The sequence below is a fragment of the Hymenobacter saemangeumensis genome, from assembly GCF_039541835.1.
In the GTDB taxonomy this organism is placed as follows: domain Bacteria; phylum Bacteroidota; class Bacteroidia; order Cytophagales; family Hymenobacteraceae; genus Hymenobacter; species Hymenobacter saemangeumensis.
On the sequence record NZ_BAABGZ010000012.1, the window covers coordinates 57,672 to 113,159 of the forward strand.

Genomic DNA, 55,488 nt, shown 5'->3' on the forward strand with positions numbered 1-55,488 from the left:
CAGGTTTTCGTACTGCTCGCGGCTGTTGGAGTACGAGAGCGAGGTAACGTTGCTCAGGTACACGCTGCCCAGCTCGTACTTGCGGTTCAGGCCCAGCGACACACGCAGGTCGGGCATTGCCGTGATGGTACGCGGCAGCCAGGTGTTGCGCAGGGCAATGGGCGCCCGACTCACCTTGTCGGGCAGGCTGCTGCTCAGCTGACGCTCGCCACCGTCGAAGCCCAGCCAGTCGGTGCGGCCGCGGTTGGTCGTGAGGAAGTCCTGGCCGGTGGTGCCGCTGCGGCTCCAGCCCGACACCGTCAGGCTGCTGCTGTTTTCCAGCACGCTGTTCTTGGTAAACACCTTCACCACGCCGCCACCCATCTCGCCGGGAAGCTCGGGGGCGCCCGACTTAAAAATCAGTACCCGGTCAATCACCGAGCTGGGCAGGATGTCGAACGAGAACGAGCGGGTGTCAACCTCGGCCGAGGGCGTGAGGGCGTCGTTCAGCATCACGGTGTTGTAGCGCTCGGCCAGGCCGCGAATCACGATGAAGTTGTTGCTCTGCACCGTTACGCCCGGAATGCGCTTCACCACCTCGGCGGCGTCGCGGTCCAGGCTTTTCACAATCTGGTCGTTGCTCATGCCGCTCACCACCACCTCGCTCTTTTTCAGGTCCTGAATCAGGGCTATTTCGGTGCCGGTCTGTTTCACGCCGGTCACCGTCACCTCGGTCAGCTCGGTGGCGTTTTCCTCCATCTCGGCATTCAGAACGGTGTTCTGCTTGCTGCGCACCACGATGCCGGGGAAGCTGAGCGGCTTATAGCCCACGTAGGTCATGGTGATGCTGTAGGTACCGGGGGCCAGGGGCAGCGTATAGCTGCCATCCACGTTTACGGGGGCTGCCTGGGTGGTGCCGGTTACCAGCACGGTGGCCCCGATTACGCCCTCGCGGGTCTTTTTATCGGTTACTTTTCCAACTACCATCCCTTGCTGGCCGAAAGCCAAGCCATTCATCCACAACAAAAAGAAACCCAGTAAAGCAAAGCGCATAAAGCAGCAGGTTGGTTTGACAATGCAAAGCTACCGGGGCCCTATTACGGCAACATAGCCAGCGCATTATGCTATTGTTACCCGCCCAGCGCTGGTTTTTTCGCAGGCATTTGCGCCCTACTTTTGCGGCCTTTTTTGCCCTTCCCCGCCCCGGTTGTCTCAGCAGGCCGGGCCAGGACGCTGGAGTTTGCTAAGCGCCTGGCGCTTGTCCGCCGGATGGCATCACCGGCCGCGTGGTCGTTTCTTTACCATCCGCAAGCGGCCGCAGCAGTCCGCACCCAAACCCGATACCCATGCTTATCTCCATGACCGGCTACGGCCAGGCCCACCGTGAAACCGATGCTTACACCGCCAGTGTCGAGCTGAAGTCCATCAACTCCAAGACGTTCGACCTCAGCCTGCGCCTGCCGCGCTTCCTGCAAAGCCAGGAAACCGAAATCCGCAACACCCTGGCCAAGGCCTTGCTGCGCGGCAAAGTCAACCTCAACCTGGAGTTCAGCCGCCCGGCGGCAGCACGGGCCGTCGCTACTATCAACAGAGAAGCCCTGCTGGCAGCCTACCACGAGCTGCGGGCCGTGGCCGAGTCGCTGCACCTGCCCGTATCCGAAGAAACCCTGTTGGCTGCCCTGCGCCTGCCCGGCGTAATTCCAACGGCCGCCGAAGCCCAGGCCGCTACGCCCGACGCCGCCGAAGAAGTTAGCTGGGCCGAGCTGCAGCCCCTGCTGCAGGAAGCCATTTCTGCCATTCAGCAGTTTCGCCACGACGAAGGCCGGGCCCTCACGCTGGAGATTCTGGGCTACATCGCCACCATTCGCCAGCAGCTCGCGGCAATAGAGCAGCACGACCCCGCCCGGGTCGAGCACGTGCGTCAGCGCCTGCACAGCCACCTGGCCGAGCTTACCAGCCATGAGCAGTTCAATGCCACCCGGTTCGAGCAGGAAGTACTTTATTATATAGAGAAGCTCGACATCGCCGAAGAAAAGGTGCGCCTGGCTGCTCACCTCAACTACTTCGAGCAGGCCATTCACCAGCCCGACGAAGCCGTAGGCAAGAAGCTGGGCTTCCTGGCTCAGGAAATAGGGCGCGAAATCAACACCATCGGCTCCAAGGCCAACGATGCTACCGTGCAGCACCTGGTGGTGGGCATGAAAGAGGAGCTGGAAAAAATAAAAGAGCAACTAAACAATATTCTTTAAAAAGTTTTTTTACCTAAACTTTGCGTCAGCAAACACGTGTAAATACTGACATACTTGCTAGCCGAAAGCCGCCAAAACGCCCTCTTTTTGCATTATCCCGCTAAAATTTGAAATCTCTCAGCTATCAGAAGCCTTTTGGCAAGTAATTTGAAATGCCAAAAACCTATCTAAGAAAGCTTAACGCAACACCCCGATAACTAGGCGGTTATTGAAAAGCTTCAGAATAAATTTTTCGTAGTTTAAAAAAAAACTGCAATCTTTGTCACCTAAAGTTTGGATACACGTTTATTGTATCTAACTTGGGCACCAGAAACAAAGCAAAACAATTACGTCTCACCTCATAACTACCTATACCATGAAATCAACACTACTACTCTGTATTATGGGGCTGCTCCTGATGGCTGCCCGGCCTGCTTCCGAGATTGAACTGGTCAAGAAGCGTGTGCTCAGCGAGCGGGTTGAGATTCTGATTCCCAAGGGTTTTGAGGTAATGACCGAGCAGCAGATGGACTTTGCCTACGCCAAAGCCCAGAGCCGCCCCAGCGTCATTTTCACCAACAACAACCTCATCAGCCTGGCTTTCAACTACAGCGAGAACGACGCTGACCAGGACATGATTGACATATACGCAGCTTCGTTTGCCAAAACCCACCACAAGCAGTTTAAAGATGCTAAGTGGTTTGGCGAAGGTGTGAAGAACATCAACAACCGCAAGGTGGGCTACCTCGAGTTCATGAAGCCGGAGATGGGCCATGAGGTTTACACGCTGGTATTCTTCACCGACGTAGAAGGCAAGCTCATGATTTGCACCTTCAACTGCGCCGACCGCCAGAAGCCCGAGTGGGAGCCCATTGCCAAGCAAATCATGCTCTCGCTCAAGTCTAACGGTTAATACATTACGACTCCCTTTATAAGCGTTAATTATTCAAAAGCCCCGACTCTTCTGAGTCGGGGCTTTTTTCTTGGTGGCTCCTGCTGCCTTGTTGCATAGCAGCTCTCACCGCTCGTTTTCCACCGCGAGAGTCCCGAACGAATGGTCGTCATATCGGGGCAAGCTCCCTGGACTACTAGGCCGGTCTGTTTCGCACAACAGTGGACGCCGGCCCGCGCTAAGCCGGGTACTGCCCCCAGTCAGCTCTTGTCTATTTCTTTACGCCCAGCCCACCCATAGTATTCAGGAAGTCGCGCACCAGGCCAAAAGCGCCGGAAAAGCCCGCCAAAGAAAGTGCCCCGGGCTGGTCGTGTACGTCGTGATAAGCCGGGCTGCCGCCGCGGGTATAGATAAAAAACGCGGGCACGCCCAACTCTGAAAACGGGTAATGGTCGGAATTGGCGGCCCGGCCGCGGGCGCCCAGGGCGGGCAGGTAGTGCCCGGCCTCGTTGAGGCTGCTCAGGCGGCGGAAGGCGGATTCGTGCACGCGGCCATTCACCACGGTAGCTCCCTGCTCCCCGGTGCCCAGCAGGTCGAGGTTGACAAGAAACTTAATGTTTTTCAGCGGCAGCAGCGGGTGGGCCACAAAGTAGCTGGAGCCGATGAGGCCAGCTTCCTCAGCCCCAAAGAGCAGAAAGGCAATGGAGCAGGCCGGCCGGTTCTCGGGTTTGGCGTAATGTGCGGCCAGCTCCAGCAGCAAGGCTACGCCGCTGGCGTTGTCGTTGGCTCCGGGAAAGTAGGCTTTCTTGCCCATGGTGCCGAGGTGGTCGTAGTGAGCTGAGACGACCAGGAAAGAGTCGGGCTGCGCGCTGCCGCGCACCACGGCGGCCAGGTTTTGCGAGGGGTAGCTGCGCTTAAGCCGGGCTTCTACTTCAAGGTTGGCCGTCCAGGCCGGGGAGCCGGTGCCGGGCTTAAAGGGGTGCAGCATGGCATGTGGCAAGGCGTGCAGGCGTAGCTGGCTAGTCTGTTCTGGTGCCAGCGAAGCCGTAAGCTTGGGCACGATGCTGAGCACGGCCGCTGCCGAGTCAACCCGATTTTTTACCGCTAACGGTAAGTGCGCGGGCTGCTGCACGTAGCGGTCGAGCAGCACTACCGTACAAGGCAGGCGGCTGCAGTGAAAAAACTCCCGCAGCCCATCGGGGCTAGTTAAGGCAGCGCTGTCGAGGTAGCACAGGCGACGCCCCCGGAGACGGCCGCTGCCGCTGTTTGGGGCAGCAATGAAATCCCGGCCGGGCTGCAGCGGCCAGCGTGGCCCCAGCACCGGCCCGAAGCCATGCTGAAGCTGCAGCTCCAGCTTACCAGGAAAGGTGTTCACATCCAGCGTAAAGCGCTGGGTATAATCGGGCGCCAGCGGCTCCAGCTTCAACTCCCTGAGCCGGCCGCGCAGGTAAGCCGCAGCCTTCTTGTCCCCATCGCCTACGTAGCCCCGCCCCAGCATAGCGGGGGACGCCAGCTTTTCTATGGTTTTGCGCGCCCTGGGCAGTTCCTGGGCCCTAGCCGGCGTGGCAGCTAAGGTGCTGAGCAGGGCCAGCAAAGCCAGGCTTAACAGCGGCCTTGCCGGGCGCTGCAGAACCCGGGCGCCGGTAGCGCACAGGCCCAGGCCCAACGCTGCGCCGATGCCGTCGCTCAGCAAATCCGTCCAGTCGCCGTGCCGGCCCAGCTTCATGGTATGCTGCAACACCTCAATCAGCCCGCCAAACAGAATACAAGCAACGAACACCACCGTGCCGGCCCAGGGCGCCAGCGTCGGCCAGCGGCGTTGCCGGCTTATTGCCCACCAGCCTAAAATGGCCAGAACGGCAAACACGCCCGCATGGGCGGCTGTGTCGAACGACAGCAGCTCCCATACGGGCGTGCGCGGCATCTTATGGCTGGGCGTCAGCGTCAGCACGGCAATGAGGGTGGCCCAGGCGAGGGGCAGCCCTGCGTACGGCCGGGACGATGCCGTAGCCAAGGCTTAGGCGCCTACCAGCTCGCCGTAAGCTTCGGCGCTGAGCAGGTCTTCAATTTCCGAAGGGTTGGCGATGGAGATTTTCACCATCCAGCCGTCGCCGTAGGGGTCGGAGTTCACGGTTTCGGGGGCGTCGGCCAGCTTCTCGTTTACTTCCAGCACGGTACCGGTGATGGGGCTGAACAGGTCAGAAACCGTTTTCACGGCCTCCACCGTGCCGAACACGTCGTGCTGGGCCACCTCTTTGTCGAGGGTGTCGATGTCGACATACACGATGTCGCCCAGCTCTTTCTGGGCGTGGTCGGTGATGCCCACGTAGGCAACATCGCCTTCAACGCGAATCCATTCGTGGTCTTTGGTGTAGTGCAGGCTGGCGGGAAGATTCATGGAAATAGGGTGATGTGGTAATGAGGTGATGGAGTGACGAGGCCTAGGGTTGCTCAGTTCAAAAGTAAGGCCTGGGGCTTGGTTTAGCCGAGTGATACGAACGGGCAGCAGAAAAAAAGGTGAGGCAGGAATGCTGCCTCACCTTTTACTTCATCGCCTCAGCACCTCATCAGGCTAATTGGCCAGGCTGTAGCGCAGCTGAATGCCGCCTTCGGTGGTCGAGTTGCGGAAGGCGTTGCTGATGCGCGGCGTGGTGATGGTCTGGCTGTAGTACAGCTGCAGGTTCAGGCGGGTGTTGAGCAGGTAGTCGATGGTGGGGCGCAGCTGGAACTGCTTCGAGCCATTGGTAATCTGGCTGGTGGGGCGGCCTGCATTGCCAGCGGGGTTCATGGCCGAGGGGTCTTCCACGTCCAGGATGCTGCGCTGAATGGTGATGTTGTCGCGGATGCTCAAATCGAGGCGGGCGGTGAGGTTGTTTTTTAGCACCCGCTGCTCGCCGCCCACGCGGAAGGGCAGCTTGAGGCTGTTGGTGGCGTAGCCGATGCCAATCACCATTTCATTGGTGTACAGCTCGGTTACCTGGGCGTTGGTCGTGTTCAGGGTCAGGGCGCGGTCGGTACGGTACTCGGCCCGGCCCGTCACCTTGTTGGTGGTCTGGAAGTTGATACCAATCAGCGGGGAGAGGCGCTCGATGATGCTCACCTGGCCCACCACGTAGTAGGGCACAAACTGCCCGTTGTTGTTGAGCAGGAAGGGCGCGTCGGGGTTTACGTTGAAGCCCGGCTCCCGCTCGTAGCGCGAGGTGGTGTTGTAGCTGCCCACGCTGTAGGTAGAGGAGTAGGCGTGGTTGAAGGTGAAGGAGCTGAAGTAGCGCTTCACGAGTTCCAGCTGGGCAAAGCCGTTGTAGTCGACGCGCCAGTTGGGCAGCGGCAGCATGGCGAAGGGGTTGTACTTCTTGGCCTCGTAGCCATCCGACGACTTGCCGTGGTAGGCATCGATAAAGCTTTGAATCAGTACTTCCTGCGAGTTGAAGCCGTAGGTGCCCGGGTTCTGGTTGGCGGCCGTGAGGCTGGCGCGCACAAACTCCCGGTTTTTCACAAACTGGTCGAAGGCCTTCGAGCGCTCCCCGTTGGCGCTCAAGTCGCCGAACATGGTTTGAATGGTGACGGTGGAGGTGCTGAACGAGCCCGTGCCCAGGGCCTGGGTGGGTGCCAGCTGGTAGTAGCCGGTGCGGGGGTCCAGCGTCGTTATCGGCTCCAGGGTGGTATCGTCGAGCAGGCGGCGGTAGTAGGCCTCGTTGTTCTTGGCCAGCTGACGGCGCGCGTCTACCTGAATGTTAAAGTCGCGGAAAGGCTCCAGGGCCGTGCGCAGGGTCAGGTTTTCCGTGAGCAGGGAGCTGAAGGGTGTGTTCAGGTAGTGGCTTTCGTCGGTGTACCAGCCGCGGTCGCGGGCCCGCTCGTACAGCTCGCTCAGCTCGTACTGCTGGCCCAGGATGAAGGGCAGGCCGGGCGCGGTGAAGTCGCCGTTCATGCCGAAGGCTTTGGTCTTGGGCAGGTAGCCGGGCATGAGCGTGCCGTTGGAGCGCGTGTAGGTGAAGTTGATGGAGCGGGCCGTCATCAGCGAGCGCAGCACGGCTTTCACGAAGCGCAACTTTTCCTTGGTGGTGTCGGCCTTGGCTTCGGGCTTGGGCCGGGTTTCGGCGGGCAGGGCCATGCCCAGGGCATCGTTGCGCGTTGCGCGCTTGCCAGCGCCGCCCCCGGCAGCCGGCTGGGCGTTGTTGATGATGTTGAGAAACTTCACCTTGTTGTAGAGCTTCACCAGGTCGATGCGGCCGTTGGCGCTAAGCTCGGCGTTGTTTTGGATGGTGTTGCCCAGGTTCAGGCGGTTGGTGAGGGTGTCGCGGGCCTCGTCGCCGGTGGGCACGGCAAACACCGGGGCCCGCAGGGCCGTGGAGGCGGCCTGCCAGCTGTAGGTAGCGGCGTAGCGGGTGTCGGCGCTTATCCAGTCGGTAAGCGGAAACTTGTCGAGCGGCAGGCGGTAGGTCAGCGCCGCCGTCTGGGTGAAGTTGGTGGTGCGCCCGCCGCGCAGCAGGTTGTTCTGGAGCTGCTCGCGGTTGCGCACGGCCTCGGGGCTGTCGCCGATGGTGCGGCCTGGCCCTTCGTCAACCACGCCGCGGTTGGTGGCGGTGTAGTCGAAAATCAGGCTCTTGGTCAGGTCCCACTTCAGGTCGTAGATGCGGTTGATGAAGAATGACTTCAGGAACACGCCGGGAATGCCCTGGGTGCTGGGCACTTGGCCCGGCACGAGCACGCGCTGCAGAAACCGCTCGTTGTAGCGCCGGTCGATGTCGGTGCGGAAGGAGAAGCGCGACGGCAGGGGCGTGAAGTTGATTTGCTGGAACACCTTGAGGTAAGGGTTATCCAGGGCCTTCACCTTGCTCAGGGGCGTGTAGTTTTTGGGCGAGGTCTGGTACACGTAGGCTACGGCCGCCGTGTAGGCCCGGGTGTAGTCGCGGTCGGTGCGGATGTCGGTATGCAGGCGCTCGGTGAGCGAGTAGCTCAGGGCCAGGTTTTCCACATCCCAGGGCTTGGGCTTGCTGTTGCTGTTGGCGCTGCGCTCCTTGCGCACGTTCAGCACCGAGATGCTGCGGCTGGTGGTCTGGTCTACCACCTTGCGGCGGTACTCGGCCTGCTGGTCGGAGCCGCCCTCAAACTTCTGCAGGCTCTGGCTCAGGGGCGTGTCGGGGTCGAGGGGGTCGTACTTGGGCGAGCGGCTTTCGTGGCCCATCTGCAGCAGCACGGGCACGCGCAGGTTGAGCTTCTCGGGCAGGAACTTCTCAAACGACACGGTGGCGTTCAGGTCGCCGCGGAACACGTCGTCGAGGGAGCGCTGCTGGGCCTTGTCCTGCAGGCCGCCGAAGCCAATGCTGGTGTAGCTGCCCGTGGCCGTGAGGTTGGCCACGTCGGCCAGCTTCACGTTCAGGCGGGCCGTAGCCGCGTAGCCGTTGTCCTGCTCAAAGTCGAACACCCGGAACTCGTCGGCCCACAGGCAGAAGCTCTTGGCCGTAGCCGGGTCCGACACCGGGTTCAGGGCCCCAATCATGCAGCCCTGCACGGCCGAGAAGTCGGGGTTGCCGACTACGGTAATGGTGGCCCCGTTGGGCAGGGTCTTGATGTAGGGCTCCTGCAGGTTCAGCGGCACGCGGCGGTTGCGCTCGGCTTTGGCATCGATAAAGGCCTGGAAGGCTACATCGATTTCGTTGGCCTGGGGCCAGATGGCCTGCGCGTCGGAGCTGCCCTGGGGCGTGATTACCAGCGGCAGGGAGTACTCGTAGAAGTTCTGGGTGTAGTCGGTGCCGATGCGGATGAAGGCCCGCACGTCGCCGTCGCGCATGTTGGCGTCGTCGCTTTCGCCGTGCAGGTACAGGCGCAGGCGCTTGTAGCGCAGCAAGTTGGTGGAGATGTTCTTGTAAGCCGCCTTGGCGTAGCCGTCGCGCAGGTTGGTCACGCACAGGCGCAGGCTTTGCTCGTTCTGCAGGCGGGAGGTGCTGCTCGAGCCGTACTCCTTGTCGCGCACGATGTTGGGCGGCGACACGTAGGGCGTTTCGCCGGGGCCGCCGGCGCCGTTTTCCTCAATGCTTACCGTCGACACGCTGAAGGCGTCGGCATCGGTGAGGCAGTTCATGCACTGCCCGCCCCGGGGGTCGGCAATCTTGTAGATGTAGCGGCGCCACTGGTTGGCCACAAACTGGGGCTGCACCATGCGCAGCACCACGGGCTGGGTCCAGTTGGTGAGGTACATGCGCAGAAAGCGGATGGACTTGAAGCCAAAGGGCTGGCCGTTGCCGCCGCGCACCACGGGGTTGTCGCGCACCGGAATGCGGAACTGGTACCAGGTCACCTGGTCGCCGTTCACCTCGTTGGTTACCTTGTCGATGATGTAGTTCTGCCCTACTTCCATCTCGTTGGGCATAATCGACAGCTTGTACTCGTAGTAGCGCTCCACGTCCGACACCACGTTGTCGCGGTTGAGGTCTTCCTTGTCGGGAAAGGCCGTGGCCACCAGGTCGGTGCCTTCGCGGGAGTTGCCTTCGTAGCCGTTGTAGTTTTTGTAGCGGCCCAGAATTTTCGCGTTCAGCTGGTCGTAGGCCGGGTCGCGGTGGTGGCGGAAGTCGTCGCCGGAGGGGTCGTCGATGGAAGTATAGACCCCATTGATGCCGGTAAAGAAGTTCTTCTCATCGGTGCTGTTCAAACCGTCCAGGCCCACGTCCTGGATAGCCCGCAGGCCCGGGGCCGCGCCGAAGGCGTCGGTCAGGAACTGCTGGCGCGTGACGCGGCCCCACACAGTTGGGCGGGTATCCTGAGGGTCATCCGACAGGCCGTTCTCAAACTCGTGCTGGTTGGCATCCTTGAGTACGTCTTCGCTGATGTTGCCCAGGTTGATGTATACATCGCCGCCATCGGTGTTGGCATCGTCGTTGCCGTCCTGGTCGGTGATGTTGACGCGGCTGCCCGGTGCATTGGGGTTGCGCAGCTTCAGGAAGGGGTCCATCATCCAGAACTCCAGGTACTCGATGTTGGCGTTGTCGAAGTCGGTGTCGAAGGTGATGGCGCGGCTGATGCCGGCGAAGTTCTCGAAGGCCGGCCGGCCGGTCAGGCGCTTGCCATCGGCCGATACGGCAGGGTCGTAGTTGTAGGGGCCCCGCTCGCCGGGGAAATACGCCAGGTCGAAGGAGTACTCGTAGCCGTTGCCCGTGGCGCCGAGGTCGCGCTCCCGGAAAATCTCGTTGCGCGGAATGCCGCGGGTGTAGTGGTTGAGCAGGTCGCCGGCCGAGATGTTGGACGGCACGCCCGGGCCGCCGGTGTAGTAGCTCTGGTCGACGGTGTACCAGGCCAGCTTGGCGCGCTTGTAGTTGTAGGGCAGGCCCACGGTGCTGCCCGGCTCAATGGTGATGGGCGTGGCCGCCAGGCGCCAGAACGGGATGGAGCTCAGGCCGCCCAGGGTGTAGGGCGTGCGGGCATTCTCGAAGTCGTCGATGTAGGAAACGCCGTTTTCGCCCCGGCCCAGCTGCGAGCGGCCGGCCAGCAGCTTGGCAAACTCGCCGCTGAACGCAATGGTCGAGATTTCCTTGGTCGAGATGAACGGCAGCTTGTCGAGGTACTTGGTCAGCACCCGGCTTTCCTTGCGGATGGAGCCGTCAACACCAATGATGCCGTTGTTGGCGGGCTCGTCGCCGATGTTGACGCGGTTGATGCCCGGGGCCTGGTTTTCCAGCATGTAGAGGGCCGTGCCCCCCACGTTCACGTCCTTGTTCAGCTTGTAGTCGAGGCGCACGCCCAGCAGGCGGCGGGGCTGCACCTGCACCAGGGCATTTTTCTCAAACTCCACCCGCAGCTCATTGGCCGAGTTCAGGTAGGCCGGGTTAAGGATTTTCACCTTGGCCTGGTCGTAGAACACCTGGTAGTCGACGCCCTCGGTGAGCAGCGTGGAGCCCGAGCGCACCCGCACCGAGCCCTGGGCGATGCCAATGCCGGGCAGGTTGATTTCGTCGGAGCCCGCCGCGCCCTGGAAGCGTCCGCGCAGGAAGAACTTATCTTTTTCCTGGCGCTGCTGGGCGTCGCTCTGCGTTTGGTCGTACAGCTCGTCGTAGACGTACTTGTCAATCAGGTCCTGCTCGCCGGCTTCAAACTTGCTGCGCAGGAAAGAGCCGAAAGGCTGCACGTTGGGGAAGATGACCTTGCCCAGCTCCGGGTCGATGGTGATGCCGGGGAAGAAGTCGAAGTTGCCGTCGGCGTTGCGGTCGTTGTTGGGGTTGACGTTGTCGAGGTTGAGCACCTCAATCAGGGGGCGGTTGGCAATGCGGTTGCCCTCCTTCAGGGAAATCAGGTCGACGCCCGTGGCGTCGTCCTTGTAGATGATTTGCAGCAGGAAGTTGTCGCGGCTGAGCTGCGAGGCATTCAGGGGATAGATGTTTTTCATCATCAAATCCCAGGTGGGGGTGTTGCCCGTCTGCAGGTTGGCGTTGTTGGGGTTGCGGCTGGGGTCGGCCACGCCCACGCCGGGGTTGGTGGCCTTCAGCATCTTCAGGAAAATCACCTCGTCCTGACCGCGGGTGCCGTACTCCGACTGGATTTCGCCCACGCGGTACACGCGCCCGTTGAAGAGGTACTCGAAGCTGACGCCCAGCACCTGGTCGGGCAGCAGGGCGGTGTTCAGCGACAGGTAGCCCAGCTGGGGGTTGAAGGTGTACTCCCGGGGGTCGAGCTTGCGGGCCCGCACCCGCTCGAAGTCGATGTTTTTCACCAGGCCAGGCACCACGCCGGGAATGCCGCTCTGCAGGTAGGTATCCACATTCAGGTTGTCGCGCACCATGCTGCCGGCGCTTACCAAAGCCGGATACAGGGGGTTAGCGGCGTTGTCGGCCGGGGTGCGCACCGTGGCCGTCATGCGCTGCAGGTCGCCCTGGTACACCCGGAAGGGCTCGGCCAGGTCCATCAGCGTCACCACGTTGCGCAGGTTGTCGGTGGTGCGGTTGTCGTTGGTCACGTACACTTCGAGGTTGCGAATCTCGATGCCGCTCTGCACCGTGGGCAGGTTGCGCAGAGCCTGGTCGTACCGGTCGCGGAAAAACTGAGCCAGGAAAAAGTGCCGGTCGCGCTCGTACTGGCTGGCCTTGAGCTCATACTGCCGGCTCTGGGCGCCGTTCTGCACCCGCACCTCGTCGGCGGTGCCGCGCACGGTGGCGGCCACGGCCGTCACGCCCAGGCGGCCAAACTGCAGCTCGGTCTTGATGCCAAACAGGTTTTGCCCGCCCTGCACCAGGGAGTTGGTCAGGGGCAGGCTCACGTTGCCCAGGTCCAGCTTGCGCAGGATGTCGGTTTCTTCCCCGGCGTAGTCGAACTTCATCTGGTTTTCGAAGTCGAACGAGGCCTTGGTGTCGTAGTTAAAATTGAGCTTGAGCTTGGTGCCAATCTGCCCGGTCAGGTTCACGTTCATGTTCTGCTCGAACAGGAAGTCGCCCACGCTTTGCTGGCGCAGGGTCAGGGCCGGGTTTTCGTTGTTGTTGTGGCGCCAGCCCAGCTTGATGGTGACGGAGCCCGCGGGGCGAATGTCGACATAGCTGCCGCCGAAGATGCGGTTGGCCATGGGCCCCAGGTAAATCTTGGGAATCAGGCGCTGGGCCTGGGGGGAGCCCGCAGCCGCGGCCGGCCCGGCCACGCCGCCCTTGGCTTTCTCGCGGTAATAGTTGCGAACGGCTTCGCGCTGCTGCCACTGCTCGTACTCCTTGTACGAGAGCTTGCTGGGGTCGCGGAAGTTAATCTCGCTGCCCACCTTTTCCTTCACATCAAACGACTTCAGGCTGTCGTCCACGGCTACGTCCAGCTTCACGTTCGAAGGCAGGGGCAGCACCAGCGGGGAGCGGCGGCGCAGCGGCGCAAAGGGGTTGCCGGGCCGGTCCTTGGGGCGCACGCGGGGCCGGCGGCTGGGCCGGTAGCGCACGATGGTATCGGCCGGAGCACCAGCAGGGCGGGGGGTATCAGCCAGCAGCACGCGGCTCAGGCGCGGCCAGGCCGTGGACACGCGCAGCCGTCCGGCAGGGCCGGCCTGCGCCCACCACCCCAGCAACGATGCCACTACCACAACGGACGCGGGAATAAACTTCTGACCGAGTTTCAAGCAGACAGCAATTAGAACTTAGAACGCAGAATTGAAAATTAGTAACTGTTTATCAATAGGTTCCGGTTAATAGAGAAGGGTAATTGCTGCTGTTGCCAAAAAGCCAAAAAATCCCGCCCCGGCCAGCTGACCGAATGCCGAACGCCAAAAACTTACACCTTGCTGCTCAGATTTTAACGAAGGGCGGGCAGCGCCTAGTGCGACTTCAAAGCAAATTTAATCATTTCCTCCACGCTCAACTCACCGCCGTGCTTCTGCGAAATCTGGTCCAGCGTTTTCTCCGCTGCGGCCCGGGCAAAGCCGAGGGTGACCAGGGCCTGCAACGCTTCGGAGCGCCGGGTATTGTGCTGCCGGGCCAGGGGCACGGTGTCGATGCCGGCTTTGGCCAGCAGCTCGTCCTTGCGCAGCTTGTCGCGCAGCTCCAGAATCACGCGCTGCGCCGTTTTGGGCCCTACGCCCTTGATGCTTTGAATGGCCCGCACGTTCTCGCTCACAATGGCTTCGCGGATTTCTGCCACGCTCATGCTGCTCACCATCACGATGCCCGTACCCGGCCCGATGCCCGACACCGAAATCAGCAGCATGAACAGCGCTTTTTCGCTGGGGTCGAGAAAGCCGTACAGGGCCTGCCCGTCTTCCTTGATGTGCTGGTACGTGTAGATTTTAGCCTTCTCCCCTTCGGCGGGCAGCTTGGAAAAGGTGGCCAGCGAGATTTTCACTTCGTAGCCCACACCGCCAATGTCCATAATGGCTTGGGCGGGGTCTTTGTAGGCGAGTTTACCGTCGAGGTAGGCAATCATTCAGAGTCGGAAATAAAGCGGCCGGGTAGTGTGGGGCCTGCAATGGCAACACCGCTTGGACCGTATTTTATTCCCAAATCTACTGGCTTTTACAGGCAATTTCTTTGGTTTTGTGAAGAAAGCATGAAAAAGCACTGCTCAAGCTTCATGCGCCAAGGGCAAACAGGCGAAGAGGCTTATCGGGAAAGCGCGGGCAGAAATTGATTTATGCCTGCGCTTTCCCCATAAGCTCGCCCCTGCGCTCTACCTTAGCCAGGACAGCTGAATTATAGCGCCTTGCCGGCCAGCTGGGCGTCTACCACGGCAATGGCGGCCATGTTTACGATTTCGCGCACCGAGGCGCCCAGCTGCAGGATGTGCACGGGCTTGCGCATGCCCATCAGCACCGGGCCGATAACCTCGGCGCCGCCGATTTCCTGCAGCACTTTATAGGCGATGTTGCCCGACTCCACGTTGGGGAAAATCAGGGTGTTGGCGCCCTTCTCGGCCAAAGGACTAAAGCCATAATGCTCCTGCAGCAGCGTGGGGCTGAGGGCTACGTTGGCCTGCATCTCGCCGTCGAGCAGCAGGTCGGGGTATTTCGCCTTGGCCAGCTCGGTGGCGCGGCGGGTTTTCTCCGGCAGCGGGCCGGGGTTGGAGCCGAAGTTGGAGTAGCTGATTACGGCAATGCGCGGCTCGGTGTCGAAGAAGCGCACGGCCCGGGCGGTGAGGCCGATAATCTCCACCATCTCCTCGGCCGTGGGGTTGATGTTCACGGTGGTGTCGGCGAAGAAGTACGGGCCTTTCTTGTGCTGAATGATGTACATGGAGGCCACGCGCCGGGTACCTTCCTCGGTGCCAATTACCTGCAGGGCGGGCATGATGCTCTTGCCGTAGTCCTTGGTGAGGCCGGTGATGCAAGCGTCGGCTTCGCCAGTTTCCACCATCATGGCGGCGTAGTAGTTGCGCTCGCGCAGCAGGCGGCGCCCTTCGTAGAGCGTCATGCCGCGGCGCTGCCGCTTCTGGTACAGCAGCTGGGCGTACTCGTCGCGCTTGTCTTCGCGCTGCAGGATGTTGATGATTTCGCAGCCTTCCAGGTCCAGGCTGTTGGCGCGGGCAATGGCTTCAATCTTGTCGTGCGGCCCCAGCAGAATGGGCTGGGCAATGCCTTCGTCGCAGAGAATCTGAGCCGCCTTGAGAATCTTGTAGTTGTCGGCCTCGGCAAACACCACCCGCTTGGGGCTGGCCTTGGCGGCCGAGGTGATGCGGTTCATCAGCTTCTGGTTGACGCCCAGGCGGGCGCGAAGCTGGTCTTCGTAGGCCGCCCAGTCGGCGATGGGCTGCCGGGCCACCCCGCTTTCCATTGCCGCCCGGGCCACGGCCGGGCTGATGGTGGTAATCAGGCGCGGGTCGAGGGGCTTGGGAATGAGGTAGGCGGGCCCGAAGGTGAGGGTGTTGTCGCCGTAGGCTTTGTTCACCATCTCGGGCACGGGCTCCTTGCTCAGCTCGGCCAGGGCGCGCACGGCGGCCAGCTTCATGGCCTCGTTGATTTCGGTGGCCCGCACGTCGAGCGCCCCCCGGAAAATGTAGGGGAAGCCCAGCACGTTGTTCACCTGGTTGGGGTGGTCGGAGCGGCCCGTGGCCATGATGATGTCGTCGCGCGTGGCCATGGCCAGCTGGTAGCTTACCTCCGGGTCGGGGTTGGCCAGGGCAAATACGATGGGCCGTGGCGCCATCTTCAGCAGCAGGCCGGCGGGCAGGGCCCCGGCCGCGGAGAGGCCCAGGAACACGTCGGCGCCGTCCATGGCCTCGTCGAGGTTGTTGATGGGCCGCGTGGTGGCAAACTGCATCTGAATGGGCGCCAGGTTGGTGCGACGGTCGTGGATGAGGCCGTCCTTGTCGAACACCACCACGTTTTCCTTTTTCAAGCCGAGGGCCACGTACAGACGCAGGCAGGAGATGGCCGCGGCACCCGCGCCGCTCACCACCATTTTGATTTCGTCAATCTTCTTGCCCACGATTTCCAGGCCGTTGAGCAGGGCCGCCGACGAGATAATGGCCGTGCCGTGCTGGTCGTCGTGCATCAGCGGGATGTTCATCTTTTCCCGCAGCTCGGTTTCGATGCGGAAGCACTCGGGGGCCTTGATGTCTTCCAGGTTGATGCCGCCAAACGTAGGCTCCAGCGCCTTTACAATGCGGATAAACTCGTCGGGGTCGTTGGCGTCAATCTCAATGTCGAAGCAGTCGATGCCCGCAAACTTTTTAAACAGCACGCCCTTGCCCTCCATTACCGGCTTGGAGGCCGCCGGGCCGATGTTGCCCAGCCCGAGCACGGCCGTGCCGTTGCTGATAACGGCCACCAGGTTGCCCTTGGCAGTGTACTTGTACACGTCGTCGGGGTTGGCGGCAATTTCCTTGCAGGGCTCGGCCACGCCCGGGGAGTAAGCCAACGCCAAATCGAGCTGGGTGCTGACGGGCTTGGTAGGCACCACTTCAATTTTCCCGGCGGGGTTTTGGGAATGGTAGTTGAGCGCGTCTTGCTTGTTTATTTTTAACATGGAATTTCTGGGGGAAATGCAAACGGCCGCGCGGGCAGCGCAGCCGTAAGACGAAAGTAGCAGCCGGCCCGTTGTGGCGCCACCGTAACGCGGAATTCCTTCCCGCGCGGCAAGGGCAGCCAGCACAAGCCGCACTACCGAACAACCCAAGTCTGAGCTAGGCGCGGAAGGAAATTCCGCGTTCCTCCCCTACCCCTGGGGCACGAGCAGCTTCTGGCCCAGCTTCACTTCATCAGAGGCCAGGTTGTTGAGGCGGCGCAGCTCGGCCACGCTCACCCGGAAGCGGCGGGAGATGTTGTAGAGGGTGTCGCCGGGCTGCACCAAATGGGTTTTCAGGGCCGCTTTACCGGCTTGCGCCGACGCCACTTTTTCAGCCTTGGCAGCCACGGGAGCAGCAACGGGCACTTTCGCCGCTATGCTGGCCGGCTCAGCAGTGGTGGGCTCCGTCGCCGGTGCCTGCAGCAGCAGCTTCTGACCGGGCACTACCGTTTCGGAGTCGAGGTGGTTCCAGGACACGAGCTGGCTTACGCTCACGCCATTTTCCCGGGCCAGCTTGGTGAGGTAGTCGCCTTTGCGCACCACGTACACGCCGGGCGCCGCTGTCTCCGGGGCCGGGGCGGGCAGCTCTTTGGCTGCGGGCTCGGCCGCTACGGGAGCAGGCCGGCGGCCCTTGCTGGCCACGACTGCTGGGGCCGGCTCTGCCTCGGTGGTAGTGGGCTCCTCCTCAGCTTTGGCCGCGGCCAGAGCTGGCGGGCGGGCGGCTTTTTCTTCAGCAGCCTGCCGGGTGCGGGCGGCCAGCTGGGCAGCTCTGGCTTCGGCAGCGGCCTTGGCCGTGGCGGCCCGCTGCTGCACCTCCTGCCGCTGGCGAATGGACTCCAGTCGGGCGGCCTGCTTTTTTTCCTGCTCCACCAGCTCCGCCATGCGGGCGGCTTCGCGGGCATTGGCCGCTGCCAGGGCCTGGCGGGCGGCGGCGTCCTCCGCCGACACCGTGGGGCGCAGGGCGGTCGGAACTGCCGGGGCCGCCGCTACGGCTACAGCGCTGCCTTTGGCTGGCTCGGCCAGGGCTGGCAGCGGCACGAATACCAGCAGCTTGCGGCCCGGCTTCAGGGGGCGGCCTTTGGGCAGCTCGTTCCAGCGCCGCAGCTGGGCCGGGCTCACATCAAACTTCTCGGCTACGGTAGCCAGGGTTTCGCCCCGGCGCACGCTGTGCTGCACCCGGCGGAAGCGCGGAGTCGGCTCTTCCGTCTCGGCCCGGGGGCCGGCAGTAGCAGCCAGCAGCTGCTGGCTGGGGAAGGGCTCCACGCCTTCCAGCCGCACGAGGCGGGGCTGCATCAGGGCTGGCAAGGCCGCCACCGGCTGGCAGTACTCCAGCAGCGTGGCCCGGTCTACGTCGCCCAGGTGGAGGCGGGCCGAGGCCGGGTAACGCACTACGTAAGGGCGGTAGCCGGTGGGCAGGGACGCCCGGAACAGCTCGGGGTTGTAGCGCGTGAGGTAAGTGGAGTCGTCGTAGCCACAGGCCCGGCTCAGGCGGCGCAGGTCGAAGGCCTGCCCGCGCAGGCCCAGCGTGTCCAGCTCCTCGGCCACCTGGTACTTCAGCTGCTCGGAGTGCAGGCCGTGGGCGTGGGCGTACTTCATGCTGTACATGATGGCCGTGAAGGTGGGCACGTAGTTGCGCGTCTCGGCGGGCATGTGGGGGTACATATCCCAAAAGTTCTTTTTGCCGGTGCGGCGCATGGTGCGCTGCACGTTGCCGGCCCCCCAGTTGTAGGCGGCCAGCACCAGCTCCCAGTCGTGAAACACGCCGTAGAGGTAGCGCAGGTGCTTGCAGGCAGCTTCGGTGGCTTTTTCGGGGTGCATGCGCTCGTCCACCCACTCGTCGCGGCGTAGGCGCAGGTCGCCAGCTGTGGGGCCCATAAACTGCCAGAGACCGGTAGCGCCCACGTGCGACTTGGCCGTAGGAATCAGCGCCGACTCCACCACGGCCAGGTACTTCAGGTCGATGGGCAGGTTGTACTGCGCCAGGTACTTCTCGAAGATGGGAAAGTAAAACTGCTCCCGCTCCAGCACCCGCTGCATGTAGGCGCGGTTGCGGGCCGTAAACAGGGTGACGTAGGCCATCACCGAGTTGTTGAACGTGTGCGGCACGTCGGTTTCGAAGCAGCCGATACGGTCGCACACCAGGTCGCGCAGGGTGGGCGGGGTACGCAGCCACTCCAGGCGGGCCGAGTCGATGGCCGCCGGCAGCTGGGGCTCGGCCACGAGTGAGTCGGGCTCTAGCTCCAGGCTCACCCGCAGGGAGTCGCCGGTGGAAAGTGGGACGGGGGCCAGCTCCCGGCCTTTTGAAGTGCGCGGCGGCCCCTGCTGCGCCCGGCTTTCGGCAGGCTTCAACAGCAGCAATGGCAACGCCAGCAGGGGCCAGAACCGGCCCGGCTGCAGTGTTCCTACTTTCTTAAACTGTTGCTCCATAGCACTAAGGTAAGAAGTAGCTCAACAAGTTGTAGAGGTGCGGGGCAAAAGAACGAAATTCTGTTGAGTGGCTTCACCTGCTCCGGTATTCATGGCGGCTCATTAACGCAGTTATACTCAGGAAAGCACAGCACCCGGCAGCAGATGCTGGTCGGCAAAATCAACGAATTTAGTTTTAGGGGGAAGGGGCGGCTGCTTGCTGCCGGTGGTTTCTATCTTGGCCTCATGCGCGCATCTTCTCCCCCGGTTTCGCTGGTCGACTTTCTGCAGGCCATTCATCCACTGCCTGCCGCAGAGCCCCCAGCGAATACCCCTTCACCAGCCGGTACTTTCCTACTGCCCAGGGGCAGCTTCACTACGTCGACGAGGGCCAGGGCGAGGCCGTGGTGTTTGTGCACGGCACGCCCACCTGGTCGTTTCTTTACCGGGCCCAGATTCGGGAGTTGAGCCGCTCCCACCGCTGCATTGCCGCCGATAACCTGGGCTTTGGGCTGTCCGACAAGCCCGCCAGCTTCGACCAGCACCCCGCCCGGCACGCCGACCACCTGCAGCAGCTGCTTGCACACCTGGGCGTGACGCGCTATACCCTGGTGGTGCACGACTTTGGCGGCCCCATCGGGCTGGCGCTGGCGCTACGCCAGCCCGAGCGCGTATGCCGGCTGGTGCTGCTTAATACCTGGCTGTGGGCCACGGCGCCCGATGCCCGGGCCCGGCGCGTCGATGGCCTGCTGCGCAGCTGGCTCGGGCGCCTGCTCTACCTGCGCTTCAACTTCTCGCCCCGGGTGCTGCTGCGGCAGGCCCTGGCCCGGCCGGGCGAGCTCAGCGTGGCCGTGCACCGCCATTACCTGCGGCCCTTCCCTACGCCAGACAGCCGCTGGGGCCTGCTGCGCCTGGGCTACCAGCTGCTGGGCGCGTCCGATTGGTACGAGGAGCAAAGCCGGCTATTGCCCCGGCTGCGGGCTACCCCTGCGCTGCTCATCTGGGGCCGGCACAATGCCTTTCTGGGAGCCGCCCTGCCCCGCTGGCAGCAGCTTCTGCCCGAGGCCCAAACCCTGGAGCTGCCCGTCGGGCACTTTCCCCAGGAAGAAGCCCCCGCGGAGGTAGGCCAGGCGCTGCGCCGGTTCCTGGCTTCGCCTCCCTCCCACCTGGATAATAGGGCATGATGGCGCGGGGCTCTGCCCGTGTCGACTATTCGCAGGCCTCTGGCCTGCAACGGCAGAACGTATTGTGCTGGAATCGTTCTGCCGACGTGGGCCAGAGGTCCACAAATAGTAGACACGGGGCAAAGCCCCGCGCCATCAGGCCCTACTACCAGTACAACCGGAAGAAGGTCTTTCTCTCGCTGAATGCGGAACAGGCGCCGCTCGCATTTCAGGAGGTCTGGCTTTATACCTAACCTGATGCTGCCTATCAATCTTAAGCCGTCACGCCCTCGGTCAGGCCGTGGGCAAAGGCCAGCAGGTCGGCTTCGCGGAAGGCGCCGGCCATTACCTGCAGGCCAATGGGCAGGCCAGCGGCGTCTTCGCCCACGGGCACCGAGATGGCCGGCACGCCCGCCAGCGAGGCCTGCACCGTGAAGATGTCGGCCAGGTACATCGACACCGGGTCCTGCTTCTCGCCGAGCTTGAAAGCGGTAGTGGGCGTGGTAGGCAGAATCAGGAAGTCGTACTGCCGCAGCAGCTCGTCGGTTTTCTCCTTGATAAGGCGGCGCACGCGCTGGGCCTTGGTGTAGTAGGCGTCGTAGTAGCTGGCACTCAGCACAAAGGTGCCGAGCAGGATGCGGCGCTGCACTTCGGCCCCGAAGCCCTGGGAGCGGCTCTTCTTGTAGAGCGACTCCAGGTCGGTGGCGTCGGGGGCGCGGTAGCCGTACTTCACCCCGTCGAAGCGGCCCAGGTTGGAGCTGGCCTCCGCCGTGGTGAGGATGTAGTAGGTGGGAATCATGAAGTCGAGGTAGGGAAAGTCCACCGCCTTCACCACGTGGCCCTGCCCGCGCAGCAGCTCAATCTGGCCTTCCAGGGCCTGGCGGATTTCCGGGTTCAGCCCTTCGCTGTTGATGGCGTCGGCAATGTAGCCGATGCGGTAGTGCGGCGCCGGCGTGAGCAGCTGGCTGTAGGCCGGCACCTCGTGCTGGCTTACGGTGCTGTCCATGGCATCGGGGCCGGCCATCACTTCCAGCAGCAGGGCGGCGTCTTCCACCGAGCGGGTGATAGGCCCAATCTGGTCGAACGACGAGGCGAAGGCCACCAGGCCGTAGCGGGAAATGCGCGAGTAGGTAGGCTTGAGGCCCACCACGCCGCAGAAAGCGGCCGGCTGCCGCACCGAGCCGCCCGTATCGGAGCCGATGGAGGCCAGGCACATGTCGGCCTGCACGGCCACGGCCGAGCCGCCCGACGAGCCGCCGGGCACCCGCGTGGGGTCCTGGGCGTTACGGGCCGGGCCAAAGAACGAGGTTTCGTTGGAGCCGCCCATGGCAAACTCGTCGCAGTTCTGGCGACCGATGAGGATGGCGTCGGCATCGAGCAGGCGCTGCACCGCGGTGCCGGTAAAGAGCGACTTAAAGCCGTCGAGCATGCGGCTGCTGCTTTGCAGCGCGTGCCCGGCATAGGCCAGCACGTCTTTCAGGCCAACGACCATGCCGGCCAGGGGACCGGCGGTGCCGGCGGCCAGCTTGGCGTCCACGGCCTCGGCCTGGGCGCGGGCTTCGTCGGCCCACACTTCCAGAAAGGCGTTGAGCTGGCCGTTCTGGCGCTCGATGTTGTCCAGGTAATACTCGACGAGCTGACGGCAGGACAAAGTGCCCGCCGTCAGCTCGCTACGAACTTCGGATAAGGAATGAAAGCGCTTCAAGCGAAATGCAGATTAGGCGTCGGGAGATGCAGGTTTAAACGGCTGCCGGGGCTGGGTGCCCTCGGGGGCCAGGTTGGGCGGCAGCGTGGGCGCTACCGGCGGGGCCGGCTCCGGGGCGGGCTCGGCGAGAGGGGCAGCCGCCACGGCGGGCTGGGCCTCGGCGGGAGGGCCGTAGGCCGGGTTGGGCTGGGCGTAGGGCGGCTGGCTGTGCTGCTGCTGGGCTTGCTGGGGCTGGCCGGACTGCTCAAACTCGCTGCGGATTTCACGGCTGGCGTCCTTGAACTCGCGGATGCCTTTGCCCAGGCCGCGGGCGAGCTCCGGGATTTTATTGGCGCCGAAAAACACCAGGATGACGACCATGATGAGCATCAGCTCGGAGCCGCCGATGTCGCCCAGGAAAAGAACGAAAGGGGTCTGCATAGCTGGGGTGCGCTACTGGCGCGGCTGGTTGGAATCGTTGGGATAGAAGTTGGGCGCCTGCTGGCCGGGCTGCGTGGGCTGGCCGGGCTGCTGGTGCGGGTAGAAGTTGGGCGACTGCGGCTGGCCCTGGGGGGCACCGGGCTGCTGGTAAGGCGGCTGCGAAGGCGCCTGGTCGCGGAACTTGGGCTCTTCCTGCTTGGTGGCGTCCTTAAACTCCCGCACGCCCTGGCCCATGCCACGGAACAGCTCGGGAATGCGCTTGGCCCCAAACAACAGAATAATAACGAATACAATCAGCAGGATTTCCGTCGTGCCAAAGTTGCCAATCAGAAACAATGAATGAAGCATGAGGTGGGGGGCAGCTGCCCCGGTTGATGGTGAGAAAGGAAGATATACGAAGCGCACGCCCTTCTGGAACTGCAAAGATACCCCAAGGCCGGGGTTTGCCTAAGCCTGGCTCCGGACGACGGGCCGGGCCAGCAGTAATATTCCTTGACTGCCCTGCCCGGCCCCATTTCCTTTCATAGGCTTATATACACTATTCGGCGAGTGTTGACGCCGGTTCGGCGGCAGTGCACGGCTCACCTTTTTTTTGTACTTTAGCTTTGTTTAGCTACTGCTGCACGTATTGAGCCGCTGCTCAATTATTACCTTTTTACTGCTTTAGCCTTTTTTTCTGTGAAAATCAAGAAGCCCGTAGGCCGCCCCCGCAAGCCGGTTCGCCAAATAAATGAGTCTGAGCGCCTGGAAGCCCTGCGGGCCTACCAGATTCTGGACACCGACCCGGAGAAAGTTTTTGATGAGCTGGCCCAGCTGGCCGCCTTTATCTGCGGAACGCCCATTGCCCTGGTGTCGCTTATCGACAGCCACCGGCAGTGGTGGAAAGCCCGCGTGGGCCTCGAAGGCACCGAAACGCCGCGCGAGCTGGCGTTTTGTGAGCACGCCATGCAGGGCTCTACCGTGTATGAGGTAGCCGATGCCACCCAAGACCCGCTATTTGAGGAAAACCCCCTGGTAACGGGCGACCCTCACATTCGCTTCTATGCCGGGGCTCCGCTGCACACGCCCGAAGGCCACCCCCTGGGCACGCTCTGCGCCATCGACACCGTGCCCCGCGAGCTGTCCGAAGAGCAGCGGGAGGCCCTGCGCATCCTGGCCCGGCAGGTGATGACGCAGCTGGAACTGCGCCGGGTGCGCCTGCAGCTCGAAGAAGAGCGGCAAAAGCTGGAGGGCGTGCTGCGCATGGCAAATAGTACTGGGGAGGCTTTATACACCGGCGGACGCAACGAAATATTCGTGAAGCAGGACCAGCGCCTGGTGCGGGTGCTTACCGCAGAAATTCAATATGTGGAAGCCTTGGGCGACTATGTAAATATCCACACCACCCGCGAGCGGCTGACCGTGTACAGCACCATGAAAGACATGGAGGCTAAGCTTCCCGGCCGCGACTTTGCCCGGGTTCATCGCAAGTACATTGTGCGTCTGGACCGCATTGTGACCATTGAAGCCGACACAGCCCTGCTTGATGCCGTGCGCGACTCCGGCACCAGCCGCCCGCCGGTACAGGTGCCAATCGGCAGCTCCTACAAAGCCCTGCTACTGGGCCGCCTTAACTTAGTATAGTTCAAAAACTAAACCCCGCGAATTCGTGTACCTGCTGAAACTCGTCGTTCACCGACAAAACTGCACAATTCGCCGAATAAAGCACCCAACCTTCCGCAAAAGGCCCCAACTTTCGGATGGTTATCGGTTGGAGCTGGCGCTTGACGCCCCCCCGCAGTCGGGCAGCCGCCCTGGTCGATGGCTAAGTTTGTTTTCATAGCTCAGAAAGGCACCGCGTTTTACGCGGTGTTTTTTTTTGCCGTAACACGGCATTCCCTTCCTCGAAACCGGGAAAAGCCAGGCCCTACGCAGAATAAAATTCCGCGCTGCCACTGAGGCTCCGCCTTGCTTCTACCGCTTGCGGCCCAGCCAGCTTTCGGGGTTGAGGTTGGCCGAGTTGTGCCATACCTGAAACTGCACTTCGGAAGTGCCCTCCGCATCGGTGGCCACCGTGCCAATTACCTCCCGGGCACTTACGCGCTGGCCCTCGCGCACACTCACCGAGCGCAGCTTGGCGTACACGGTGAAGAAGTCGCCGTGCTGAATCATGACGATGGTGTTCATGCCGGCGATGTTGGCAATGGTGAGCACCTTGCCATCGAAGCAGCTGCGCACGGCCTCGCCGGCACCGGTCTGAATGTCAATGCCGCGGTTTTCGACCACCACGTTTTTCAGCACCGGGTGGGCGTGCCGGCCAAAGCGCTGGCTGATAAAGCCCCGGCTGACGGGCCAGGGCAGGCGCCCCTTGTTGCCCGAGAACGACGAGGAAAGCAGGGCCGTTTCGGGGGTCAGGGCAATGCTCACGGCACGGCGGTCGGCGGCTTTCTCGGCGGCAGTTTCCGGGGCGTCGGCCTCGGGGCTGGCCGTGGCATCGTCGGCTTCCTCGCTGCGGCTGGGAGGGCTGGCCGCGGGCTCATTCCGGCTGTTGGCTCTGCTGTTGTTGCGGGCAGCGGTGGCCCGGCGCCGGGCAGCCGCCTCGGCTTCGCGGCGGGCCGCCAGGCGGGCCGCGCGGGCCGCACGGGCAATTTCCTCCCGCACCCGCTCGGCAATCAGGTTGTCGAGGCGGCGCACGGCCTGCTGCCGCTCTTCCAGCTCCCGGCGCAGGTCCTGCTCCTGCTGGCTGAGCTGCTGCACCATCTGGTCTTGCTGCGACTTCAGGCTGAGCAGGTTTTTATTTTCCGAAAGCTGGGTATTGAGCAGCTGGCTTTTGCGGCGCTGCTGCTCGGTGAGGCCATTCAGCTGCTGGTGCAGCCGCTGCTGCGTGCCCATGATGCGGGCCGCCTGCCGCTGCCGCTCCTCGGTGTACTGGTGAATGTATTGCAGGCGCAGCGCAAACTGGTTGAACGACTCCGAGGCAAACAGAAACATCAGCCGGTTGAAGCCGTTGGTTGTTTTGGAAGCCATGTACAGCAGGCGGGCGTACTCGGACTTCAGCTCCGACAGGCTTTTCTTGGTTTGCAGCACCTGCTGGGCGGTTTGCTGCACGCCGCTTTCAATGCCCTTGAGCTGGGTGGATATTCCCTGGATTACCTCCTGCTTTTCCGTAAGCTTTTCCTTGATGACGTTGAGCTGGCCCAGGCTTACCTTTTTCTTTTCCTGGGTCTGATTCAGCGCCTGGCTGGCTTGCTGAATGCGCTGCAGGTTGGCCTGGCGCTCGCGTTCCAGCTGGGCTTTGCTTTTCGGGGCCGCCGGGCGGGCAGGGCGGCGCACCTGGGCCTGTTTGGTCTGGGTATTTTTTCGGGGCGGCGCGTTGCGGCCCGGCTGGGCCAGGGCCGGACCAGCCAGCAGCACCAGCGCTAGCAGTACAGCCGCAAGGCTTGTGCGCTGCGCAAGGCTACGAACCAAGCACGCGTAAGCGCCCGGCCGCCCCAACTTTTCTTCGGGCGTGCTGCCATCCAGCCAATTCTTATACGCGTTGTTCAAACCTGCAGCCCTGAGTCTTTATTTCATTCGCTTGTAGCCCTTGGGCACCGCGAAAGGAAAGCTGAGCCGCTCACGCCCGGCATTCACCTTGTTGTAGTTGATGGCTGCCGCGGCAACGCCCGTGGGCTGCTGGGCCTGTACCAGCAAGGCGTGGGCAAACGGCAGGTTGCCCTGGTCTTCCAGCGGCTTGAAATCGGTGTAGTCGACGGTGAGGTTGCGCTTGCTGCCGGCATCGGTCACTTTCAGCTGCTGTACGCGGCCGGTGTTACCCTGCAACAGGCGCTCTACCACCACGCCCGCCTGGGGGTAGCTCACGCGCTGGCGCCCGGCGTCGTCGGTGCTCACGGTGGGGGTGGTGCCGCTGGGGGCCGCCAGGTAGTCGCCCAGCAGCAGGGCCTGCATGTCGTCGAAGGTCACGGGCACATTCAGCAGCTTGCTCAGGTAGTCGTAGCCGCCGGTGAAATACTCGCGCTCCAGGCGGTTCAGCACCCGCACCGAGTCGCGGGTAAGCACGGCCCTTACGCCTTCTACTCCGACCAGTGAGGCCGAAATCCAAATAATGCTGTCTCGGCGCACCCGCAGGGCCAGGTTGGCATTCTGCTTATCTCCTTTTTGCTCTATCAAGGCTTTGCCTTTGGCATTCAGGTAGAGAAAAGCAGTATTAGTAGGCTTCACTGTGGGCAGCGTGGGCTCCATGGCCTGGGTGGTTGGCGTGGAGGTACCGGGCCCGGCGGCCGTAGTGGTAGGTGTAGCCTTCCGGGCGCAGCCCGATAAAATCAATGCACATTGAACGATGAGCACCGAGTAAAAGGCAAGGGGAGAGCGAAGCAGCGAGTTTCTTTTCAAGAGGTGGGTATTACAAGGTTGATGGCAACGGACGTCAGGCGTATACGCATTGCTCACCAGTATCTGTTCATTGTAAAGTGTTTACTGCGGCTATCTACTCGTACAGCTTACGGTCTTTCAGCTTGCGGTCCAGCAGCTGGGAAGCGCCGGGGCCGGCTTGTTTGGCGCGCTGCCACTCGGCCACGGCTTTGTCTTTTTCACCGAGCTGGTAGAGCACGTCGCCGTAATGCTCGATTACGGCCGCGTCCTTGCTGGTTTGCAGGGCTTTTTCGAGATGAGTGCGGGCTCCGGCGTAGTCTTTCATCTTGTAGAGCACCCAGGCGTAGGTATCCAGGTAGGTGTCGTTGTTGGGATGCTGCTTCACCACTTTGCCCGCCATCTGCTTGGCTTTGTCCAGCTTCACGCCGCGCACCGACAGGTAGTAGCTGTAGTTATTCAGCGCCGACACGTTGTCGGGGTCGGTGGCCAGGGCGGCTTCGTAAGCAGCATCTGAGCGGTCGTACTGTTTTAGCTCGTAGTAAGCATCGCCCAGCTGGGTGTCGAACTGGCTGAGCAGCTCCGAGTTGCCGGTTACCAGCTTGCGGCCGTGCTCCAGGGCTTTCACGCCTTTCAGGTACTGCTTGTTCAGCACGTGGGCCACGCCGTTGTAAAACCACAGCGCCGCCTGGTTGGGGAAAAGCTCCAGCGCTTTGTCGGTATGCACCAGCAGCGAGTCGGTCTGGTTGAGCTCGGCGTCAATCAGCACCACCTGCTGCCAGATTTGAAACTTGGAGTTGTCCAGCTTCAGGGCCTTGAGGTAGGTGTCGCGGGCGTCCTTCTTGTTATCGGTCAGGGTCTGAATGTCGCCGGCTACGGCATAAGCCTTGGCTTCCTTGGGATGCACCCGCACCGTGGTCGCGGCCAGGTCCAGCGCCGTCTGGTTTACGGCCGGATTGGGCAGCTGCTTGATGTAGCCCACCAGAATGCGCACTTTGTCGTCGATGTCGAGGGCCGGCGAGTTAAAGGCCTGCTTGATTTCCTCCTCGGCTTCCGCGCTTTTGTTTTGCTGCTTGTACACCGCCGCCAGTATCATGTGGGCCTGCGGGTTGTCGCCCTCCAGCTTCAGGGCCTGCTGGGCCACGCGGATGGCGTCGGGCAGGCGGTTGTTGTTGGCGTACATCTCGGCCTGGGCCAGCACGTAGCGGGCCTCGGTGGGGTTGGCCTTAATCAGCTTTTCGCCCTCGGCAATGGCCAGGTCGAGCTTGTTCTGCTTGAGAAATATCTGCTGCTTCTTAAACGAAATCTCGTCTACCTGCCCAAACTGCTTTTCGGCCTGGTCCAGGGTAGCCAGCGCGTCGGGCAGACGGTTCTGGGCCAGGTATAGGTCGGCCAGGTTGAAGAGGTAGCCGCCGGAGTCGGGCACCTCCTTAATCAGCGTGGCGTAGGTGCGGGTGGCGGCGTCGTACTGCTTCTGCGTGGCCTGCACCTGGGCCAGCAGCAGGTAGTAATAGGCGTTCTTGGAATCGAGGCGGGTAGCGGCCTCGGCGTAATTGGCGGCGTCGCGCATGTTGCCGCTCAGCAGGTTAGCCTCCGCAATCTTGTAGTTAACGGCGGCATTCTGCGGATTGATGGCGTAGGCCTTCAGCAGGCGCTCCAGGGCCTTGGTGTAGTCTTCGAGCATGATGTGCTTCACGCCCTCTACAAACAAGGCTTCGCTCTGCTCCCGCTCGTGCTCGGTGAGGTTGCGCGCCGCAGGCTTTTTGGCTTCCAGCTCGGCCTTACGGGCCAGCTCACGGCGCTCTTTGCGGGTCAGCTTAACCGGCGGCGCAGCGGCTCCGCCGTCGGCCTGGGCGTAGCCCGCCATGGTCGAAACCGTCCAAAACAATAAAGCGAATGCAACTTGACGCATATACAACACAGCCCGGCCTCTGGCCCGGCTCACGAAAATACGGTGAATAATATAGCCAACGACGCGGCCTTCGTCGGAGGGCCGCGTCGTGGGTAACGAAAAATACCGAACATAAGTGCTGTTTAGTGCCTTGGGGTCTTGGGGACTTAGGGTCTTGGTTCATTTTCCCAAGTCCCCAGGACCCCAAGACCCTAAGACCCTAGAACCGCAGCTGGTTGTAGTCGCCCAGGCTCAGGTCGTGGGGCGTGCCGGTTACGGTGGCGTGGTTGCCCACCATGGAATTGGTAATAACGGTGTTCAGCACCGAAGCCGACTGCTGCACGATGGAGTTGCTGAGGCGGGAGTCCCGTACGTTGGCGCCGTCGCCCAGGCTTACGTGGGGCCCAACTACGGAATCCGTCACGATGGCATTCTCGCCGATGTACACCGGCTCGATAATAACCGAGTTGGTTACCTTGGCGGAAGCGGCCACCAGGGTTTCGCCGCGCTCCTTCAGGTATTCCAGGTAGCGCTGGTTGGTAAATACCGTGGCGTCCTTGTTGCCACAGTCCAGCCACTCGCTCACGCGGCCGGGCACGAAGGTGGTGCCCTTATTCTTCATGTTTTCCAGGGCGTTGGTGAGCTGGTACTCGCCTTTGTCCTTGATGTCGTTGTCGAGCAGGTACTGCAGCTCATTGCGCAGGTACTCGCCGTCCTGGAAGTAGTAGATGCCGATGATGGCCAGGTCGGACACAAACTCCTGGGGCTTTTCCACGAACTCCGTAATCTGACCCTGCTCATTCAGCTTCACCACGCCGAAGGGGCGCGGGTCTTCCACTTTCTGCACCCAGATGGTGCCGGGCACGCTGGAATCCAGGGTGAAGTCGGCCTTAAACAGGGTGTCGGCAAAGGCTACCACCAGGGGGCCGCTAAGCGACTCGCGGGCGCAGAGGATGGCGTGGGCCGTGCCCAGGGGCTCGTCCTGGTACACGATAGTACCCTTGGCCCCTACCGACTCGGCAATGGCGACCAGGCTTTTCTCCACCGCCTCGCCAAAGCGGCCGATGATGAAGGCGACTTCGTCCACGGGCTCGCCGCACACTTTGGCAATGTCCTCCACGAGGCGCTGCACAATGGGCTTGCCAGCAATGGGAATCAGGGGCTTGGGAACGGTGAGGGTGTGGGGGCGCATGCGCTTGCCCATGCCGGCCATTGGGACGATAATCTTCATTCGGTGTTGGTGGTTAGTTGTCAGTTGTTCGTTGTCAGTTGTCAGGGTTCTGACCTCATTCTATTTAAGCAGCCAGGCCATGCCCGCTGTCATTTCAATTGCCAGCGCCTGCCGTCAGCCTTATCAGAACGAACTGACAACTGACAACGAACAACTGACAACCTTAAGGAAAGCTACGCTTTTCCCGTGCTCCCATACCCGCCAGAGCCGCGTTCGGTTTCGCTGAGTGCCTCGGCCGGCTGCCAGCTGATGGTTTCGTGGCGGGCAACTACCAGCTGGGCAATACGTTCGCCGTCGTTTACCACAAAGTTTTCGTTGGACAGGTTTACCAGCAGCACGCGCACTTCGCCGCGGTAGTCGGCGTCGATGGTGCCGGGGCTGTTCACGATGCCGATGCCGTGCTTTACGGCCAGGCCGCTGCGGGGCCGCACCTGGGCTTCGTAGCCCACGGGAATCTCCATGCTCAGGCCGGTGGGTATCAGCTGCCGCTCCAGGGGGCGGAGCGTAACCGGCCCCTCGGGCAGGTGAGCGCGCAGGTCGAGGCCGGCCGCGTGGGGCGTCTGGTATTCCGGCAGGGGGTGGCGCGAGTGGTTGATGACGGGGATGCGCATGGAAGCAACAGATTACGAAAAGCGTGGCAAATATATAGCGCGGCAACAGGCACGCTGCACCTTACCCGGCCCGGGGCTGCCGGGGCCGCTCTACCAGCCATAGCGCTAGCAGAAACAGGGCCGTCAGCCCGCCGTGCCAGAGGTGGCGCAGCCACCAGCCCTCCACCGTAACCAGCCAGCCCAGGCCCACCAGCACCGCGGCGCCCAGCAGCCACAGGCCCAGGCGGGCCGCGGGGTAGGGCACGGGAAAGTGCCGCTCGCCCAGGCGCCAGCACAGCATGGCCATGGTAAAGTAGCAGGCCAGGGTGGCCAGGGCGCAGCCCAGGTAGCCCAGCACCGGAATCAGCAGGAAGTTGAGCGCGATGGTGATGGCAGCGCCCCCAGCCCCGATGTAGGTACCGTAGTAAGTTTTATCAGTGAGCTTAAACCACACCGACAGGTTGTAGTACACGCCCAGGAAGAGGTTGGCCAGTAGCAGCACCGGCACCACTTCCAGTCCTTCGCGGTACTCGGCCCGGCGCAGGAACAGGCCGAAGTCCTCCAGGTTGAGGCTGATGCCCACGAAAATCACGGCGCAGCACAGCGTAAACCACTTCATAATGAGAGCAAACGTGACCGGCGAGTTCTTGTCGGTGCTCTGGGCAAAGAAGAACGGCTCGGCAGCGTAGCGGAAAGCCTGAATAACCAGCGACATAAAGATGCTAAGCTTGTAGCAGGCTCCGTAGATGCCCACCGCGGTGAGGCTGCTCTTGCCAGGGTAGAAGTTGTCGGGCAGCCACCTGGGCAGCAGGATGCGGTCGAGGGTTTCGTTTACCATGCCAGCCAGGCCCATCAGCATCAGCGGGTAGGCATACTTCAGCAGGGGCCGCAAAGGCGCCAGGCTGAGGCGGAAGCGGAAGTCCAGCAGCTCGCGGCCCAGCAGCAGCAGGGTAACGGCACTGGCTATCAGGTTGGCCAGAAACACGTAGCCTACGCCCAGGCCGGGGTCGTACACGGCCTCCACCAGGGGCCGCAGCCACGGCAGCGTTTCGCCTTTCATCACCTCCGGGCACAGCACGATGAAGAACAGGTTCAGCCCCACGTTCAGCAGGATGCTGGCCAGGCGGATACCGGCAAACTTGCGGGCTTTGTTTTCCAGCCGAAGCCGGGCGAAGGGAATGGCGGCTACCGCGTCGAGCCCCAGGATAAGGGCCACCCACACGGCGTACTGCTCGTGCCCGGGCGGAATCTCCAGCAGCCCCAGCAGGGGCCGGGCCAGCAGCGCCAGTATGGCAGTAAGTACCGCAGTGCTTACCAGCAGCAGGCTCAGTACCCGGTCGTACAACTCGCGGCGGTCGGCGCCGGGCCGGTTGGCGAAGCGGAAAAACGTGGTTTCCATCCCGTAGGTGAACACCACGTTCAGAAACGAGACATAGGCGTACAGCCCAGTGACAATGCCGTACTCTGCCGCCGCGAAATACCTTGTGTACACCGGCACCAGCAGGTAAGTGAGCACCCGGCCCACAATGCTGCTGATGCCATACACAGCCGTTTGGCTCGCCAGCTTATTTAAAACGCTCATTCCTTATCAATTAAAAATTATGAATTAAAAATTAAAAATTGTAGCAGGCAGGCGTAGAAGGGCATTCTGCCCACCAGACCAATTTTTAATTCATAATTTTTAATTTTTACTTCCCCTTAAAAGCTGCCGGGCGCTTTTCCAGGAAGGCACCGGTGCCTTCTTTGAAGTCTTCGGTGGCGAAGGCGCGGCCGAAGGCTTTGGCCTCGGCTTCGTAGCCGTTGAGGCCTTTGGCATAATGTGCGTTCACGCACTCCAGCACCATGCCGCTGGCCAGCGGGGCCTTGCTGAGAATCCTGGTCATCAGCTGCCGGCAGAAGTCCATCAGCTCGGCCAGGGGTACCACGTGGTTGACCAGGCCCAGGCGCAGGGCCTCGTCGGCCTTAATCATGTCGGCGGTGAGCAGCAGCTCGATGGCCTTGCCTTTGCCGATAAGCTGGGGCAGGCGCTGGGTGCCGCCGTAGCCGGGCAGCAGGCCCAGGTTTACCTCGGGCTGGCCGAAGCGGGCGTTGTCGGCGGCCACGCGCATGTGGCAGGCCATGGCCAGCTCGCAGCCGCCGCCCAGGGCAAAGCCGTTGATAGCGGCCAGCACGGGCTTGGTGCTATCCTCAATCTTGCAGAACACCTCCTGCCCGCGCTCGGCTGCGCGCTGGGCCTGGCCCGAGGTGAGGGCGGCGAGCTCGGCAATGTCGGCCCCGGCCACGAAGGCTTTCTCCCCGCTGCCGGTGAGCAGGATGCCGCGCACCTGGCGGTCGTCGAGGGCCAGCTGCATGGCGCTGTCAATTTCCTCGATGGTGGCCGCATTCAGGGCATTGAGCTTGCTGGGGCGGTTAAGCGTGATGGTGAGGATGCCGGAAGCGGCGTCCAGGTCATAAAGCAGGTTGTCGAACGAAGCGGCCATTGGTGAAAAACGGGTTGACGGATAAGGCCGCCAAAGATAGGGCGCGGGCGCTGGGAGCGCCCCCTTGCCTGTTCGGGCGAGCTATTCACCGCGGGAATGGCTGCATCAGCCGAAAAACTCGGCCAGGGCGCATACATTAGCCCACCTTTGCAACAGTAAACGGCTTAGGCGGCCTCCATTACATCTTTTCTCACCAGATTCGCTCACCTACACTCCTCTTCACGAACATGGGTTTTGTTTCCGAATTCAAAGAGTTTATCTCCAAAGGCAACGTCCTCGACCTGGCCGTGGGCGTCATCATCGGCGCGGCTTTTGGCAAAATTGTCAACTCGCTGGTCGACGACATCATCATGCCGGTTCTGAGCGTCTTCACCAAGGGCATCGACTTTCAGAACCTCTTCTACGTGCTGGACGGCAAGACCTACGCCACGCTGGAAGATGCCAAAAAAGGCGGCTCGGCCGCCATTGCCTACGGCAGCTTCCTGAACGCCGTTATTTACTTCGTCATCATTGCCTTTGTAATTTTCTGGGTAGTGAAGGGCGCCAACCGGTTCAAGAAAAAGCCGGCTCCCGTTACGGTAGTCGACCCTGCGCCCACCAAAGAGCAGATGCTGCTCATGGAAATCCGCGACGCATTGCGCTCGAGCCGCTAATCAAAAAATTATGCTAAAAAAAAGCCATTTGCGTTTCAGCAAATGGCTTTTTTGATGACCTCCTGTTAAAGTTTTGATTTTATTTGCCTGGGCTAAGCAACCGAATCAAAATAAGTTGCGAACTTAGGCCCGGCCTACTATGGTGCCGGCATAACAGGAATATTTTTTGAACCCCTGGGCTGCTCTTATCGTTAGGCCGCTAACCCCTTCCCCTCCACCCTATCTTTTCACCCATGAAGAAGTTGCTTGTTGCCGCGCTCATCAGCGGCCCGGGTTTGCTTGCTACGCCCAAGGCCAAGGCCCAGGCTGCACCCGACTTCCCCACCAGTGGCCAGCAGACGCCTGCCAATAGCGAAGCCGGCGCCCGCCGCAACACCCGCACCAATGCCGATGAACTGGCCCGCCAGCAGCGCCAGGCCGCCATGTCGCCCGATGAGCGGCAGCGCGACCAGCAGCTGCAGGTGCTAGAAGCCCGCACCGGCATGGTTACCAACAATACCTCCTACGGCCGCAGCGGCCCCGACCGGCAGTTCGACTCCAGCCGGGGCGGGGGCTTTAAAGTGAAGAAGTTCAAGCCGAAAAAAGGCATGGGCGAGCAGAAGCGCGGCATCAGCCGCAGCGTAGCCCGCGGCGCCGACCCCCAGGGCGAGCGTCTTATTGACAAGAAGCGCAAGAAGTTCCTGTTCTTTTAATAGCCTTCCAAAAAGTAGTAGTTGAAGCCCCGACGCCCTGCGTTGGGGCTTTTTCATTTCGGCTACTATAGTCAGGCGAATTAGGCGCTCAGGGGCTCTCGGCTGCTGCCCGGCGCAGCGGCCAGGTGTTCGGAAGGCGGGTGGCCGTACTGCTCGCGGAAGGCCCGGCTGAAGTAGGACAGGCTCTGGAAGCCCACCTGATAGGCCACATCGGCCACGGTGCCGGCCTGGGCCTCCAGCAGCTGGGCGGCCCGCCGCAGCCGAAGCGTACGGATAAAATCGGTGGGCGACTGGTCGGTGAGGGCCTTAAGCTTGCGGTAGAGCTGAATGCGGCTCATGGCCAGCTCACTGGCAAATACCTCCACGTCGAACTCCGCGTCCTGGAAGTGGGCTTCTACCACGGCCAGGGCCTTGTTTAGAAACACTTCCTCTACCGGGCTGATGCTGATGGCGTGGGGCTGCAGCGTTACCTCCCGGCTGTAGCGCTGGCGCAGCTGCTCCCGCTGCCGGAGCAGGTTGCGCACCCGGGCCTGCAGCTCGCGGGGGCGGAAGGGCTTGGTGAGGTAGTCGTCGGCGCCCAGCTCCAGCCCGGCCAGGCGGCTGTCGTCGCCGGAGCGGGCCGTGAGCAGCACCACAGGAATGTGGCTGGTGCGCTCGTCGCTTTTCAGGTGGCGGCACAGCGCCAGCCCGTTCATCACCGGCATCATCAGGTCGCTCACCACCAGGTCGGGCACGGTATCGGTAATCAGCCGCAGCCCGGCTTCGCCTTCCCCCACCGTCAGCACCCGGAACTCCACTTGCAGGCAGCTTGCTACATAAGCCCGCATTTCGGCGTGGTCGTCCACTACCAGCACCAGGGGGCGCAGGTCTTCGGCCTCCCGCCCGGCAGCATCGGGCGTGGGCAGGGGAGCCAGCTGCTCTCCGCTCTTGCCGCTCTGCTCCCCGCTTTCCCTGCCGTCTTCATCCACTGGGGCCAGCTCTTCGGGTTTGAGATGCGCCTTACCCAGGGGCAGGCAGACCGTGAAGGTGCTGCCCACGCCCGGAGTGCTTGCTACGCTCACCGTGCCGTGGTGCAGGGCTACCAGCTCCCGCACCAGCGTCAGACCGATGCCGGAGCCTTCGTACTGCCGGGTGGCCGAGTCGTCTACCTGGTGAAACCGGTCGAAGATGCGCGGCAGGTGCTCGGGGGGAATGCCAATGCCGCTGTCTTGCACCGTGAGCACGGCCTGCTCCGGCCCGGCAGCCAGCCCCACGCGCACCTGCCCGCCGCGGGGCGTGAACTTCAGCGCATTGCCCAGCAGGTTGGCCAGCACCTTCTCCAGCTGGTCGCGGTCGATGAAAGCCGGCAGCTCCGGCCCGGGGCCCGCTCCCTCCAGCCGGACGCCACGGGTAGCAGCCAGGGAGTCGAAGGCAGCCACGTGCTGCTCTACAAAGGCCCGCAGGTCGGTGCGGCGGGCCCGCAGGCGCAGCTGGCCTGCCTCCAGCCGGGCAATGTACAGCAGCTGGTTGATGAGCTCCAGCAGCCGGCTGGCGTGGCGGTGCATCAGCCCGTACCGCTCGCGCCGGGTGGCTGGCGCCAGCTCGGCCGGGCCGGAGAGCAGCTCCTCCAGCGGCCCGATAATGAGGGTGAGCGGGGTGCGCAGCTCGTGGCTGATGTTGGTGAAGAACCGCGTTTTCAGCTCGTCCAGCTCCTGCAGCCGCCCGGTGGTGCGCAGGCTTTCCTGCAGCTCGGAGTAGGCTTTCTGCAGCTCCTGCGCCCGTTGGGCCAGGGCATCATTGGCTTTCTGCTGCACCTCGTCTTTTTCCTGCAGCGCCGCCATGGCCTGCTGCTGGGCGGCCTGCCGCTCCTGCCGGGCCAGGTTTATGCGGTCGGCGAGGCCCAGCGAAAGCAGGATAACTTCCAGCACGGAGGCAATCCGCACGCCGTTCTCGGTCAGGAAACTGACGGGAACAAGGCCCAGCACCCGGAGGTAGAAGTAGACAATGGCGACGATGAGCAGGGTCCAGCCCGCCATGAAGTAGCGGGCCGGCCGGAAGCCCGCCCACAGCTGGTAAAGCCCTACCGCCAGCAGCACCAGGCACAGCAGCAGCGCAGCGAAGGTGGGCCCAAAGCCGACGGCGCGGAGCGCCAGGCGCGGCCAGCTCTCAACGCCCAGGGGCAGCCGCTGCAGCGCGTAGCACAGCAGCGGCACCACGGCCAGGAAAAGCAGCCGCCGCAGCAGCCGGTCGACGCGGGGCAGCAGGCGCCGGGTGTCCAGAAACGAGCGGTCGAGCAGGATGCTGCTGGCCATGGTGCCGCCCAGCAGCAGAAACTCCACGCCCATCTGGTCTATTTCACTTAGCACGTACAGCCCCCAGCGGCGCAGGTAGCCCATCATGTGGGCCTGCAGCAGGCCAAAGCTGAAGGTGAACAGCACATAGTAGAGGTAGCCGCGGTCGCGGACGGAGAAAAACAGCAGCAGGTTGTACAAGGCCAGTCCCAGCAGCACGCTGAAGTAAGCCGTCGCCCGCAGGTCGCGCTCCTGGTAGGCCTGCTGCAGCACTGCCCGCTCCCGAATGTCGAACCAGAACAGCCGGCTGGAGCAGCGCAGGTACAGGGTGTACTCCTGGCCCGGCTGCAGGGGCAGCGCCACGTTGTAGAGGTGGCTGGGCACGGCGTAGCTGCCGGCCCGGTTCTTCTCGTCGTCGATGACGCGGTGGTATACGCCGCCGCTTTCCGCCACCAGAAACAGCTCGAAGGGCCCTACTGCCGAGTTCTGACTGCTGAGCAGCCAGCTGGTACCGGCCCGGCCATCGTTCCGCAGCCGGCAGCGCAGCCAGTATCCCGCCCCGGTGTTGTTGCGGTCGGGTACGGCTTCGCTGCTCGGCTCGAAGCGGGCGGCGAAGCGGGCCGAGCGGACCTGGGCCAGGGTCAGGGGGCTGGCCCCGGCTTCGGGGCGGGGGTCGGCCAGCAGGCTCCAGTAGGGGCCCAGGTTATAGGTCTGCGCCGTGTCGCGCAGCAGCACCACGGAGGAGGCCCCGGACCCGGGCTGCGCAAACCCCGGCAGGCGGCAGCACACCAACGAGAGCACAGCCAGCAGCAGGCAGCGGTAGCGGGTAAATAACTGCGCCATAAATGTGCTGAACCAGGGAGAGAAGGCCCGATTTTCTTCCGAACTACTTAAGCCTTGGTCAGCCAATTTATGGAAATGGATTTAGAACTGCAAAAGGGCGGAAAATGCCAAAAATGTCACTTATTCCAGTTTTTTCCTCAAAATACCAAGCAAAAGTAACCTCCGGGCAAGCATTTGAACGCTCCGTACTAACCCGTGGGCAAGGTCCCGGCCTAGGTTTGCCCTCATGGTTTCGGCCCCGGTGTTGGGCTGGCCAGGCACTGTTTTCCCTCACCAATTCCATCCTAAAGCTCATGCAAAAAACTACCTATCCCGGCAGCCTGGCTGCTTTGTTCCATCCCTTGGTCCGGGCCTGGCGCGGCGGCCTGCCCGGCTTGCTGCTGGCCCTGCTGGCCCCGCTGGCGGTGCTGGCCCAGCCCTCCAACGACGAGTGCACGGGGGCCATCAGCCTCACGCCTGGCGGCGCCTGCGCAGCCGGCACCTTGTTTCAGGCAACGGAATCGACAGTTGTTGCTGACTGCCCCCACAACGGAATTGAGGATGTATGGTACTCTTTTGTGGCCACCTCTCCCTTCCATGGCATCACGCTCAACAACCCGAACTTAGACATGTTGCTGGAAATGCGCCAGGGGGCATGCGGGGCCATCTTGCGCCGCTGTCCTGTATATGCAATTGGCAGCAGCACCGACAGCATCAGCGCCCAGGGGCTGGTAGTGGGCCAGACGTATTTTGTACGCGTCTATGCGACCCTCAACGTTACTGCCACGCCGGCTACCGGGGTATTCAGCATTTGTGTTACTACCCCTGGTCCCTGTGCCGCGCCCAGTAGCCTGATAGCTAGCAACATCACCAATACCGCTGCTGACCTTAGCTGGAGTGGCGGGGGCAGCGGCGTAGATTATGAGGTGGAGTACGGCCCGGCGGGCTTTACCCCCGGCACCGGTACCAGGGTGTACAGCCTGGGTGACCAAATCTACAGTGCCAATGGCCTGAGCCCCGCCACCGCTTACCAGTTCTACGTCACGCAAATCTGCGGCTCGGGCCGCAGCAGCAGCCGGGTAGGGCCCTACAGCTTCAGCACCACCGGCACCACTACGCTGGTGGTAAGCACTGCCCAGAACGTGCAGGGCACCTACGATTTTGTCACCATCACCGCGACGGGCGTAGCCACGCTCACGGGCCCCCTCACGGTCAATCAGCGCCTGCGGGTGCAGGACGGAGGCGTGCTGGTTACCAACTGCCAGCCCCTGACCGGCAGCGGCAGCTTTGAGCCCGAGCCGGGCAGTGAGGTGCGCATCTGCCACGCCCAGGGCCTGTACGCCACCGGGGCGCAGGGCGCCGTGCAGATGACCGGCAACCGTGTGTATGCCAATGAGGTGACCTATACCTACAACGGCACCGTGCCCCAGAGCACGGGCCCCGGCCTGCCGTCCGAAGTTCAGGGCCTGGTGGTCAACAATGCTGCCGGCCTCACCCTCAACAACAGCGGCGTGGGCGTAACCCAGGCGCTGCGCCTGCTCAACGGCAACCTCAACACCAACGGCCAGCCCCTGCGCCTGCTTTCCCGGGGCAGCGGTACGGCCCTGGTCGACAACACCGGCGGCGTGGTAAACGGCACCGCTCAGGTAGAGCGCCACGTGGAGTCGACGCTGAACGCCGGCCTGGGCTACCGCCACCTTAGCGCTCCGGTGCAGTCGGCGCCCATCAGCCAGCTGAGCACGGCCGCCCCCGTGGTGGTAAACCCGGCTTACAACGCCGCTGCCCCCGCCGTGCGCCCCAACGTGACCCCTTTCCCCACGGTATTTTTCTACAACGAAGCCCTGGTGCCGACCGGCGGCAGTACCCTGGCCGACTTCGACCAGGGCTGGCTTTCTCCTACTGCCACCTCCGACCCCATGGTGGTGGGCCGCGGCTACACCGTGCAGGTGGCCGGCGGGCTAACCGCCACCTTCACCGGCCCGCTGAACAACGGCCCCTTCACCTCTCCTGCCCTTACGTACAGCAGCAGCGGCAGCCAGGCAGGCTGGCACCTGCTGGGCAACCCTTACCCCAGCCCCATCGACTGGAGCACCATGAGCGTGGGCAGCCAGCCCACCAACAACCTGCAGAACATGAACGGGGCCGTGTACGTGTACCAGAGCACCGGCCGCTACAGCGGCACCTACCGCAGCTACCAGAACGGCATCGGCGGCAACCCGCTTATTGCCAGCGGCCAGGGCTTCTTCGTGCGCGCCGCTGGCCCGGGCCAGACTGGCACCGTCCGGATGAGCAACGCCAACCGGGTTACGGCCTGGACGCCTACCAGCTCGCAGCTGTTCCGCGGCAGCGCCGACCTGCGCCCCCGCCTGCAGCTCACGCTGGCCGGCAGCACCGGCATCAGCCCCGACGAAACCAGCATCTACTTTGAGGCCGGCGCCACGGCCGGCCCCGACGCACACTACGACGCCTACAAGCTGCGCAACCCCGGCCCGGCCGCGAACCTGTTCAGCGTGTTAGGAAGTGAGGAGCTGAGCATTAATGGCCTGGCCCCGCTGGGCACTCAGGAGGTAGCCGTTCCGCTAGGCCTGGCCCTACCTCAGGCTGGCCAGTACACGCTACGGGCCGAGGCCCTGCTCAACTTCGGCAGCACTGCCCTGTACCTGCGCGACGCCCACACCGGGGCCCTGGTCAACCTGCGCCAGCAGCCGGCCTACTCCTTCCAGGTATCGGCCGCTGAGCTGAGCAGCAGCACCCGCTTTTCGGTGGTCTTCCGCCCGGCGGCGGTCACCGGCGCCCGCGGCGGGCTCGATGCCAGCCAGGTGGCCCTGTTCCCCAACCCGGCCCGCCACGAAGCCACCCTGCTCCTGCCGGCCCTGCCGGCCCGCACGGTAGCGGTGCAGCTGTACAACGCCCTGGGCCAGTCAGTGCTCAGCCTGTCCTTCCCCACCGCAGAGGCCGGCAGCACCCTGCGCCTGCCGCTGCAGGGCCTGGCCGCGGGCGTGTACATTCTTCGCATTAGTGCTGGCAGCGGTGCACCGCTCACCAAGCGCCTTGTAATTGAGTAACCTTTTTCTGCAAACCGCCGGGGCCGTCCTGGCCCCGGCACTTTTTTTCTCCTTATGAAAACCCTGTCCACCTCCTTTCTCCTGCTACCGGCGCTGGTCCTGTTCCTGGCCGGCAGCTTGTCAGCCCAGCCCGGCGGCGGCCCCACGCCCGGGGGCGGCAACAATCCCACCCCGGTACCCATCGACGGCGGCGCTTCCCTGCTGCTGGCGTCGGGGGCTGCCCTGGGGCTGCGAAAGCTGCGCCGTAAATACCGCCGCCAGCTATAATACCAACGCTTTGCTCTATTGCTACGAATTTCAACTTGTCACTTTTTCCCAATGAAACATACCCTTCTTTTTTTGGCAGCCGCTAGCCTGGCCTTACTTGCTGGCTGCGAGCAAGCCAGTGAAGCAAAAAAGTCCTACAACGCCATTGTAACCACCACCAAGGCAGCGGAATCCCTCTCTGCCAGTATGGAGGAGGCGCAAACGCACCAGGCCGAGCGCGTGAAGCGCGGCGACACCCTATCCATCAACTACAAAGAGCTCCATAAGCTTCTGCCCTCTGCTATTGAAGGCTATACAGCCGAGGGCGAGCCCGAAGGAGAATCGGTGCAGATGCCGGGTATGCAATACTCCTCCACCAAGCAGCGGTACCGGAAAGGCGAAGAAACCCTGTCGGTGCAGCTCGTGGATTACAACGGGGCGGCCACGATGTTTACCGCCGCCACGGCCATGGTGGGCACCGGCATTGCGGTTGAAGACGAAACTCAGCTCATGCGCAGCCTCGACCTGGGCATGAAGGGCGTGAAAGGCTACGAAAAGCTGGATAAGCAGGGGCACCAGGCCTCCGTCCTGCTCGGGGTGGCCGACCGGTTTTTCGTGACGCTAGAGGCTACCGGCCAGAAGGATACCGAGCTGGTAAAATCTGCTGCCCGGCAGCTAAAGCTGAGCGGCCTGGCCAGGATGTAATTTTTGTTCCGCGGCAACAACCAGCATCAAAAAGCCCCGACTGCAGCTGCAGCCGGGGCTTTTTGATGCTCGCACGAAGCGCCGTAATTACAGCGTCCGCTTGATTTCCTTTTCTTCGAAGCCTTCGATGTTGTCGCCTTCCACCAGCTCGTTGAAGTTCTTGATGGAGATACCGCACTCGTAGCCCTGGCGCACTTCGCTAACGTCGTCTTTGAAGCGCTTGAGGTCCTGAATGTCGCCGGTGTGCAGCACGATGCCGTCGCGCACCACGCGCACCTTGGTTTTGCGCGTGAACGTGCCTTCCGTCACCATACAGCCGGCAATGGTGCCCACCTTGGTGATGTTGAACACCTGGCGTACTTCGGCGTTGGCCACCACCACTTCCTGCACCGTCGGGGCCAGCATGCCTTCCATGGCATCCTTTACCTCGTTGATGGCATTGTAGATGATGGAGTAGAGGCGGATGTCAATCTGCTCCTGCTCGGCCAGCTTGCGGGCGCTCTGCGAGGGACGCACCTGGAAGCCGATGATGATGGCGTCGGAAGCCGAAGCCAGCAGCACGTCGCTTTCGGAGATGGCGCCCACCCCTTTGGTCAGAATGTTCACCTTCACCTCGGGCGTGCTCAGCTTGAGCAGGGAGTCCGACAGGGCTTCCACCGAGCCGTCCACGTCGCCCTTCACCAGGATGTTGAGCTCCTTGAACGAGCCAATGGCCAGGCGGCGGCCGATTTCATCCAGCGTGATGTGCTTCTTGGTGCGGATGCTCTGCTCGCGGGCCAGCTGCAGGCGCTGCGTGGCCAGCTCGCGGGCTTCGCGCTCCGTGTCCATCACCTGAATACGGTCGCCAGCCTGCGGGGCGCCGGTAAGGCCCAGCACCTGTACGGGCGTGGCCGGGCCAGCTACTTTCATCTTCTTGCCGCGGTGGTCGGTCATGGCCTTCACGCGGCCGTAGTGCGGGCCGGCCAGCACCACGTCGCCCACGTTCAGCGTGCCGGTTTGTACCAGCACCGTGGTTACGTAGCCCCGGCCTTTGTCCAGCGAGGCTTCGATAACCGTGCCGATGGCGTTGCGGTTGGGGTTGGCTTTCAGCTCGAGCAGCTCGGCTTCGAGCAGCACCTTTTCCAGCAGCTCTTCCACGCCGATGCCCGACTTGGCCGAAACTTCCTGGCTCTGGTACTTGCCGCCCCACTCTTCCACCAGGATGTTAATCTGGGAAAGCTCCTCGCGGATTTTCTCCGCGTTGGCGGCCGGCTTATCAATCTTGTTGATGGCGATGATAATCGGTACCCCGGCGGCTTGCGCGTGGTTGATGGCTTCCTTGGTCTGCGGCATCACCGAGTCGTCGGCCGCCACCACGATGATGGCGATGTCCGTCACCTTGGCACCACGGGCACGCATGGCGGTAAACGCTTCGTGGCCCGGGGTATCGAGGAAGGTAATGGGGGCGCCGTTCTTGGTTTTCACCTCGTAGGCTCCGATGTGCTGCGTAATACCACCGGCTTCGCCTTTGGCTACGTTGGCTTTGCGGATGTAGTCGAGCAGCGAGGTTTTACCGTGGTCGACGTGACCCATGATGGTCACAATCGGGGCGCGGTGCTCCAGGTCTTCCGGGTCGTCGCCGGCATCCACGTCAATTTCTTCTTCTTCTGCCGACAGGAACTCCACGTCGAAGCCGAACTCGTCGGCAATTACCGTAATGGCTTCGGCGTCGAGGCGCTGGTTGATAGACACGAACATGCCCATGCCCAGGCAGACCTTGATAACCTCGTTCACGTTCACGTCCATCAGCGAGGCCAGGTCATTGGCCGAGATGAACTCCGTGAGCTTGAGGGTCTTGGCTTCCTGCTCGTTCTGCAGGCGCAGAGCTTCGCGGTCTTCCTCGCGCAGGCTGCGCTTGTCGCGGCGGTACTTGGCGCGGTTGGCCTGGCCCCCGCTCTTGTTGCCGCCGAGCTTGGCCAGCGTGGCCTTGATTTGCTCCTGAATCTGCTTTTCGGCCTGCTCGGGCGTGAGGGCCGGCTGCTGCGGACGGTTGGGCTGGTTCTGGTTGGGCCGGTTCTGACCGCCTTGGCCGCCACCGGGGCGGTTCTGGCCGCCCTGGCCGCCACCGGGACGGTTGCCCTGGTAGCCGCCGCCTTGTCCCTGGCCGCCACCGCCGGGGCGGTTGCCCTGGTAGCCACCACCCTGGCCGGGCGTGCTGGGCGTGCCGCTGCCGGGAGGGCCGGGCAGGCGGGTGCGCTTTTTCTGGCCGGGGCCGGCCGGCAGGCCACGCTTGCTTACATCGGACGACGCAATGGGGCGGGGGCCACGGCCACCCGGACCACCGCGGCGGTCGTTGGTGGGCAGCTCAATCTTGCCCAGTACCGTCAGGCCCTTCAGCTGGTCGGCTTTGGCAACGATGGTGCTGCTGTCTTCGGGTGTGGCATCGGCTGGAGCGGCTGGAGCTACCGGAGCCGGAGCCGCAGGCGCCGCCGCGGCTGGAGTGGCCGGCGGCGTGGGTGCTGCAGGAGCAGGTGCTGCCGGGGCAGCCGCTACCGGCGCCGGGGCTGCCGGCTGCGGAGCCGGTGCAACGGGGGCCGGAGCTGCCGGAGCCTCTGCTTTCGGCGCGGGCGCGGGCGCAGGAGCCGGGGCTTCCGGCTTAGGAGCAGGCGCCGGGGCTGCTGCAGCCTGGGGAGCAGGTGCGGGCGTCGGTGCTGCGGCAGGAGCCGGCGTTGCCGGCCGCGGTGGCACTACGCGTCCTTTGCTGTCTAGTTCAATTTTACCCAGCACCTTCAGGCCCGGAGCCGAGGAGGGCGCAGGCGCAGGCGTTGGAGCTGGTGCCGGGGCAGGAGCCGCCGCCACGGGGGGCGTTGCAGCTACCGGCGCCGGGGCTGGCTTAGGGGCCGGAGCCGGCGCGGGCGCGGGCTTAGGAGCCGCTTCCAGGTCGCTCTGGCGCTTGGCCTGAATGACTTTCTGCGCTTCCTGACGGTCGTGAGCAGAGGCCGCGAATTCCTTTTCAAGCAGAGCCACCTGCTCGCCGCTGAGCTTGGTGGTCGGCTTGTTCTCTACTTGTATTCCTTTTTTGGACAGGGCTTCCACCACCCTATCCATTCCAATGTTCAGGTCTTTGGCCGCCTGTTGTAGCCGTTTCGGGGTTGCTTCCGCCATTCTTTTCTTGTCTCGCGTACGATACGCTTCTAATTGCAAAGGTATTACATTAAATCTTGCCAGCAGGGCATAAATCGCACCTGCTGGCTTGATTTACATTACCCCTGCCGTACCGGCCGCGCGGCCGTCATTGGGCCGGCTCGGCGGGAGAGCTGGCGCCCGCTTCCTCGGTAGCTGTGCTGCCGGCCGCTGCTTTGCTGGCGGCCGCATTGTTTTTGGCGGCTTCCAGCGTGCTGTCGTCGAGGTCTTCATCATCGGCAAACTCCTGGCGGATAATACGGTAGACGTCGTCTACCATTTCTTCCTCCAGCTCGGTGCGCCGCACGATGTCTTCCTTTTTCACCGCCAGTACGGCGCGGCCGGTGTCGAGGCCGATTTTGCGCAGCTCGGCAATAATCCAGGGTTCGATTTCGTCCTGGAACTCGTCGAGCGAGATGTCTTCCTCGTAGTCGGTGGCTTCGCGGAACACGTCGATTTCCATGCCCACGAGGCGGCTGGCCAGCTTGATGTTGGCGCCGCCGCGGCCGATGGCCAGGCTTACCTGGTCGGGCTTCATGAATACCGACACGCGACCGGTCTCGTGGTTAATCTTCATCGAACCCACTTTGGCCGGCGATAGTGCCCGGGCAATGTACAGCTCCAGGTTGTCGGTGTAGTTGATGATGTCGATGTTCTCATTTTCGAGCTCGCGCACCACGGGGTGAATGCGGCTGCCCTTCATGCCCACGCAGGCACCTACCGGGTCAATTCGCTCGTCGTAGCTTTCTACGGCCACCTTGGCGCGCTCGCCGGGCTCGCGCACCACGTTCTTGATGGTGATGAGGCCGTCGTAAATCTCGGGCACCTCCAGCTCGAACAAGCGCTCCAGGAACGCCGGCGCGGCGCGCGACAGGATGATTTTCGGCGTGCCGTTAATCACTTCCACGCGGTGTACCACGGCGCGCACGGTGTCGCCCTTGCGGAACCGGTCCTTGGGAATCTGCTCGCCCTTGGGCATCACCAGCTCGTTGTCGTCCTTGTCCATGATGAGGGCCTCGCGGCTCCACACCTGGTACACCTCGCCGGTCACGATTTCGCCCACCTGGTCCTTGTACTTCTGGTACAGGTTGTCGCGCTCCAGGTCTTTCACGCGCTGAATCAGCGTCTGCCGGGCCATGAGCACGGCGCGGCGACCGAAGTCCTCCAGCTTCACGGCCTCGGCCACCGATTCGCCGATTTCGAAGTCGGGCTCGATTTTCTGGGCTTCGCTCAGCGGAATTTTGTCGTGGTCCCAGATATCCTCCGAGTTGTCGTCCACAATCTCCCGGTTGCGCCAGATTTCCAGGTCGCCATTGTCGGGGTTGATGATGACGTCAAAGTTTTCGTCCTGGTCGTACTTCTTGCGAATCATGGTCCGGAACACGTCGTCCAGGATGCTCATCATCGTCGGGCGGTCGATGTTCTTGCTCCGCGCGAATTCGCTGAAGGATTCAATTAGTTCGTGGCTGTTCATGGTACAGTTGTCAGTTGTTCGTTGTCAGTTGTCCGTTCGTTCCGCCGTCAGCTTTGTAAGAACAACCTGACAACGGACAACTGGCAACTGACAACTCTTTACTTGAAGGATATAACAACCTTGGCTTCCTTAATGTCCCCGAAGGGGTAGAAGGCGGCCGGCAGGGTGGTTTTCTTGGTTTTGGATTTGATGACTTCCTCGATTTCGACGCCTTCGGGCGTGGCGGCCGTCAGGGTGCCGGATTTCTCGGTGCCGTCCTGCAGCTTCAGGGCCAGGGTGCGGCCCACGTGGCGGGGGTACTGCCGCGGGTCGCTCAGGGGCTGGTCGGCACCGGGCGAGGTCACTTCCAGCGAGTACACGGCCTCTTCGCCGTAGTGCTCCTCAATGCGCCGGTTGAGGCGGCGGCTGATAAGGGCACACTCGTTAATTCCGAGGCCATTGGGGCCATCAAGTATTACGGTAATCTTGGGCATTACCGAATCGGACACGGTGAGGCCGACCAGGAACAGCTCGTTCTCGCCGATGGCATCGTGGAGCATTTCCAGCAGCAGGTTGCGGTCGAAAGCCATAAAGACGCAGGGTGTAGGACAAAAAAAGAGGGGACTGCGCGTCCCCTCTTTTCAGATTGAATACCAACTTCGGCCACAAAGATACGACAAGGGCTGCGGAGAAGCAAGGTGGGGCGACGTCACAAGCAACCCGCTAGCAATTCCGTTATATTATATCTAAGTTTACTCACGCGGCGGTACCGGCAGCAACTCATGGCGGAGCCGGCTCGCGCTGGTTCATTTTCTCACTTTTCTATTTTTCGTAATGACCACCTTCCAGACAGCTCTTTACCCCATCGCAGCCTTGCTCATCACAACCGGTGCCCAGGCTCAGGACAGCCCCAAGGCAGTAGCCAGCCCCCCGGCCACCGCCGTGGGCAAGATTGGCGCCGCCGACGTTACGGTGAAATACAGTAGCCCGGCGGTAAAAGGCCGCAGCATCTGGGGCGGGCTGGTTCCTTACGGCCAGGTATGGCGGGCCGGGGCCAACGAGGCCACTACCATTGAGTTCAGCAAGCCGGTGAAGGTGGAAGGCAAAGACCTGCCCGCCGGCAAGTACTCATTCTTTGTCGTCCCCAGCGAGCAGGAGTGGAAAATCATCTTCAACAAGACAGCTAACCAGTGGGGAGCCTTCAAGTATGAGGAAAAGACGGACGCGCTGCGCGCGGCGGTGAAGCCCCGCCCGCTGGCCACGCCCAGCGAGCGGCTCACCTACGAAGTGCAGCCCAGCGGCCTGGTGCTGCGCTGGGAGAAAATGGAGCTGCCCATCTCGATAAAGTAAGCGGGACTACCCTGAACAAGAAAACCCGGCACTACGCCGGGTTTTCTTGCATATAGCGACCTTAAATCCGGTTATTTCACCACTTCCAGCCAGCCGCGGATGGGCGCCGCCGTGCCAGCCTGCAGCACATAGTGGTAAACCCCGGCCGGCTGCCCTTCGGCGCCCCAGCCGCCCCGGTAGGCGGCGCTTTCGTACACCAGCTGCCCCCAGCGCGAGTAGATGCGCAGGCGGGGCTGGCAGGCAAACACCGGCTGGAAAGTGTCGTTCTCGCCGTCGCCGTTGGGCGTGATGATGTTGGGCACGTACTGCTCCCGCACCGTGACGGGCGGCAGGGCGGCTTCTACCTGACAGCCGCTGCTGTAGCTCAGCGTGGCGCGGGGCCGGTAGGTGCCGGGCTGGGCGTAGGTGTGCTCCGCGGCCGGGCCGCTGGCCTGGCTGCCGTCGCCAAAGTCCCAGGCTACGCTGCCGGCCGCGGCAGTGCCCAGACTGCTGGCGCTGCTGAAGCGCAGGCTCAGGGGAGCGGTGCGGTTATCGGCGCAGCTGGAGGCGGCTTCCCACTGGGCGGTGAACAGCGGCAGCGGCACCACTTCCATGCGCCGGGTGACGGTGGCCGTGCAGTTGCCGGCGCTGACCGTGTAGGTAAGGACGGTAGTTCCCATGGCCCCCGGCGGCAAGGTCCAGAAAAAGCCGGTGCTGGCCGAGCCGCTCACGCCGGGCCCGGCCCAGGTGCCGCCGCCGGGGCTGGCACGTAAAGCCACGCGCAGGGCGCGGCCGGCGCATACAGTCGTATCGGGCGGTGCCTGGGCCTGCAGGTTCATGCCCACCTGCACCACAATGAACGCCACGGCCGGGCAGTCGAGCCCCGGCGCCAGGTAAGTATAGCTGATGCGGTGCTGCCCTACCCCGGCCTGGGCCGGATTAAACGTAGCGCCATTTACTCCCGGCCCGCTGAAGCTGCCCCCGGCCGGCTGGCCCGTCAGCGCAACCGGGCTGCTCGACAGGCAGAAGCTATACCCTGGCAGCGGCGCAATGCTGGCTACGGGCACCGGCACCACCGAAACCTGACGGGATGCCGTGCCCCCGCAGGCATTGGCACCCGGGGCCGTATACGTCAGCACCTGGCGGCCAATGAGCGCGGCAGAAGGAGTGAACACAAAGCCGGAGGCGACGCTGCCCGTTACGCCGGGACCGGCCCAGCTGCCTCCCGCGGGCAGGGCGGGCAGCGGCAGGGGGGCGCCTGCCGCGCAAACTGTTGTATCGGCGGGCAGCTGCACGGCAATGGTGGGCAACACACTCAGGCTGATGCTGGCTGTGCCGCTGCAGCCTTGGGCCGAAGTGAAAGAATAGGTAATAAGGTGCTGCCCGATACCGGCCAGCGCGGGGGTAAATGTGGTGCCACTCACCCCGGGGCCGCTGAAGCGGCCTCCCTGCGGCGTAGCCACCAGCTGCACCGGGGCACTGGCCAGGCACAGCATATTACCCGAAGGCAGCGGCTGAATACTGGCCACGGGCTGCGGCGCCACGGTAATGCGCCGCTCGCCCACCCCACCGCACTGGTCGGCCCCGGGGGCGGTGTAGGTGAGCGTCTGCACGCCTTGCAGCGGGGGGGCGGGCGTGAACACAAAGCCCGCAGCAGCGGTGCCGCTTACGCCCGGGCCAGTCCAGCTTCCCCCCGGGGGCTGAGCCGTCAGGCGCAGCGGTGCCCCATTGACACAGATAGTGGTATCGGCCGGCAGGCGCACGTAGATGCTGTCGGCTACCGTTACTGCCTGCGTGGCTACTACCGAGCAGGCCAGGCCGGGCACGGCGTAGGTGTAGCTCAGGATATGGCGGCCCGGTCCGGCCTGGTCCGGAAAAAACTGGCTGCCCACCACACCCGGCCCGCTGAAGGTGCCGCCGGCTGGCAGGGCAGTCAAGGGCTGAGGAGCCGGCGGGCGCAGCCCCAGGCAGACGGTTGCCCGAGGCAAGGGCGAAAAGCTGGGCGGGGGCGGGGCCACCACCCGAATGCGCAGCGGCGCCGAGCTGCCGCAGATGCTGGCCCCGCTGATGGAGTAGGTAAGCACCTGCACGCCTACCAGGGCGGGCGTGGGCGTAAAGAAATAGCCCGCAGCGGCGTTGCCCGTAACGCCCGGGCCGCTCCAGGTGCCGCCCCCGGGGCTGCCTACCAGGCGGCGCGGGGCGGCCGTAGCGCAAATGATGGAATCGGTGCCGGTGGTAATGGGAATGGTTTCGAAGTTAATCTTGAAGGCCGCGTTGTTGCAGTTGAGAAAGCCGCTCTGGGGGCTGTAGCTGTTGGCCCCGGGTGGTACCGGAAAGCTGCCATTGCTGCCGCAGGAACACACGGCATGGTACACGAAGCCGCGTGGGTCGAAGCGGCAGGTGCCGCCGTCTACGTGGTCGCCGTTCCAGGGGTCGTTGGTACCAAAGAAGGTGGCGTACTGCAGCTGGGCCATGCCGGGGCTGAACTGCGCCAGGTAAAAGTCGGTGCTGTCGGTGCGGGCCTGCACGGCATTGGCCGTTACGGGCAAGCCCCAGGTGGTGCCGTTGTCGAAGCCGAAGCCGTAGGTGCGCGTGTTTATCCCGCCGCCCCAGCCACTGATGTACACTCGGTCGCACTGGTCGACCAGAAACGCGGTGGGCGACAGGTTGATGCGCCCCGGCCCGGTGCCAAACACGGTGCTGAACCGCAGCGAGTCGAGGTTGGCGCTGAGCTTCTGCACATATTGCCGGCTGCCGGGCACGCCGTAGCGTCCCGGGCTCACGGGCACCGTGCCCAGGGTCTGGCCCAGCAGGTACACCTGCCCGCTCAGGTCCAGCTGCAGGAAGTAGGCCTGGTCGTAGGCCGATGTGCCCAGGTAAGTGGAGCGCAGCAGCGTGCTGCCCGACGCCGAGATGCGGGCCACGAAGCCGTCGATGTTGCCGCCCAGAGCCGGCTGATAGGCCCCGGGCGTCACGGGGAAGTTGCTGCTGCCCGTGCCGCCGGCCACAAACAGGTCGCCGGCGGCATTCAGCTGCAGGGAGTAGGCCGCATCGGGGCCGCTGCCACCCAGCAGGGTACTCCAGCGCAGGCTGCCCAGGCTGGGCGACAGGGCACATACCGCGGCATCGGTGCCCCCGCCCAGGGCCGTACCGAAGCTATTAGCCGTAGGAAAGTTGGCCGAAGCCGTGGTGGTAGCCAGGTAAACCGTACCCTGGGCATCGAGCAGCACATCGCCCCGGAAGGTGTCGCCGTAGTTGCGACACAGGCGCGGCTGGGGTGCCTGGGCGTCGAGCAGGCCGTCGTTGCCGCTGCCGCCGAGGTAAGTACTGGCCAGCAGGGAGTCGCCAGCCGCGCTCAAATGACTTATTACCAGGTCCGACCCATTGGGCATGCTGTAAGGCGGGCCATAGCCGTAGGGCTCAAAGTTGCTGCCCCCGCCAAACTGCGGCTGGTAGACGCCCGCGGTTACGGGGAAGTTCAGGGAGCTGGTCGTGCCTAGTACCACCAGCTCGCCGCGGGCATTCGCCACGATGCTGTGTGGAAACTCGGTGCTGCTGCCCCCCAGGTAGGTGGCCCAGATGCGGGCCGCCGGGCCATTCACGGCAGGGTTGTACTTGATAAGGGCAATGTCGCACTGCCCGTTGAAGGTAGAGTCCTGGGCGCCGGGGCTGGTGGGGTAGCCGGGGCCAAAGGAGATGCCGCCGGAGTAGAGGTTGCCCTGCTGGTCGTAGGTGGCGGTAAAGCCCCAGTTGTCGGAGGCAGAGCCGGTGTAAGAGGAAAACACCACCGTGGGGTCGATGGTAAGGGGCCGGCGGCGGTCGTAGTGGCCCAGCGCAAACGATACGGTGCTGCCCCGCAGCACGTAGCGGCAGGCCACTGGCTGGCGCTGCCCCCCTGCGGTAGTCTGCCAGGCCTTGGGGGCCAGCTCCTGCACGGTAGCCACGGTGGTTTTGATGACCAGGTTGCCTTTGCTGTCCAGGCTCATAGCATCGGCACCTTCGTAGCGCAGGGCAATGCGGGCGGCATCGGCCTGCGGCGCCAGCACAAAGTCGTACTCCAGCTGCTGCTGCTCGTTCTCGTACACCTGTAAGTCGATGCCGGCCCACAGCTCACTGTACTTCACCTGCCGGAAACCGGGTACGCGCCGGGCCCAGCGGGCGGGGTCGCGGCCCTGCAGGTAGTTGCGTACCGAGCCGGTGGGCTCCCCGGCGCTGAGGCGCGGGTGGGCCCTGGCCTGCTCGAAGCTAACGCGCACGGCGTGGCCTCTGAGCCGGGTCTTGGCCTGGCGAGCGGCGCGGTGGCTGGGCAACCCCGCAAACAGCGCGTAGGTGAAGGCGTTATCCTCGAGGAAAAGTCGCCCCCCGGGCAGCTCCGCTACGTAGCGGGCGCGCTCGTCGTGCTGCCCCCGGTTGGGGATAAACTCCAGGCTGCGCTCCTCGTGCGGCCGGCCTACCGGCACGATGGGCCGGCGCTGCACGGCCTGGGCGCGCGCCGGCTCCGGGCTGCTGGCCCAGGCGAGAAGCAGTACCCACAAAAAAAATGAGTTCGTAAACCAGTGTTTCATTTTTTGCAGACAGCAAGCCTTGATGATTGGTGCACCATTTATCCCAATTCCTCAACCAGATACGGTGAAGGTAGGCGCTGAGGATGCAAGCCGCAACCGCTATGCGGCAGACGCTGCTGCCGGGCTGGCGAAAGCCCCGCAGGCCGGGCTTAACGTAGCTTTGGGCAGGCGGATACGTGGCGCTGCTGCCGGCTGGCCCTGGCTGGCTTTACTGGTCGCGGTACGCCTCCGGGAATAGTGGTGGAGCGGCTTCCCGGCCCATCATTCCTGCCTTACCTTCTCACCTTATCTCCACTTTTCAAGCGCATGGACTACCGCCTCACTCAATACTCCCACGGCGCGGGCTGCGGCTGCAAAATCGCCCCCGCCGTGCTCGACCAGATGCTGCATACCACTATTGCCCAGCCCCAGCACGAGCGCCTGCTGGTGGGCAATGCCAGCCGCGACGATGCGGCCGTGTACGACATCGGAGGTGGGGAAGCCGTTATCAGCACCACCGACTTCTTCATGCCCATCGTCGACGATGCCTACGACTTCGGGCGCATCGCCTCGGCCAACGCCATCAGCGACGTGTACGCCATGGGCGGGCGCCCGCTCATGGCCATTGCCGTGCTGGGCTGGCCCGTGGACAAGCTGCCGCCCGAAATAGCGCGGCGGGTGCTGGAAGGGGCCCGCAGCATCTGCGCCGAAGCCGGCATCCCCCTGGCCGGCGGCCACAGCATCGACTCGCCCGAGCCCATCTTCGGTCTGGCCGTGACCGGCATGGTCAACATCGTGGACCTGAAGCGCAACGACACCGCCACGGCCGGCTCCGAGCTGTTCCTGACCAAGCCCCTGGGCGTGGGCATGCTCACCACGGCCCAGAAAAAAGGCCTGCTGCGCGAGGAGGACGCCGCCATTGCCCCCACTCAGATGATGGCCCTCAACAAGATTGGCTACGACCTGGGCCGGCTCGACGCCGTAACCGCCCTTACCGACGTTACCGGCTTTGGCCTGCTGGGCCACCTGGCCGAGGTGTGCGAAGGCAGCCAGCTCACGGCGGAAATCGACTTTAGCAAAGTGCCCCGCCTGGCGCAGGCTGAAGCCTACCGCCAGCAGGGGGCCATTCCCGGCGGCACCCAGCGCAACTGGGCCAGCTACGGCCACAAGGTGGGCCCCCTCAGCGAGGAGCAGCGCCACTGGCTTTGCGACCCCCAAACCTCGGGCGGCCTGCTGGTGTGCGTGGCCCGCGAAGGCCGCGAACAGGTGCTGGAGGTGTTTGCCCGGCACAGCCTGGCCCTGGAAAGCTTCGGCACCCTGCACGCCCACCGCGAGGGCCAGCCCTGGGTGTCGGTAAGCTGAGCACAACTGCGGGAAACTTCGGGCCGGGATTGATGCATCTGCTTCATTCCAAAGCAATAGTCGACCGGGGCGGGTATATTTAGACACCTTTACCACTCGGCTCCCATGCGCTTCCCGGCTTTCCTGCTCCTGCTACTTGGCCCGGCCCTACCGCGCCCGGTCCTCGCCCAGCTTTCGGTAACGGCCGTGGCACCCGCCGCCAATTTGCGCAGCGCGCCGGCCGGCAGTGCTACGCAGGCGACCCTCAGCCAGCCCCTCAGCCCCAGCGCGAGCGGCGCCCTGCAGGTGTTCAGCAGCCAGCGCGGCGGGCGGCGCTCGGGCAGCAGCGGCAGCACCACGGTAAGCGGCAGTGCCGTAGCCTTTGCTCCCAGCTACCCGTTTCAGCCCGGCGAAACCGTGACGGCGACCCTGGGCGTTGCGGCCCAAGCCAGCAGCGGGGCAGCGCTACGCGCCCCGCACGTGTGGCAGTTCACGGCCGCCACCGGCGGCAGCGGGCGCGGCACCTTTCTGCGGGCCCCGGACACGGCCCTGCCCGATGCGGTAGAGACAATGGCGGCAGCCGACCTGGATGGCGACGGTGACCAGGACCTGCTTACGGCCAGCCTCACTGCCAACACAATAACCCTGCGCTTCAACGACGGGCGGGGGCAGTTCAGCGGAGGCCAGAGCCTGCCGATGAGCGGCGGCCCCATTAGCCTGGCCCTGGGCGACATTGACGGCGACGGTGACCTGGACCTGGCCGTGGCCACCCGCGATGGCAACAACACGGTGAGCCTGCTGATGAACAACGGCAGCGGCAGCTTCAGCCCCGGCCAACAAATCCGGGTAGGTGACCGATACAACTTCAACTGGCCGGTAACGGGCCTGCACGAAGTTGCCCTGGCCGATATCGACGGCGATGGCGACCTGGACCTGATTGCCACCCTCACCGGCTCGACCTACAGCCAGCCAACGCTGAGCACGCGCCTTAACTCGGGCAACGCCGCCGCCCCTTTTTCGGGAGGTGGGCAGGACCTGCTGCTGCTTAACAACAGCAGTGGTTTCGGCAATCCGTATGGCATCGCCGTGGGCGACCTTGATGGCGACGGCGACCTGGATGTGGTTGTGAGCTGTGGCGGCTACTACCCCACGGGTTTCTTTTTCAATAATGGCGCAGGGAGCTTTGGCCCCCCGGTTGTCAACCAGATTGGCCTGGGCTGCTATCTGCCCGCCCTGGGCGATGTGGACGGCGATGGCGACCTGGACCTGCTGATTACCAGCGCCAGCAGCATGGCCTCCCTCAACCAGCTGCACGTTCGGCTGAACAACGGGCAGGGAGCCTTCACCAGCGGCCCCAACTACCTGGTGAGCCCACTCCCTAAAAACCCGGCTTTGGGTGATGTAGACGGCGACGGCGACCTGGATGTGGTTATCACCTGCAATGGCGTGCTGAGTGTGCGCTTGAACAATGGCAGCGGCGACTTCGCCCAGACCATTAACCAGTCCGTAACGGGCGACCTGGGTACCACCCTCCTGCGGGATGTGGACGGCGACGGTGACCTGGACGCCCTCCTTCCGGCCAGCAACCGCTGGGTAAGCAGCAGCCTCAACGGCGTGGCCACCCTGCTGAATCATCCCGCGGGCACCACCGCTGCTCAAACCGGAAAGCGGTTGCCGGCCTTCACGCTAACCCCCAGTCCGGCGCACGGCTGGGTGCAGCTGAGCGGCCTTGCCCCCGGCCAGCCAGTTCAGCTGCTCGACGCCCTGGGCCGCGTGGTGGAAGAATACGTCCTGAGTGCGGACGGCGTACTGCCATTGCGTGTGGCACCCGGACTCTACCTGGTACGCAGCGGCGCCCATACCCGGCGCCTGCTGGTGGAATAAGTTAAGAGGCCCGCAGCTGCTGAGCAGCGAGCAGCTGGCACACCGCCAAGCCAGAGCAGGGACTTGAGAAGGAGTTGCTTATTCCTTCCTGAAGAACCCCGCCCAACCGCCGGCTTTGGTGACCTGCCGCGGCTAATGGCTGCTGTGTGCTTCGGATGCAAGGCAGCATATGGTTGGGGTAATGGCCGCTGTGGTTTGGAATGTGCGCACAATTTTCTGCTCACAAAACCGGCTGAAAGCCAATAGCGGCCTAGTAGAGCAGTTGTGCTAAACGCCACCGGGGGCTAACCTCTGCGAATTGACATCCGTAAATAAGCACAGGTCACCTGCTGCCGGCTAAAGCAGAGATAAACACCGGAGTCTTAGATAAGCCCCGCGCCCCTGGCTGCGGGGCTTTTTGCTTATTGCCGGCGCCGGTTAGTCACCCATCTAAGCAACCGCCCAGCCATCAAGCTTGCTAACCTAAGTTGCGGGGTATAGATGAGGCAGAAAAAAAGTCTGTTCGGCGTGAACAGGCTAGGTTTGAAGTATTCGACCCC

The 55,488-nt window shown here is 63.2% G+C and carries 34 protein-coding genes (1 of these 34 cut by a window edge); 12 read left to right on the forward strand and 22 right to left on the reverse strand.

The features are described 5' to 3' along the window. Nucleotides 1-1,032, reverse strand: the beginning of a protein-coding gene (locus tag ABD919_RS04345) for a TonB-dependent receptor (protein WP_345234137.1). It extends 1,761 nt beyond the left edge of the window; only the first 1,032 of its 2,793 coding nucleotides appear in the window; its start codon is at nt 1,030-1,032; the stop codon falls past the left edge of the window. A gap of 293 nt (nt 1,033-1,325) precedes the next feature. On the opposite strand from ABD919_RS04345, the gene ABD919_RS04350 reads away from it, so the two are divergent. Both ABD919_RS04350 and ABD919_RS04355 read left to right on the forward strand, forming a co-directional pair. Next, nucleotides 1,326-2,228, forward strand: a complete 903-nt coding sequence (locus tag ABD919_RS04350; protein ID WP_345234139.1) for a YicC/YloC family endoribonuclease — start codon at nt 1,326-1,328, stop codon at nt 2,226-2,228. A gap of 355 nt (nt 2,229-2,583) precedes the next feature. Beyond that, entirely contained in the window at nt 2,584-3,120 is a 537-nt protein-coding gene (locus ABD919_RS04355) for a hypothetical protein (protein WP_345234140.1), read from the forward strand. Nucleotides 3,121-3,370: 250 nt separating this feature from the next. On the opposite strand, the gene ABD919_RS04360 is transcribed toward ABD919_RS04355, so the two are convergent. From ABD919_RS04360 to ABD919_RS04385, 6 genes are all read right to left on the reverse strand, one after another. Continuing rightward, entirely contained in the window at nt 3,371-5,113 is a 1,743-nt protein-coding gene (locus tag ABD919_RS04360; protein ID WP_345234142.1) for a VanZ family protein, read from the reverse strand. Nucleotides 5,114-5,116: 3 nt separating this feature from the next. Next, a complete protein-coding gene (gene gcvH, locus ABD919_RS04365) occupies nt 5,117-5,497 on the reverse strand; it encodes a glycine cleavage system protein GcvH (RefSeq protein ID WP_345234143.1) in 381 nt (126 codons plus the stop codon). 174 nt (nt 5,498-5,671) lie between these two features. Continuing rightward, nucleotides 5,672-13,174, reverse strand: a complete 7,503-nt coding sequence (gene sov / locus ABD919_RS04370) for a T9SS outer membrane translocon Sov/SprA (protein ID WP_345234145.1) — start codon at nt 13,172-13,174, stop codon at nt 5,672-5,674. A gap of 194 nt (nt 13,175-13,368) precedes the next feature. Beyond that, nucleotides 13,369-13,974, reverse strand: coding sequence for a Holliday junction branch migration protein RuvA (ruvA, locus tag ABD919_RS04375; protein ID WP_345234147.1), 606 nt, complete (start codon nt 13,972-13,974; stop codon nt 13,369-13,371). A 266-nt stretch (nt 13,975-14,240) separates the two neighbouring features. Next, nucleotides 14,241-16,511: an NADP-dependent malic enzyme gene (locus ABD919_RS04380; RefSeq protein WP_345234149.1), complete on the reverse strand. Its 2,271-nt coding sequence runs from the start codon at nt 16,509-16,511 to the stop codon at nt 14,241-14,243. Nucleotides 16,512-16,700: 189 nt separating this feature from the next. Beyond that, entirely contained in the window at nt 16,701-18,977 is a 2,277-nt protein-coding gene (locus ABD919_RS04385; RefSeq protein WP_345234151.1) for a LysM peptidoglycan-binding domain-containing protein, read from the reverse strand. A 383-nt stretch (nt 18,978-19,360) separates the two neighbouring features. On the opposite strand from ABD919_RS04385, the gene ABD919_RS04390 reads away from it, so the two are divergent. Continuing rightward, nucleotides 19,361-20,140: an alpha/beta fold hydrolase gene (locus ABD919_RS04390; protein WP_345234153.1), complete on the forward strand. Its 780-nt coding sequence runs from the start codon at nt 19,361-19,363 to the stop codon at nt 20,138-20,140. A 253-nt stretch (nt 20,141-20,393) separates the two neighbouring features. Here the strand turns inward: ABD919_RS04390 and gatA are convergent, their stop codons facing one another. From gatA to ABD919_RS04405, 3 genes are read right to left on the reverse strand one after another with little or no spacing between them, the layout of a single operon-like run. Then, on the reverse strand, nt 20,394-21,824 hold the full coding sequence (gene gatA, locus ABD919_RS04395) for an Asp-tRNA(Asn)/Glu-tRNA(Gln) amidotransferase subunit GatA (protein WP_345234155.1): 1,431 nt from the start codon (nt 21,822-21,824) through the stop codon (nt 20,394-20,396). A gap of 12 nt (nt 21,825-21,836) precedes the next feature. After that, nucleotides 21,837-22,244, reverse strand: coding sequence for a Sec-independent protein translocase subunit TatA/TatB (locus ABD919_RS04400; RefSeq protein ID WP_345234157.1), 408 nt, complete (start codon nt 22,242-22,244; stop codon nt 21,837-21,839). 12 nt (nt 22,245-22,256) lie between these two features. Then, the gene (locus ABD919_RS04405) at nt 22,257-22,592 is read right to left on the reverse strand and encodes a Sec-independent protein translocase subunit TatA/TatB (RefSeq protein WP_345234159.1); all 336 of its coding nucleotides are present in this window, start codon (nt 22,590-22,592) and stop codon (nt 22,257-22,259) included. Between the two features lie 330 nt (nt 22,593-22,922). On the opposite strand from ABD919_RS04405, the gene ABD919_RS04410 reads away from it, so the two are divergent. Continuing rightward, nucleotides 22,923-23,867 carry a LytTR family transcriptional regulator DNA-binding domain-containing protein gene (locus tag ABD919_RS04410; protein ID WP_345234160.1) on the forward strand — a complete coding sequence of 315 codons (945 nt, stop codon included), beginning with the start codon at nt 22,923-22,925 and terminating at the stop codon, nt 23,865-23,867. A 330-nt stretch (nt 23,868-24,197) separates the two neighbouring features. On the opposite strand, the gene ABD919_RS04415 is transcribed toward ABD919_RS04410, so the two are convergent. The 7 genes from ABD919_RS04415 to ABD919_RS04445 all read right to left on the reverse strand — a co-directional run bounded on the left by ABD919_RS04415 (nt 24,198) and on the right by ABD919_RS04445 (nt 32,783). Continuing rightward, a complete protein-coding gene (locus ABD919_RS04415) occupies nt 24,198-25,691 on the reverse strand; it encodes a murein hydrolase activator EnvC family protein (RefSeq protein ID WP_345234162.1) in 1,494 nt (497 codons plus the stop codon). 96 nt (nt 25,692-25,787) lie between these two features. Further along, the gene (gene lolB1 / locus ABD919_RS04420) at nt 25,788-26,615 is read right to left on the reverse strand and encodes a lipoprotein insertase outer membrane protein LolB1 (RefSeq protein ID WP_345234164.1); all 828 of its coding nucleotides are present in this window, start codon (nt 26,613-26,615) and stop codon (nt 25,788-25,790) included. A gap of 94 nt (nt 26,616-26,709) precedes the next feature. Then, nucleotides 26,710-28,503, reverse strand: coding sequence for a tetratricopeptide repeat protein (locus tag ABD919_RS04425; RefSeq protein ID WP_345234166.1), 1,794 nt, complete (start codon nt 28,501-28,503; stop codon nt 26,710-26,712). Between the two features lie 199 nt (nt 28,504-28,702). After that, nucleotides 28,703-29,713, reverse strand: a complete 1,011-nt coding sequence (locus ABD919_RS04430) for a sugar phosphate nucleotidyltransferase (protein ID WP_345234168.1) — start codon at nt 29,711-29,713, stop codon at nt 28,703-28,705. A 173-nt stretch (nt 29,714-29,886) separates the two neighbouring features. Continuing rightward, complete coding sequence (gene dut / locus ABD919_RS04435; RefSeq protein WP_345234169.1) at nt 29,887-30,324, reverse strand: dUTP diphosphatase; 438 nt, start codon at nt 30,322-30,324, stop codon at nt 29,887-29,889. Nucleotides 30,325-30,385: 61 nt separating this feature from the next. Beyond that, nucleotides 30,386-31,885 carry a polysaccharide biosynthesis C-terminal domain-containing protein gene (locus ABD919_RS04440; protein ID WP_345234171.1) on the reverse strand — a complete coding sequence of 500 codons (1,500 nt, stop codon included), beginning with the start codon at nt 31,883-31,885 and terminating at the stop codon, nt 30,386-30,388. Between the two features lie 106 nt (nt 31,886-31,991). Then, entirely contained in the window at nt 31,992-32,783 is a 792-nt protein-coding gene (locus tag ABD919_RS04445; protein WP_345234173.1) for an enoyl-CoA hydratase/isomerase family protein, read from the reverse strand. A gap of 227 nt (nt 32,784-33,010) precedes the next feature. Between ABD919_RS04445 and mscL the strand changes: the two genes are divergently transcribed. Next, nucleotides 33,011-33,436 (forward strand): large conductance mechanosensitive channel protein MscL, encoded by a 426-nt coding sequence (gene mscL / locus ABD919_RS04450; RefSeq protein WP_345234175.1) that lies wholly within the window; start codon nt 33,011-33,013, stop codon nt 33,434-33,436. 233 nt (nt 33,437-33,669) lie between these two features. Then, nucleotides 33,670-34,128, forward strand: coding sequence for a hypothetical protein (locus ABD919_RS04455; RefSeq protein WP_345234177.1), 459 nt, complete (start codon nt 33,670-33,672; stop codon nt 34,126-34,128). A gap of 80 nt (nt 34,129-34,208) precedes the next feature. On the opposite strand, the gene ABD919_RS04460 is transcribed toward ABD919_RS04455, so the two are convergent. Beyond that, the gene (locus ABD919_RS04460; RefSeq protein ID WP_345234179.1) at nt 34,209-37,241 is read right to left on the reverse strand and encodes a 7TM diverse intracellular signaling domain-containing protein; all 3,033 of its coding nucleotides are present in this window, start codon (nt 37,239-37,241) and stop codon (nt 34,209-34,211) included. A 293-nt stretch (nt 37,242-37,534) separates the two neighbouring features. Here ABD919_RS04460 and ABD919_RS04465 point away from each other — a divergent pair, with 293 nt between their 5' ends. The 3 genes from ABD919_RS04465 to ABD919_RS04475 are packed head-to-tail and all read left to right on the forward strand — an operon-like array spanning nt 37,535 to nt 41,236. Continuing rightward, nucleotides 37,535-40,285 (forward strand): T9SS type A sorting domain-containing protein, encoded by a 2,751-nt coding sequence (locus ABD919_RS04465; protein WP_345234181.1) that lies wholly within the window; start codon nt 37,535-37,537, stop codon nt 40,283-40,285. A 54-nt stretch (nt 40,286-40,339) separates the two neighbouring features. After that, nucleotides 40,340-40,552 (forward strand): PID-CTERM protein-sorting domain-containing protein, encoded by a 213-nt coding sequence (locus tag ABD919_RS04470; RefSeq protein ID WP_345234182.1) that lies wholly within the window; start codon nt 40,340-40,342, stop codon nt 40,550-40,552. Nucleotides 40,553-40,603: 51 nt separating this feature from the next. Beyond that, nucleotides 40,604-41,236: a hypothetical protein gene (locus ABD919_RS04475; RefSeq protein WP_345234184.1), complete on the forward strand. Its 633-nt coding sequence runs from the start codon at nt 40,604-40,606 to the stop codon at nt 41,234-41,236. A gap of 87 nt (nt 41,237-41,323) precedes the next feature. Here the strand turns inward: ABD919_RS04475 and infB are convergent, their stop codons facing one another. The 3 genes from infB to ABD919_RS04490 form a co-directional block, all read right to left on the reverse strand. Next, nucleotides 41,324-44,380 carry a translation initiation factor IF-2 gene (gene infB, locus ABD919_RS04480; RefSeq protein ID WP_345234186.1) on the reverse strand — a complete coding sequence of 1,019 codons (3,057 nt, stop codon included), beginning with the start codon at nt 44,378-44,380 and terminating at the stop codon, nt 41,324-41,326. A gap of 127 nt (nt 44,381-44,507) precedes the next feature. Continuing rightward, nucleotides 44,508-45,872, reverse strand: coding sequence for a transcription termination factor NusA (gene nusA / locus ABD919_RS04485; RefSeq protein WP_345234188.1), 1,365 nt, complete (start codon nt 45,870-45,872; stop codon nt 44,508-44,510). Between the two features lie 98 nt (nt 45,873-45,970). After that, on the reverse strand, nt 45,971-46,441 hold the full coding sequence (locus tag ABD919_RS04490) for an LSm family protein (protein ID WP_345234189.1): 471 nt from the start codon (nt 46,439-46,441) through the stop codon (nt 45,971-45,973). A gap of 244 nt (nt 46,442-46,685) precedes the next feature. Between ABD919_RS04490 and ABD919_RS04495 the strand changes: the two genes are divergently transcribed. Next, entirely contained in the window at nt 46,686-47,201 is a 516-nt protein-coding gene (locus tag ABD919_RS04495) for a DUF2911 domain-containing protein (protein WP_345234191.1), read from the forward strand. Between the two features lie 71 nt (nt 47,202-47,272). On the opposite strand, the gene ABD919_RS04500 is transcribed toward ABD919_RS04495, so the two are convergent. Then, nucleotides 47,273-51,715 (reverse strand): DUF7948 domain-containing protein, encoded by a 4,443-nt coding sequence (locus tag ABD919_RS04500; RefSeq protein ID WP_345234193.1) that lies wholly within the window; start codon nt 51,713-51,715, stop codon nt 47,273-47,275. A gap of 336 nt (nt 51,716-52,051) precedes the next feature. Here ABD919_RS04500 and selD point away from each other — a divergent pair, with 336 nt between their 5' ends. Both selD and ABD919_RS04510 read left to right on the forward strand, forming a co-directional pair. Beyond that, nucleotides 52,052-53,086 carry a selenide, water dikinase SelD gene (selD, locus tag ABD919_RS04505; protein ID WP_345234196.1) on the forward strand — a complete coding sequence of 345 codons (1,035 nt, stop codon included), beginning with the start codon at nt 52,052-52,054 and terminating at the stop codon, nt 53,084-53,086. A gap of 105 nt (nt 53,087-53,191) precedes the next feature. Further along, a complete protein-coding gene (locus ABD919_RS04510) occupies nt 53,192-54,949 on the forward strand; it encodes an Ig-like domain-containing domain (protein ID WP_345234197.1) in 1,758 nt (585 codons plus the stop codon). The last annotated feature ends 539 nt before the right edge of the window (nt 54,950-55,488 follow it).

Coding starts and splice junctions, on each gene's coding strand:
- ABD919_RS04350 (WP_345234139.1), top strand. CDS start 1,326: ATGCTTATCTCCATGACCGGCTACGGCCAGGCCCACCGTGAAACCGAT.
- ABD919_RS04355 (WP_345234140.1), top strand. CDS start 2,584: ATGAAATCAACACTACTACTCTGTATTATGGGGCTGCTCCTGATGGCT.
- gcvH (WP_345234143.1), bottom strand. CDS start 5,497: ATGAATCTTCCCGCCAGCCTGCACTACACCAAAGACCACGAATGGATT.
- ruvA (WP_345234147.1), bottom strand. CDS start 13,974: ATGATTGCCTACCTCGACGGTAAACTCGCCTACAAAGACCCCGCCCAA.
- ABD919_RS04380 (WP_345234149.1), bottom strand. CDS start 16,511: ATGTTAAAAATAAACAAGCAAGACGCGCTCAACTACCATTCCCAAAAC.
- ABD919_RS04385 (WP_345234151.1), bottom strand. CDS start 18,977: ATGGAGCAACAGTTTAAGAAAGTAGGAACACTGCAGCCGGGCCGGTTC.
- ABD919_RS04400 (WP_345234157.1), bottom strand. CDS start 22,244: ATGCAGACCCCTTTCGTTCTTTTCCTGGGCGACATCGGCGGCTCCGAG.
- ABD919_RS04405 (WP_345234159.1), bottom strand. CDS start 22,592: ATGCTTCATTCATTGTTTCTGATTGGCAACTTTGGCACGACGGAAATC.
- ABD919_RS04425 (WP_345234166.1), bottom strand. CDS start 28,503: ATGCGTCAAGTTGCATTCGCTTTATTGTTTTGGACGGTTTCGACCATG.
- ABD919_RS04430 (WP_345234168.1), bottom strand. CDS start 29,713: ATGAAGATTATCGTCCCAATGGCCGGCATGGGCAAGCGCATGCGCCCC.
- dut (WP_345234169.1), bottom strand. CDS start 30,324: ATGCGCATCCCCGTCATCAACCACTCGCGCCACCCCCTGCCGGAATAC.
- ABD919_RS04440 (WP_345234171.1), bottom strand. CDS start 31,885: ATGAGCGTTTTAAATAAGCTGGCGAGCCAAACGGCTGTGTATGGCATC.
- ABD919_RS04445 (WP_345234173.1), bottom strand. CDS start 32,783: ATGGCCGCTTCGTTCGACAACCTGCTTTATGACCTGGACGCCGCTTCC.
- mscL (WP_345234175.1), top strand. CDS start 33,011: ATGGGTTTTGTTTCCGAATTCAAAGAGTTTATCTCCAAAGGCAACGTC.
- ABD919_RS04455 (WP_345234177.1), top strand. CDS start 33,670: ATGAAGAAGTTGCTTGTTGCCGCGCTCATCAGCGGCCCGGGTTTGCTT.
- ABD919_RS04460 (WP_345234179.1), bottom strand. CDS start 37,241: ATGGCGCAGTTATTTACCCGCTACCGCTGCCTGCTGCTGGCTGTGCTC.
- ABD919_RS04465 (WP_345234181.1), top strand. CDS start 37,535: ATGCAAAAAACTACCTATCCCGGCAGCCTGGCTGCTTTGTTCCATCCC.
- ABD919_RS04470 (WP_345234182.1), top strand. CDS start 40,340: ATGAAAACCCTGTCCACCTCCTTTCTCCTGCTACCGGCGCTGGTCCTG.
- ABD919_RS04475 (WP_345234184.1), top strand. CDS start 40,604: ATGAAACATACCCTTCTTTTTTTGGCAGCCGCTAGCCTGGCCTTACTT.
- infB (WP_345234186.1), bottom strand. CDS start 44,380: ATGGCGGAAGCAACCCCGAAACGGCTACAACAGGCGGCCAAAGACCTG.
- nusA (WP_345234188.1), bottom strand. CDS start 45,872: ATGAACAGCCACGAACTAATTGAATCCTTCAGCGAATTCGCGCGGAGC.
- ABD919_RS04490 (WP_345234189.1), bottom strand. CDS start 46,441: ATGGCTTTCGACCGCAACCTGCTGCTGGAAATGCTCCACGATGCCATC.
- ABD919_RS04495 (WP_345234191.1), top strand. CDS start 46,686: ATGACCACCTTCCAGACAGCTCTTTACCCCATCGCAGCCTTGCTCATC.
- selD (WP_345234196.1), top strand. CDS start 52,052: ATGGACTACCGCCTCACTCAATACTCCCACGGCGCGGGCTGCGGCTGC.
- ABD919_RS04510 (WP_345234197.1), top strand. CDS start 53,192: ATGCGCTTCCCGGCTTTCCTGCTCCTGCTACTTGGCCCGGCCCTACCG.